We start from the raw sequence: 57,671 nt of genomic DNA, 5'->3' as shown, positions 1-57,671 counted from the left end.
GTCGGAGACGACGTATCCGGTGCGGACCTTACGGCTGCCGCGCTCTTCAGTGCTCACTGCTTTTTCCTCACTCATGCCGCGTCACCTGCGTCCGGACCGACGGCCAGCCCGAGCTCACGCTCACGCAGAACGGTGTAGATGCGCGCGATCTCGTGACGGACGGTACGCAGTCGACGGTTGTTGTCCATCTGACCCGTGGCCATCTGGAAACGAAGGTTGAACAGCTCTTCCTTCGACTCACGAAGCCGGGTGACCAGCTCTTCTTCGGTGAGCTCGCGGAGCTCTGCGGCTGGGGTTCCAGTAGCCATCAGAACTGCTCCTCCCTTGTCACGATCCGGCACTTGCACGGGAGCTTGTGCATCGCGCGACGCAGGGCCTCACGAGCGATCTCCTCATTGGGGTAGCTCATTTCGAACATCACGCGACCGGGCTTGACGTTCGCGATCCACCACTCGGGCGAACCCTTACCGGAACCCATGCGGGTTTCGGCCGGCTTCTTGGTGAGGGGGCGATCCGGGAAGATGTTGATCCAGATCTTGCCGCCACGCTTGATGTGCCGGGTCATGGCGATACGAGCGGACTCGATCTGCCGGTTGGTGATGTAGGCGGGCTCGAGAGCCTGGATGCCGTAGTCACCGAAGGTCACCTGGGTTCCACCCTTGGCGGCACCCGAACGGCTCGGATGGTGCTGCTTGCGGTGCTTGACCCGCCGTGGGATCAACATGCGTCAGCCCTCCTTCTGTTCAGTCGTAGCGGGTGCATCGGCGGTGGCGGTCGCTGCGCGGCCGGCCTCGGTGCTGGTCGCGGTGGTGCCGGTGGCGCCGGAGCGACGGGGACGGCTCGGACGCTCACGCCGCGGGCGGTCGCCTGCGGGAGCAGCCACGTTGGCGGCGAGCTCACGCTTGCCACCGACGATGTCGCCCTTGTAGATCCAGACCTTCACGCCGATGCGGCCGAAGGTGGTCTTGGCCTCGTAGAGGCCGTAGTCGATGTCCGCGCGAAGCGTGTGCAGCGGCACACGGCCTTCGCGGTAGAACTCCGACCGGGACATCTCGGCGCCGCCGAGACGACCGGAGCACTGAACGCGGATTCCCTTGACGTTGGGCTGACGCATGGCCGACTGGATGGCCTTGCGCATGGCGCGACGGAAGGCGACACGGTTCGAGAGCTGCTCGGCCACACCCTGTGCGACGAGCTGAGCCTCGGCCTCGGCGTTCTTGACCTCGAGGATGTTCAGCTGGACCTGCTTGCCGGTCAGCTTCTCGAGCTCGGAACGGATGCGATCGGCTTCGGCGCCGCGGCGGCCGATGACGATGCCCGGGCGGGCGGTGTGGATGTCGACACGAACACGGTCACGCGTGCGCTCGATCTCGACCTTCGCGATGCCCGCGCGCTCCATGCCGGTGGCGAGGAGCTTACGGATGGCGACGTCTTCCTTGACGTACTCCGCGTACTGCTTGTCTGCGTACCAGCGAGACTTCCAGTCGGTGGTGATGCCGAGGCGGAAGCCGTGCGGGTTGATTTTCTGGCCCACTACTGAGCACTTCCCTTCCGGCGATTACGGGTCGATGTTCCGGTCTTCGGCAGGCTCTCCACGATCACGGTGATGTGACTGGTGCGCTTGCGGATACGGAACGCACGTCCCTGTGCACGCGGCTGGAACCGCTTGAGGGTCGCGCCCTCGTCCACGAACGCCGTGGCGACGACAAGCGTGCTCGGGTCGAGGTCGAGGTTGTTCTCGGCGTTGGCTGCTGCGGAGGCGATCACCTTGGCGACCGGCTCGCTCGCTGCCTGCGGCGCGAACTTCAGGATGTTCAGGGCGTCTTCAACCGAACGCCCGCGGACCAGGTCCACAACGCGACGCGCCTTCATCGGCGTGACGCGCACGTGGCGCGCTACTGCCTTGGCGGTCGGGTTGGCGGTTTCGGTGTTGCTCATCGCCTCTTCGCCTTCCGATCATCCTTGATGTGACCCTTGAACGTGCGGGTCGGTGCAAACTCTCCGAGCTTGTGTCCGACCATCGAGTCGGAAACGAACACGGGGACGTGCTTGCGGCCGTCGTGAACCGCAAACGTGTGGCCGATGAAGTCCGGGATGATCGTGGAACGACGGGACCAGGTCTTGATGACCTGCTTGGTTCCCTTTTCGTTCTGCACGTCCACCTTCGCGAGGAGGTGGTCATCGACGAACGGGCCCTTCTTGAGGCTGCGTGGCATCCTTCACTCCCTCCTAGCGCTTGTTCTTGCCGGTACGGCGACGACGGACAATGAGCTTGTCGCTCGCCTTGTTCTTGCGGGTGCGGCCCTCGGGCTTGCCCCACGGGCTGACCGGGTGGCGACCACCGGAGGTCTTACCCTCACCACCACCGTGCGGGTGGTCGACCGGGTTCATCACGACACCACGGACGGTCGGGCGCTTGCCCTTCCAGCGCATACGGCCGGCCTTGCCCCAGTTGATGTTCGACTGTTCGGCGTTGCCGACCTCACCGATCGAGGCGCGGCAGCGAACGTCGACGCGACGGATTTCGCCGGACGGCATACGCAGCGTGGCGTAGGTGCCTTCCTTACCGAGCAACTGGATGCTGGATCCGGCCGAGCGGGCCATCTTCGCGCCGCCACCCGGGCGGAGTTCCACCGCGTGGATGGTCGTACCCGTCGGGATGTTGCGCAGGGGCAGGTTGTTGCCGGGCTTGATGTCGGCGCCTGCACCGGACTCGACCGGTGCACCCTGGAACAGGCCCTTGGGGGCGATGATGTAGCGCTTCTCGCCGTCCGCGTAGTGCAGCAGGGCGATACGCGCGGTGCGGTTGGGGTCGTACTCGATGTGAGCGACCTTGGCCGGCACGCCGTCCTTGTCGTTGCGACGGAAATCGATCAGCCGGTAGGCGCGCTTGTGTCCGCCACCCTTGTGACGGGTGGTGATACGACCGTGTGCGTTACGTCCACCGCGTCCGTGGAGCGGGCGAACCAGCGACTTCTCGGGGGTCGACCGAGTGATCTCGGCGAAGTCCGAGACGCTCGAGCCACGACGGCCCGGGGTAGTCGGCTTGTACTTACGGATTGCCATGAGTCTTCTCGTCCTCTATGTCTCGTCAAGTCCCGGCGCTTACGCGACCGGTCCTCCGAAGATCTCGATGGGCTTGCTGTCGGCCGAGAGGGTCACGAGCGCGCGCTTGGTGTCCTTACGCTTGCCGTAACCGAACCGGGTCCGCTTGCGCTTGCCCTGACGGTTGGCGGTGTTGACGCTGGTCACGGTGACGCCGAAGATCTTCTCGACGGCAATCTTGATCTGCGTCTTGTTCGAGTCCGGGTGCACCAGGAAGGTGTAGGTGCCTTCCTCGATCAGTCCGTAGGACTTCTCGGAGATGACCGGGGCGAGCAGGATGTCGCGGGGATCGGCGATGGTGCTCACTTGCCCTCCTCCTTGTTCTCTTCCTGGGCGGTCTCGGCGGGCCCGTGGATGAACGCGTTGAGCGCCTCGACGCTGAACACGACGTCATCGCTGTTGAGCACGTCGTAGGTGTTGAGCTGGTCGGGTGCAATGGGGTGCACGCCGTCCAGGTTCTGCACGCTCTTCCAGGCCGCGATGTCCGCGCGCCCGACGACGAGCAGGACCTTCTTGCGATCCGAGATCTCGCCGAGGAAGGTGCGGGCGGACTTCGTGGACGGAGTCTGACCGGCGACCAGTTCGGTGATCACGTGGATGCGCTCGTTGCGGGCCCGGTCGGAGAGGGCTCCGCGCAGTGCGGCGGCCTTCATCTTCTTGGGGGTCCGCTGGCTGTAGTCGCGCGGCTGCGGGCCGTGGACGGTGCCACCACCGGCGAACTGCGGTGCACGGGTCGAGCCCTGACGGGCGCGGCCGGTGCCCTTCTGGCGGTACGGCTTCTTGCCACCGCCGCGAACCTCGCCGCGGGTCTTGGTGGAGTGGGTGCCCTGACGTGCAGCGGCGAGCTGCGCGACGACAACCTGGTGGAGAAGCGCGATGTTGGCAGGCGCGTCGAAGATCTCCGCGGGGAGATCGACGGTGCCGTTGGTCTTGCCGCCGGCGACCTTGACGTCCAGCGTCAGCTTGGTCGTCGATGTCTCGGTGCTGGTCATGCTCGTGCACCACCCTTCACTGCACTCTTGACGATCACGAGGCCACCCTTGCGGCCGGGGATCGCACCCTTGATCAGCAGCAGGCCGTTCTCGGCGTCCACCTTGTGAACGGAGAGGTTCTGCGTCGTGATGCGGTCGCTACCCATGCGGCCGGACATGCGCATGCCCTTGAACACGCGGCCCGGAGTGGCGCAACCACCGATGGAACCGGGGCGACGGTGAACGGCCTGCGCACCGTGCGATGCGCCCTGACCGGAGAAGCCGTGGCGCTTCATGGTTCCGGCGAAGCCCTTACCCTTACTGGTTCCGGTGACGTCGACGTAAGCGCCGTCCTCGAAGACCTCGGCGGTAAGTTCCTGGCCGACCTCGTACTCCGAGGTGTCGGCAACGCGGAGCTCCACAACGTGGCGGCGCGGGGTGACGCCGGCCTTGGCGAACTGGCCGGAAGTCGGCTTGTTCACCTTGCGCGGGTCGATGGCGCCGAACGCGAGCTGCACGGCGCTGTAGCCGTCACGCTCTTCGGTACGAATCTGGGTCACGACGTTCGGTCCGGCCTTCACGACGGTGACCGGAACGACCCGGTTGTTCTCGTCGAAGACCTGGGTCATGCCGAGCTTGGTGCCCAGGATTCCCTTGATCTTGGTATCAGTCATTGTTTTTGTCTCCGCCGCGCTCACTGAATGTTGACGTCGACGCTGGCCGGAAGGTCGATGCGCATGAGCGCGTCAACCGTCTTGGGCGTCGGGTCGAGGATGTCGATAAGCCGCTTGTGAGTACGCATCTCGAAGTGCTCGCGCGAGTCCTTGTACTTGTGCGGCGAGCGGATGACGCAGTACACGTTCTTTTCGGTCGGCAACGGCACGGGTCCAACGACGCGGGCCCCGGTACGGGTCACCGTCTCGACGATCTTGCGCGCTGACGCGTCGATCGCCTCATGGTCGTAGGCCTTGAGCCTGATGCGGATCTTCTGTCCCGCCACGCTTAGTGTCCTTTTCTTGCCGCGTTTCGTAGTCCCACCCGAGTCGGGCCGAACTACCTCGTCTGCACAGTCCCTTACCTGGGCCGCAACTGTCCGAACGCTAGGCGACCGGGACACACCCGATCCGCTGCCGCTGTTCATCTGTCATGGTTCTCCGGTACACGCGGTCGGGCGTGTCGCCCTCCCACTCATTCTCCGACCCGCAACTTTTCAGCTCTTCGGGCCGGGAACGCGTACCGGATGCACTCGTTTCGAGTGCCAGTAGGTACTGCTTCCGTCTTGCATGTGGCCGCGAGCAGGTCATTTGATCTACACCGCGACGTTTCACCCCACCTGTTTCGGGCCGCAAACGATCGCGTCCCAGACAAGGCAACCCGACCAGTATGCCGTACCGGGCAGGAGAGATCAAACCGGGCTCGATCACTCTCGCCGGTCCCCGAACTTACTTTCAAGTAATATCGGGGCATGACACCCTCGAGCCCCACTTACGCCGCCTGGCAGAAGCTCCCCGACAACGCGCTCGGACACGCGTTGTTCTCCGTCGGCATGTGCATCCGCGTCCCCTACTTCGGATCGGTGCTTCCCCGCGTCGTCGAGATGCGGCCGGGCCGCTGCGAGGTGCGGGCGCCGAAGTGGTGGGGCGTCCGCAACCATCTGGGCACGTTCCATGCGATCGCTGCGTGCAACCTCGCCGAGGCGGCCATGGGCATGCTGTCCGAGGCGACCGTGCCGTCGACCCACCGGTGGATCCCGAAGTCGATGACCGTCGACTACCTCGCCAAGGCGAACGGTCCGCTGCGGGCAGTCGCGGAACTGACGGAACTGCCGGACTTCGGCGCGATGACCGCGGGCACCGACGTGGTCGTGCCGGTGCGCATCTTCGACCGCCGTGGGGCCGAGGTGGTCCACGCCGACATCACGACGTGGGTCACGCCGCGGTAGAGCGCGAAAGGCGCATGTCGAAGCTCACATTCGGTCCGGCGGCCGCGGCGTCGACTCGAATTGCCCTGTGGCACTTCCCCGGAGCCGGAACGTCGCGGCGCAGTTGGAGCTTCGGGCGGGGCGGGATCGGTTGCACCGTGGTCGCCGGGGTCGAAGTGGTACAGACGTCCGGCATTTATCGCGGACGTGTCTCCACCCGTTACACAAGATTTCCGTCCGTGTTCCGAGGGCGGGGAGGTCTTCGCCGGTCTGCTCTGATCGCCCTCTTCGCGTGACATACTCGAGGACATGCCAGCACCTGACACCGCCGTTCTTGTCGAGGGAATCGAGAAATCCTTCGGTGACGTAGCAGCGTTGCGGGGTGTCAGCTTCGAGGTGCCCCGCGGCACAGTGCTCGGCATCCTGGGCCCCAACGGCGCGGGGAAGACCACCACCGTCAACGTGCTGTCGACCCTGCTGCGCCCCGATGCGGGCCGCGCATTCGTCGCCGGACACGACGTGGTCGAGGAGGCTGCCGACGTTCGTCGCAGCATCATGATGACGGGTCAGTACGCCGCGCTGGACGAGTCGCTGACCGGGCGCGAGAATCTCGTGCTGTTCGGTCGGCTCATGGGCCTGCCCAAGGCGTCCGCGAAATCGCGCGCCGAGGATCTGCTGACGCAGTTCGATCTGCTCGACGCGGGTGACCGGAAGGTGTCCGGGTATTCGGGCGGTATGCGCCGGCGCGTCGACATCGCCTGTGGCCTCGTGATCCGTCCCGAGGTCGTGTTCCTCGACGAGCCGACGACCGGCCTCGACCCCCGCAGCCGCCAGGGCGTGTGGTCTCTCGTGTCCGCGCTCAAGGAGCAGGGCATCACGATCCTGCTGACGACGCAGTACCTCGAGGAGGCCGACCTCCTCAGCGACAACATCGTCGTGATCGACAAGGGCACGGTGATCGCCGAGGGCACGGCAGACGAGTTGAAGGCCCGGACCGGCGGAAGCTACTGCGAGGTCGTCCCGGTCAGCCTCGACGACCTGCCACGCGTCCGGGAGATCCTCACGAGCCTGTGCCCACCCGGCCGGGTCATCGAGGAAGGCACCGACCGGTTGTCGATTCCCGCCGAGCACGGCGCCCAGACCCTCGCCGAGGTTCTGCGCCGACTCGACCTCGCCGGCGTCACGCTCGCCGACATCGCCCTTCGGCGCCCGTCCCTCGACGACGTGTTCCTCTCACTCACCGGCCACGTCCGCGTCGACGAGAGCCTGCCGTCGTGACGGCGCCCGCCCAGCTCGGATTCGAGCGCACCCTCGAAGGCAAGCACCGGCGGCCGCATCCGTCGAGCGTCCAGCAGTGGATTGCGCTGTCCCAGCGGAATCTGCACACGATGTGGGTGTTCGGTCAGTTCTTCATCGCAGTGCTGGCGCCGTTGATCTTCACCATCGGGTTCTATCTGCCGCTGCGTCTGGTGATGAAGTTCCAGGGCATCGATTACGCGCAGTTCGTCATGCCGATCATCGTCCTGCAGGCCATGGCGTTCACCGCGATCTCGGCGGCACACCGCGCGGCCACCGAGGCGTCGAACGGCATGAATTCCCGGTTCCAGACGATGCCGGTCAAGGCGGCGGTCCCGCTGACGGCGCGCATGACCGCGTGCCTCGTGCACTCGACGATCTCACTCGTCGCCGCGATCGGCTACGGATACGCGATCGGCTTCCGGTTCTCCGGCGGACTCGGGCTGACCGCGGCGTTCTGCGGGCTGGCGATGCTGATCGGGTTCACGCTCACGACGGGCGCCGACGCCCTCGGCACTCTCACCCGCAGCCCCGAGGTCACCAGTCAGGCGCTGACGCTCCCCCAGCTGATTCTCGGCATGTTCTCCTCCGGTTTCGTTCCGGTGACACAGTTCCCCGAGTGGGCGCAGGGCTTCGTGCGCAATCAGCCCATCTCGCAGTTCTCCACGTCCATGCGTGCCATGACGGACGGCACGATCACGTTCCACCAACTGACACCCACTCTGCTGTGGTGCGGCGGGCTGGCGCTGGTCTTCATTCCGTTGTCGATCTGGTCGAATGTGAGGCGCGGATGACCACCGAGTACCGATCCGACACGCCGGCGACGGTGACGTTTCCCGAGGTGATCGAACCCCACGCGGAGAACTCCCTCGCCGCGCTGTTCTCGCACAGCCTGCTGCAGACCAAGCGCCTTCTGCTTCGCTGGGCCCGGGACCCGTACACGATGCTGCAGGCGATCGTGTACCCGTCGCTGATGTTGCTGATGTTCTGGGCGGTGCTCGGGATCTCGATCACCAAGGCCACCGGCGTCAACAGCGTTTTCGGGACCGTTCCGATGATCACGCTCGTCGGCGCGATGTTCGGTTCCATCGCGGGCGGCCTGTCGTTGAAGAAGGAATGGGCGGACGGGCTCCTGAGCCGGTTCTGGGTGCTGCCCGTGCACCGCGCGTCGGGCCTGCTCAGCCGTCTCATGGCCGAATCCGTGCGGATCGTGCTCACCACCGTGCTGATCATCGCGGTCGGTTTCGCCATCGGATTCCGTTTCAACCAGGGCATTCTCGCCGGCATCGCGCTGATGCTGCTCCCGCTGCTGTTCGGCGTGAGTTTCGCGACGATGGTGACGGCCCTTGCCGTCAACGCGGCGAAGGCGCCGCTCGTCGAAATCCTGTCGCTGCTGTGCACTCTGCTGCTGTTCTTCAACTCCGGATTCGTGCCCACCGGCGCCTACCCCACATGGCTCCAGCCGTTCGTGGAGAACCAGCCGATGTCCTGCGCGATCGACGCGATGAAGGGACTGTCGATGGGCGGTCCCGTCGCGGAACCTCTGTTGAAGACGATCGCGTGGTCGGTCGCCGGGTTGCTGATATTCACCTACCCCGCAGTGCGCGGCTATCGCCGGGCCGCGGGCACCCCGGCGTAGCACCCGCACTCGCATCGTGCGGGTTCAGAAGACTCTCCTCGGCTCGTGCACGGACCTAGCGTGGGGTGTGCCCCGTCAGCGGGGGTTCGATGACCAGCGGATCGTCCGCTGCGGGTGGTCCGTAGACACCGCCGTTCCTGGTCGCGTTCTCCTGTCCGAGGTCGTCGGGCCGTGGGACGTTCACGGCGCCGCGCTGCTCGAGGTACTGCTGCGACTGGCAGGTCCAGTCCAGGGCCGGCGTGCTCGGTTCCGCGTCGGTCACCAGACGGCGGGGGGCGTCGTACACGCACATCGGCCCCTGCGTTCCGACGAGGAGCAGGTCGGCGAGCCCACCCTTCTCGATCGACGCGATCTTCGGTAGCGCGCCGGGCATGATGGTCAGGCCGTACTCGAGGGAGGGGGTCCGGTCGCCGAGGATCTCGGTGGGGAGAACCAGATTCGCCATCAGGGCGCCCAGGGAGTCGCGGTTACCCGACAGCAGTGCGTCGAGGCTCGCCATCGTCTGCGGCGACCGTCCGAGCAGGTCTACGAGCGCGGAGTCGTCGGCGCGTAACTGTTCGAGCACGCTGCGCGCGGTGCTCGCCGATTCCGGCAGGGCGGCGGTGAGGCCGTCCACCGTGTCCAGGAGCGGCATACCCTTGTTCACGATGGCCGACAGTGCGTCGGTGCGGGTTTCGAGGGTCCGGGCGATCTCGGCGGAACCGTCGAGCATGTTCTGCAGGTCGGGTCTCGTGCCTCCGAAGGCGGTGCCGAACGTGTCCGCGAGCGAGGACAGGGCGGTGACGTCCATCGAGTTCACGAGGTCCGTGGTCTGTACGAGCGTCGCGTCGAGCGATCGCGGAATCCCCTCCTGCGGGACGTCGATGAGGTCCCCGTCGGCGAGGTACGGCGGGTCCGCGCTGTCGGGCATGATGTCGAGCGCCTGGATTCCGATCGCGTTCTCGGTGGTGATCTTCGCGGTCGACCCGGCGGACACCTGTGTGCCGGGATGCAGTTCGATGCCGAGGACGATGCCGGTCCCCTCCTCGTTCACGTCGACGGAGCTGATCTTTCCCACCCCGACTCCCCGGTAGTTGACGGATGCGCCCTGCGCGAGACCGGCGGCGTGGTCGAGGCGGGCGGTCAGATGAATGGGGTCTCCGAACGTGTCCGGGCCGGTGACGTACCGCAGCCCGAACAGGATCGCGGCGACCGAGATGACGAGGAACAGCACCAGCTGCGCCACGACGTGGCGTGTCATCATCGGACGCCTCCGCCGAGTACCTCGGGCAGCGTGCGGGCTTCGGGCACCGAGAGCGGGGCCGAGCCGGTGAGCAGTTTCGCGATGACGGCGGTGACGTCGAACGTGCCGTCGAAGGTCGTGTAGTCACCGGGTGTGGCCGCGGCGAATCCGCCGAGGAACGTCGCCACCGAGTTCAGGGTGGGGGCGAGTTCCGACTCGAAGCCGTCGAGAGCGGCGAGCACGGTCCCGGCGTCGCCGATCTCGGTCGACAGTGCGGGTCCGGCACTGCCGAGGAGGCGTTCCGCCTCGCGGCTGAGCCGGGACGCCTCCCCCATCAGTGCGGTGATCTGATCTCGTTGCGACACCAGGAGATCCACCACCGGCGCCAGGTCGGTCATCGCCCGGTCGAGGACCGGTTGGCCGGCGGCGAGTTCCGCCGCGAACGCGTTGGACGCCACCATCGCCCGGTCGAGTTCGTCCCGGTGGTCGTCGACGACGCCCAGCGTGTCGTTCAGCATGTCCACCAGTTCCCGGATCTTGTCGGAGCGTCCGGTGAAGGCGACGGTCAATTCGTTCATGATGGCGTGTATCTGATCGATGCCGCTGCCGTTGAGCACCGTGGCCAGCGCAGCCAGTCCGCTCTCGATGTCGGGGCCGCGCGACGTCTGCGACAGCGGGAGCACGTCGCCCTCGCTCATCGGTCCGCCCGCCGCGTCGGCGACGTCGAGTCGGATGAAGGGATTGCCGAGGGCCGTGGGCAATTCGATGCGTGCCGTCGCGTCCCGCGGAATCGGGACGTCGTCACGGATCCGCATCTCGACCTCTGCGGTGAAATCCCGGGTCGACACGTCCGAGACACGGCCCACCACATCCTGTCCCACCCGGACCTCGACGCCGGGCACGACACGGTCGACGCCGTCGAACTGCGCGGTGATCTCGTAGGACCGACCGTCCGGTGAGCGGCCCACCGACAGTTCCTGCAGGCTCAGCGAACACCCGGCGGCCGGCAGCGTCGCGCCGATGATCAGCGCCGCCGTCAGCGACGTCGTTCTCGTGCGGATCGTCATCGTCCTCCGACCATGAGTTCGCGCAGCCCGAACGGGTCGGACATGCTGGGCGGAAACTGAATCGGGTTGGTGATTCCCGCTCCACGGCAGAGGATCGGATCCACCACCGCGCAGAGCGGGGACGTCGGCTCGGCCTGCGCCAGGTTGGTGGAGATGTTCAACCGGATGCGGGCACGCTGGTCGGGAGTGACCGCGCGCTGGATGTTGTCGATCAGCAACGGCACCAGGTCCATGATCTCGGCGAGGTCGGTGTCGTGTTTCTGCAGCACTTCGCTCACCCCCGCCAGATCGTCGATGCCGGCGGCGATGTCGCCGCCCCGGGCGGACACGAGTTGGTCGATCTGATTCAGCAAGGCGGACAGCTGATTCACCGTGTCGCCGATCGCGAACTGCTGCCCGGCGAATTCGTCGCCGATGGCGGTGAGCGAACCGGCGAGGGAGTCGACCTGCGCCTGACGTGCCGAGATCGCGTTGACGAGAATCTCGAGGTTGTCGACGAGCGCTCCGACGTCCGCGCTGTTACCCGCGATCACCGAACTCGCCTGCGACAGTGTGCGGATGGCGTCGTTCATCGCGGGACCGAGCCCGTCCGTGGACGCCGCGGCTGCCGAGATCGCGGCGCCGGCGTCGCCGCCGTCGGGGCCGAGTGTCTTGACCACGGTGTCGACGCTGTCCATCAGCTGGTCCCAGGTGATGGGCGAATGACTGCGTTCGGGAGGAATGGTCTGCCCGCTCTCCAGCACCGGACCGCCGGTGTACGCGGGACCCAGTTCGACGAAGCGCTCCCCGATCGCGGAGGACACCAGCACGTACGCGTTCGCGTCGGCGGGCACCACGACGTCGGACGCGATCGACATCGTGACCATCACCGTCGCACCTCGCGGTTCGACGGACTCGACGGTGCCGACGGGCACGCCGAGCACGGTCACCTCGGTGCCGGGGAACACGCCGTTGACGTAGGCGAACTCGGAATGGACCACGGTGGAAGAGGTGCGGAAGATGAGCAGCCACCCGGCCACGACGATCGCCGTCACGAGGGCGAGTGCGCCGCCGATCCCGGCGATCCGGCGTGCGGTGCCCGCGTTCACGAGCACCCCGTGATCAGTCCGACGACGCAGAGCAGGTTGTCGGCGATCACGGCCGACGGCGCCGACACGTCGGCCCAGTCTCCGTTGCCGGTCGCGTTGACGAGCGCCCTCGCGGCCGGTGCGCCCGTGGTGAGCAGTGCGTCGAGGTTGGTGAGGTTCGCGTCGAGTCGTTCCGTCACCTGCCGCGCGTTCGCGAGCAGTGCGTCGAGTTCGGCGGTGTTCTCCCCCAGGAACTGGGACGCCTGCGCGATGAGAGCCCGGAGGTCGTCGACCATCCGGTGGATGGCTTCGCGCCGGGTGGCGAGTGTGGTCATCACGACGTCGGCGTTGCCGAGCAGGGTGGTGAGCTGATCCTGCTGACCGACCAGCACGTCGGTGAGGGTTCGTGAGCTGTCGAGCAGTTGCGTGACCTGATCCGCGTTCTTCGCCAGGATCGCGGACGCCGCACTCACCCCCGACAGCGCCTCCCGGTTGAGTGTCGCGTCCTGTGGCATCGTGTCCGTCACCACGGTGAGCATCTTCTGCAGTCCGCCGAGGTCGAGGTCGTCCGCCGCCTCGATCGCGGACGAGCCGATGTCGTCGAGCGAGTACGGAACGCTGGTGCGGCTCAGGGGAATCACCCCGTCGTCGCCCAGGTCGCCGGGCCCCGACGGTGACACGTCCAGGTACCGCTTGCCGAGGATGGTCGACAGCTTGACGCCTGCGGACGTCGTCGACCCGAGGTGACGCGCGCCGTCGAGCCGGAAATGCACGACCACGTGATCGCCTGCCAGGTCCACCGCGGTCACCCGGCCGGCGGGCACCCCGGCGACGTACACGTAGTCGGAATCGGTCAGGCCCGCGGCGTTCGCGAGTTCGGCGGTGTAGCCGTCGGTTCGCACACTGAAGCTCACCCGCGGGATCACGAGAACCAGGGCCAGCGCCAGCGTCGCGGCGAGGATTCCCACGATTCCGACGATCAACGGGTCGACGGGCCGCACCCGCTGGTTTCCGGCCAGCGCGTCCCAGACGTCGCGCGCCTTCGCGGTGACACTCATTGGCAGTACCTCGAATGCAGGTCGGGACCGAGGGCGCCTTCGCGACCGTCGACGTTGACGATGAAGGTGCACAGGTAGATGTTGAGCCAGGAACCGTAGGAGCCCGAGCGGTCGACGGACGAGAAGAACTGCGGCATGGCCACCATCAGGTGATCGAATTCCGGGTCGGCACCGACCATCGCCCCCGTCAGAGATTCGAGTCGGTTCACCGTGCGTCCGAGTTCCGGAACCCGCCCGTCCACGATCTGCAGCGCCGAGCGGCTCACCGCCGCACTCTGATCGAGAGTGTCCATGAGAACCTCGTTCTTCTCGGCGAGCATCCCCGTGAACTGGGTGAGGCTGTCGACGAGGTGCGACAGTTCCGGACCGCGGGCCGCCGCCGTTCCCACCACCACCTCGAGGTTCGCGATGAGATCCCCGATCAGCTGATCGTGATTCGCGAGGTTGCCGGTGACGTCCGCGACCCTGCGCAGCAGCGTTTCCATGCTCGTCTTCCGGCCGTCGAACACGGCGACGACCTCGGTGGCGAGTTCGTTGACCTGCTTCGGGTCGATCGCGTCGAACAGTGGCTTGAATCCGTTGAAGAGACTGGTGAGATCGAGTGCGGGCGACGTCCGGTCGAGCGGAATCGTGTCGCCCTCCGCGAGGGTGCCCTCGTCGCCCGGCGACCCGGCCGCGAGATCGAGATACCGGATCCCGAGCAGGTCGCCGTACCGGATCGCGACGGTCGTGTCGGCGGGAAGAGTCTGATCGCGCTGTACCTCGAAATTCACCAGGGCGGTTGCGCTTCCGGCATCACCGTCGACGATGTCGACCGAAGCCACCCGTCCCACCCGCACACCGGCGATGGTGACGTCGCTGCCGGGAGTCACCCCCTGGGCGTCGGTGAACAACGCCTTGTAGGCGACGGTCGGTCCCTCCACCGGCACCCGCAGTGTGTTCATTACGAGGACCGCGGAGAGAATTCCGAAGACGGCAAAGACCGCCAGTTTGATTGCCGAGTTCCGGACGCTCATCCTCCGCCACCGCCCCCGCAGTTCGGTCCGTTCAGGCCGGGGTACCGCGGGCAGTCGGACGAGGTGTAGGGCCGTGGGTTGGACAGGTCGGCGGCGACCCGCACCGCGAACTTGCCGGTGGAAAAGACCGCGGCGCCGGCCTCACCGAACGGACCCGCCTCGTCCATGGTCGCCCGCAGCAGGTCGGACTTGCCGGCCATGGTGCCCAGGGTCGGTGAGACGTTCAGTGCCACCGCGATCATGTTGTCCGCGTTCTGCTCCAGGACGTCGCCGGTATTCCTCGACACGACGAGGGAGGCGGCGAGGAAACCGGTGAAGCTGTCGGTGTTCTCGACGAGAGTGTTGGACAGCGACACCGCCGCGTTCATGGTCGCGAGGACGTCGGGTGCGGCCGTCGCCAGCTGTTCGCTGATCCGGGCGATCTGCGGCGCGCGCTCCGCGACGGAGTCGACGAGAGGCGCGGTCGACTGCGCCACCGTGTGGAGGCTGTCGATGGTCTGCCCCAATTGTTCACCGCGCCCGCGCAACGCGTCGGCGACCGCGCTCAGCGCGGCCTGCATCTGCTCGGGCTTCACCCGGGACACCAGGTCGTAGACCTTCGAATACAGGTCGTACATCTGGACGGTCTCGGCCGACGTGTCGGGTTGCAGCCGGGCACCGGCCTCGAGCCGCGCTCCGCCGGTTCCCGCGGTGGACACCAGCTCGACGGTCTGGTCGCCGAACAACGTGCGGGGCACCACCCGCACCTGGACGGACGCCGGGATGTGCTGCATCTGTTCGGGGCGGAGACTGATGTCCATGCCCGTCTCGTCCTGTCCGGGGTCGACGCTCGACACGGTGCCGACCGTCGCGCCCTTGTACGACACGGTGGTGTGCGCCTTCACCGCGCCGGCGTCCGCCGGAAGCGTCGCCGTCACCACGGGGTCGGTGACGATCGCGCCGGTGCCGAAATTGACCAGCAGCGCCGATCCGAGCGCCAGGACCGCCACTCCGATCACGCCCCGCACCGCGAGGGCGCCGTTGCCCGGACCTCCCGGGCGACCGCGCATCACGGCAGCCCCAGGGCGGGGGCGGACGGGACGAGGCCCCACAGCGTGAGGGTCAGCAGCAGATCGACGATGCCGATGGCGAGGATGCTGGTGCGCAACGCACGCCCGGCCGCCCGGCCGACGCCCTCGGGCCCGCCGTACGCGTGGTACCCGTACGAGCAGTGCACGAGCGCGATGATCGTCGCGAACACGATCGCCTTCACGAACGAGTACGCGACGTCGGTGGGGGTGAGCATGAGATGGAAGTAGTAGTCGTAGGTTCCGGCCGACTGCCCGCTGAAGGTGACGATCACCAGTCGCGAAGCCAGATAGGACGACAGCAGTCCCACGACGTACAGCGGCACCACACAGATCAGGCACGAGACCAGCCTGGTGCTCGCGAGGAACGGCAGCGACGGGATCGCCATCGCGTCCAGCGCGCTGATCTCCTCCGAGATGCGCATGGCGCCGAGCTGTGCGGTGAACCCCGTGCCGACCTTCGCGGCGAGCGCGATGCTGGCGATCACGGGCGCGAGTTCACGGGTGTTGAGGATCGCGGACAAGAGCCCGGACAGCGAACCCATGCCGAGCAGGTCCAGTCCGCGCAACCCCTCGATGCCCACCTGCGTCGCCGCGACCGCGGACATCGCGAAGACGACGCCGATCGCTCCGCCGCCGGCGAGCAGGGTCGCACCGCCGAAACTGATGTCGCCGATCTGCCGCATGATGTGCCGCCAGTACTTCACGACGGCGAGGGGAACTGCGGCGATCACGCTGCCGTAGAACGTGAATTCCCGGCCCAGTCCCGTCATCAGCCCGAGGGGCTGACGGACCCTGGCCCGCACCCAGTGCGCTGCGGGCCATCGGGTACTCACGACCATCAGTAACCACCTACGGGGACGACGAGAACGGAATAGAGCTGACTGAGCACGGTATTGACGATGAACACGAGGATGAAGGCCAGCACCACGGCCTCGTTGACGGCGTCGGCGACACCGCTGGGTCCGCCCTTCGCATGCAGGCCCTTGAAACTGGCGACGAGCGCCGACGTCACCGCGAACGCCATCGACTTGACGAGGGCGACCACGAAGTCCGACAGCCGCGTGTACTGGGACAGCGCCGCGAGAAAGCTTCCCGCCGAACTGTTCTGGACGACCACCTGGAACAGGAAGCACGCCGATACTCCGACGGCGGTGACCATGGCGCAGAGTGCGACGCCGACGAGCACCGCCGCGAGCACCCGCGGAACCACGATCCGTTCGATCACATCGAGTCCGAGGACCTCCATGGCCTCGACCTCTTCGCGGATCGTGCGGGAGCCGAGGTCCGCGCAGATCGCGGATCCGCCGACCCCGGCCAGCATCAGCGCACAGACCAGCGCGGACGCCTGCCCGACGATCACGAACCCGACGACCGCCCCCGTGTACCCCTCGGCGCCGAGCTGACCGGCGAGGCTGCCGATCGTGACGGCGATGAGGACTCCGATGGGGATCATCAGCAGCAGGGCCGGCGCCGACGTGACCGAGGCGATCCGCCACGCCTGGTCCAGCAGTTCCCGCCAGGCCAGTTTGCGCCGCACCAGAACTCGTACGGCGGCCACCGTCGTCGCGATCGAGAACCCGATGAGCGCACCGACTTCGTTGGCGAAATGGCTGACGGGCCCTTTTGCGGGTGGCAGCTGGAATGTCACGCGGTCCTCCCCCGGTGCCGGTCACCCGCGATCGGTGACCGGCGTCGAGCAGTATGGGAATCGGGGTCAGACGACCGCGACGTCGTTCGCGCCGTAGGCTTTTCGAAGCTCACCCTTGACGACCTTCCCGCTGGCGTTCCGCGGGAGGGCGTCGACGACGACGACGTCCTTCGGATGCTTGTACCGGGCCAGTTTGCCTTCGAGCCACGCGGCGAGTTCGTCGACCGTCAGATCGTCTCCGTCGTCGTCGAGCGCCACGATCGCGACGGGCACCTCGGTCCATTTGGGGTGGGGCCTGCCGACCACGGCGGCCTCCCGGATCCTCGGATGCCCGAACAGGACGTTCTCCACCTCGGCGCAGTAGATGTTCTCGCCGCCGGAGATGATCATGTCCTTCTTGCGATCCACCACGTAGACGAAGCCTTCCTCGTCCTGCCGCACCAGGTCGCCCGAGTGGAACCATCCGCCGGCGAACGCGTCCGCCGTCGCGGCCGGGTTCTGCCAGTAACCCTGCATCATGGTCGGGCCGCGGTACACGATCTCGCCGACGGTGCCGGGGGCGACGTCGTTCATCTCGTCGTCGACGATCCGCGTCTGGATGGTCGGGACAGGCTTGCCCACCGAGCCCAGCTTGCGGATCGCGTCGTCGCCGTCGAGCACGCACGTGATCGGGGACATCTCGGTCTGCCCGAACACCGCCACGACGAGAGCCTTCGGGAACGTCTGCGCCATGGCGCGCAGCACGGTGTCCGATGCGGGTGCGGCGCCCCAGCTGATGACGCGGAGGGCGAGGTCGCGGCCCGCGGCGGTGGGATCGGCGCACACGGCCTGCCACTGCACCGGAACGAGGAACACCGTCGTGATGCGCTCGCCCTCCCACACGTCGAGCATCTCGGTGGGGTCGAACGCCTTGAGGGGGTGGATCACGGTGGTGGCGCCGAGCATCAGCATCGGGGCCACCGAACCGAGAGCGGCGACGTGGAACACCGGGGACGCGAGGAACCCGACGTCGTCGCCCCTGTCGTAGCGCATCGCCCGGATGCAGGTGATGGACTGCCCGACCATGTTCGAGTGCGACAGCACCGCACCCTTCGGCGTTCCGGTGGTGCCGGAGGTGTAGAGGATGAGCGACGGGGTGTCCTCCGGCAGGTCGACGGGGGCGAAGGCCGGACCGCCTTCCGCGACGAGGTCCTCGTAACCGAGAGCGTCGCCCTCGGTGTCCGCGCCCATGACGATCGCGAGGCCGAGATCGGGAACATCCTGCCGCACAGCGGAAACGAGGGGTGCCAGCGCGGGCTCGGTGAAGACGGCTCGGGCACCCGAGTCCCGGGCGATGAAGGCCACCTCGGGCGGTGTCAGGCGGAAGTTGACCGGGACCGCGATCGCGCCGAGCGCGTTGATCGCGAGCACCGCCTCGAAGAATTCGGTGCGGTTGAGCGTGAGCAGCAGGACGCGGTCGCCGAAGTTCACCCCACGCCGGGAGAGCGCGCCCGCGAGGGCTTGCGAGCGCTCGTGCAGTTCGCGCCACGACGTGCCCTGCCCGAGATGGCGGAACGCGGGATGGTCGGGCTTCGTCTGCGCGTGGGTGGCAACCCAGTTGTTCCAGTGGTTGCGGCGGGATTGCAGTGGCTGCGTGAGCGGCTCGCTACGTGATGACATGTGGTGGTGGTCCCTTCGCTGTACTCGAGTTCGCCCCTCGGGCCCCACACGGAGGCTGTGACGAGTATTACAGATGTCGACGTCGATCGGAACAGTCTTGTTAACCGCAATTCGCATCAGCTTCGAAAGTTCGGAGCACGTTTCGTGAGCATCGCCGCGACCCCTTCGGCAAAGTCCGGCGACTGGAGCAATTCGGTCTGGCCGGCCTTCTCGCGGCTCAGCGCCCGGTCCAGTTCCGTCAGCGTGGTCGCGGTGAGAGCCTGCTTGGTCAGCGCGACAGCCCGCCTCGGACCACGTGCCAGCCTCGCCGCGACTGCGTCGACGTGGGCCGCGAGGTCGCCCGCCGCGAGCACACCGGCGATCAGGCCCTCGTCCGCCGCCCGGTCGGCGGGCAGCCGTTCGCCGAGCAGCGCCATCCGGGTGGCCCTGGCCCTGCCGATCGAGGCGGCGATCAACGCACTGGATCCGCCGTCGGGCATGAGCCCGACGTTGACGAACGCGAGGAGCAGGTACGCGCTTTCGGCGGCGTACGTCAGGTCCGCCGCCAGGGCGATGGACGCCCCGACCCCGACAGCCGCGCCGCCCACCTGGGCGATCACCGGGATCGGGAGGTCGACAATCGCGCGGATCACGCGATTGGCGGAATCCATCACCACCTCCGGCGACGCCGCCCGGCCACCCGCAGTGGCCGCCGCCGCGAGATCCGCGCCGGTGCAGAATGCCGCGCCCGCACCCGAGAGGACGACGACGCGGACGGCGGGATCCGCCGCCGCGCCTTCGAGCACGTCGCCGAGTGCGGTCATGTGAGCCAGATCGAGCGCATTCATCCGGCCGGGCCGATCGATCGTGATCCGGAGGATCCCGCCGTCCACGACCACCCGGAGACCGCCGGCTGCGACGGCGGGGATGGTCGACAGTTGCCGTGGTGCACTCATGAAGCCAGTACCTCCGAGGGAATCGACCTGCGAGGCCGGAAAGGCGGGGCTATGGAAGAAGCCATTGCCGCACGCGAATTGCTGTTAACTTATTGGTGTCGTTCGGTACGTGTCAATACCTCTCGGAACACATTCCGCACTGTCTTGCTGGTGATTCATCGAGACGCCGGGCGAACACCCCGGTGCGCGGGGACCATCCGAGGCTCATCGGTGCGGGAGTCTCGGTTAAGATGACCGGCAGAGGAACTGGCAGACGACTGCCCACTACTGGAGGTGACCGTGGCCCGGACCAGCACGGCGGCCGGTGCCGCCACCGACCGGCCGATCCGCCGCCGCCCCAAGAATCGCAAGGCCCAGATCGCGAACGTCGCAGCCGAAGCCTTCAGCGAGCGCGGCTACCATGCGGTCGGTGTCGACGAGATCGCCGCCACCATCGGCATTTCCGGCCCCGCTCTGTACCGGCACTATCCCAACAAGTACGCCCTGTTCGTCCACGCCGCGACGACGACGGCCGACGCGCTCCAGGCCACCGCGGACGGCGCACTCGACGGCGTCGCCGAACGCGAACCCGGCGACCGCCTCGAACACCTGATCGCCGCCCTCGTCGCCAACAGCATCGAGAACCGCAAGATCGCCGGACTCTACCGCTGGGAGGGCCGGTACCTCGAGGCCGAGGACCGTAAGCGGATTCGTGCCGTCTTCGTGCACGTCACGCAGTGCGTGGCCGCGCCGCTGCGCGAGATCCGCCCCGAACTCACGGCCGTCGACGCGACGACGCTGGGGGCGTCGACGCTGAGCGTGATCGGCAGCATCAGCGCACACCGGACCACCCTCGCCACCCGCAGACTCGACACGCTCCTGAAGTCGGCGTGCGGGTCGATCCTGAACGCGACACTCCCGCCCGCCGTCCCGAATGCGGGCAAGGCCGCCGTCAGCACGGTACGGGGACTGGCCGTGACATCCAAGCGCGAATTGCTGATAAACGAGGCCGTCAAGATCTTCGACCGGCACGGCTACCACGACTCGAGCATCGAGGAGATCGGCGCCGCCGCCGGCATCAACGCGTCGAGCGTGTACCGCCACTTCCCCAGCAAGGCAGACCTTCTGGCGTCGGTGTTCTACCGCGCGTCCGACCGGCTGGCCGTGGCCACGTCGGCGGCTCTGTCCACCGCCACCGACCCCGAGGACGCCCTCCGCAAGCTCGCCGAATCGTACCTGGAACTGTCGTTCGGGAACCCGGAAGTGCTGTCGGTCTACTTCGCGGAGATCGGGAACCTCCCGAAGAACGAGCGCGCCAACCTCCGTAACGTGCAGCGCCTGCACGTGGAGGAGTGGGTCCACCTGGTGACCGCCGCGCGGTCCGAACTCTCGGCGCCCGAGGCACGGTTCCTGGTGCACGCGGCGCTCGGACTGGTTCTCGACATCGGCCGACTGGTCCACTTCGACACCCGCGAGGAGTCGCGCGCCCGTCTCCACACCCTGATGACGGCCGTGCTGCTGGGACATTGAGCCCGGCCCGGGCGGTGACTTGAGCCCGTGTCCCTGAGCGAATCGCCCAGGGACACCGTTCTCATGCGGCCCGTCGGCGATATCCCTTTAGCGTGTCGTTGTCCGCGCCGAGATCGCGCGGGCTGTAGCCCACCGGGTATCCGGGGTAGGTCCGGTTGCGCGGATCGCGGGCGGCCTTCGATTCCCGCCGTGGCGGCAGGAGCCGCACGAACCGAGCCCGGATTCGCAGCGCACGTCGGGACGCGCCCTGCAACCAGTGCGGCGCTGCGGGAAACCCGAACGCCGCCAGCATCATCGGGTCGAGGAGGGCGTAGACCCCCTGCGCGACGAGCGGCCGCAGTGGCGCCGGAAACCAGGAACAGAACAGATTCAGCGTGTAGGTGCCGACCCGATGGTTGTCGGCGGTGTACCGGAAGTGCTTCCGCTCGTACTCGGCTTTGAACCGGTAGAAGTCCTCGAAGGTCTCGGGGATGTTCCTGATCCCCATGCGAACCCCCACCTGACGGTAGAACTGGAAGCACGCAAGACGCTCGTTCGGGGTGAGCCGCCGCCACCCGAAGCGGTCCATCCAGTCGATCGGCTCATAGATGAAGGTGGTCAGCACGTACAGCATGTCGTCGTTGTCGATGTCGTACTTACCGTGCATGCGGTTCACGACGCGCAGCGACTCGATGCCGCGTTCGGAGTCGTAGCCGTGCTCGACGAGTTCGGCCATCAGCAACGCGGTGTCGTCGTACCGCTTCTGCGGTCGCTTCTCGAACTCACCGGTGCGCTGCAGCAGTTCTGAAATCGTGGGGACGCAATACGTTCGGAACAGCGCGAACTCGAGGGACCGCTGGTAGTCCCACGGAAACTCGTAACCGGCCGTGATGCGATGGATCTCCTGGTGGTCCAGGACCGGGTCGAGTTCCTCGATCCGGCGCTGCCAGCCGTGCCTGCCCCGCGGAACCCCGCCCGGCGTGGTCTTCGTCAGCATGTGAATACCCTCCCGCGATCAGCGTCCGTGCCGGTTCTTCAACATCCAGGCGGAAATCTTCATGTCCCGCGACTTGCGCTGCATGGTCAGCAGATTCAGCGGCGCCGCGAACTTCTGCCTGGCGATGGACTTGACCCGGCTGAATTCCCGCAGCCCGTCCGCCCCGTGAATGCGGCCGAAACCCGAGTCTCCGACACCGCCGAACGGCAACGCCGCGACACCGGCGAATCCGAGCACCGACCCGATCGTCACGACGCCTGCCCTGAGCTTCTCGGCGGCCTGCATCGCCTTGGTCGCATCCTTGGTGAAGATGGACGCGCCGAGACCGAACGTCGTGCCGTTGGCCTTCGCGACCGCCTCGTCGAGGCTCGCGACCTTGTTGACGACCACCGTGGGACCGAACGTCTCCTCGCGGATCGCGGTGCTGTCCTCGGGAACGCCGGTCAGCACGATGGGCCCGACATACCCGTCCGCGATGGAGTCGAGTCCGCCGACCACGGCGGATCCGCCCTTGTCGAGTGCGTCCTGGACGTGGCTGCGGACCACGTCGGACTGGCTGGTCATCGTCATGGGGCCGTACGCCGCGTCCCGCGGCCCCGGGCGCAGAACCTTCGACTTCTCGGCGATCAGCCGGACGAATTCGTCGTAGACGGAGTCGACGACGTAGATGCGCTCGACGCCCGCGCACGTCTGCCCGGCGTTGCCCATCGCCCCGAACACGGCGAAACCGGCCGCCTCGTCCAGATTCGCGTCGGCGTCGACGAGCATGGCGTCCTTACCTCCCGCCTCGACGACCAGCGGGGTGAGCGTTTCGGCGCAGGCGGCCATGACCCGCTTGCCGGTGGCGGCAGACCCGGTGAAGGCGACCTTGTCGACGCCGGCTGAGACGAGGGCGGAACCGGTCGACCCGTCGCCGGTGACCACCTGCAGGACAGGCTGATTGGGGATGAGCGCCTTCCACTTGTCGGCGAGCCACACCGCGACCCCGGGGGTCAGCTCACTGGGTTTGAAGACGACGGTGTTGCCCGCTGCGAGCGCGTAGGAGATGGATCCCATCGGCGTGTAGACGGGGTAGTTCCACGGCCCGATCACACCGACCACACCCACCGGCTCGTACCCGACGCTGCTGGCCTGGTTCGCGCTGACCAGACCGGACGGCACCTTGCGCCGCTTCAGGACCTTGCCCGCGTTCTTCGCCGCCCAGTCGAGATGCTCGATGGCGAGCATCACCTCCAGGAGCGCGTCGTCGTAGGGCTTGCCGGTCTCGGCCGCAACGAGCGCGGCGAGTTGCTCGCCGTCCCGTGCCATCGACTTCTTCCAGTCCAGGAGCCACTGCTTGCGGCCGTCGAAGCCGAGGGCGTTCCACCACTGCGCGGCGGACCGGGCCGCGTCGACGGCGGCGCGCACCTCCCTCTCCCCCTGGATCGGGTACTCGGCGAGGACGGTGCCGTCGCGCGGGTCCAGGGACGCGAACGTCTTCGGCGCCGGCTCCGCCGGCCCCGTCGGAGCCGTGGGCTGAGCGCCTGCCGTCGTCTCGGTCGTCTCCGCCTGCTGTGGCATGGTCGATATCCTCCCTCGCGGTCACATCAAATATATGTGATGTGATGTAATGTAGTGGACATCACAGTATGCGGCTGACCCCATCGCGGCAAGCCCCACACAGTCACCCCCGGCCGGCCTGTTCGCCGGCCCCCGTCACCCACGAGGAGCTCCCCGGACATGAGCGTCGAATTCACCAGTGAACAGAAGGACTTCGCGGCGGCGATCGCCGATTTCTGCAAGCGCGAGAGCGGCACCCGCGAGCAGCGCGACAGGCTGACGAATCACGGCGAGCACAACCACAATCAGGACCTCTACGAGAAGATGGCGAAGCTGGGCTGGCTGGGAATCACCATCCCCGAGGAGTACGACGGCTCGGCCGCGAGCCACATCGACATGTGCATCCTGCTCGAGGAAGCCGCCAAGGGCATGGCGCCCATCGGCGGAATCGGGCCCACGCTGATCACCGGCGGCGCCTACGCGAAGTTCGGCACCGACGCACAGAAGGACGTCGTGCTGCGCGGCATCGTGGCAGGCCGTTCGCAGTCCATCTCGATGTCCGAGCCGGAGGCCGGTTCCGACGTCGGCAACCTCAGCACCCGTGCAGAGAAGACCGCCGACGGCTGGCTGATCAACGGCCAGAAGACGTGGTGCTCCAACGCGCACTTCGCCGACAACATCCTGCTCGTGGCCCGCACCGGGCGCGGCGACGGCAAACACGAAGGCCTCACGATGTTCCACGTCCCCGCGGATACCGCCGGACTGAAGATCAGCGGCATCGACACGATGGGCGGCAAGGAGGTCAACGACCTCTACTTCACCGACTGCGTCCTCCCCGAGGACGCAGTGGTGGGCGAGGTCGGCAACGGCTGGCGCCAGCTGATGACCGGACTGAACTTCGAACGCCTGATCCTCGCCGCCATGATGCTCGGCACCGCGCAGCGCGCGTTCGCCGACACCCTCGATTTCGTCACCCAGCGCAAGCAGTTCGGGCGTCCCGTCGGATCGTTCCAGGCGCTGCGCCACCGCATCGCCGATCTGGCGACGGAGATCGAGTGCTGCAAACTGCTCGTGTACAGCGTCGCCAAGGACGTCGACGCGAACCCCGGCAAGATGCTGGCCCGCGAAGCGTCGATGGCCAAGCTGAAGGTCACGGAGACGGCGAAGAAGGTCGCGCTCGAGGGCATGCAGATGATGGGTGGGTACGGCTACGCCACCGAGTTCGACATGGAGAAGCACGTCCGCTCCACCATCGTCTCGAGCATCTACGGCGGTACCAACGAGATTCAGCGCGACATCATCGGCAAGACCTACGGCTTGTAAACATCCACTGCGGTTTATGCTGGTTTGCCGCATCGAAGGAGTTCTCCATGGCATCGCCCTCCGTGTCACGATCCCCAGCGGGCCGCACCCTGCGCCGCCGACCCCAGTTGTCGGACGACGTCGCCGTGCACGTCCGCAACCTGATCATGTCCGGGGGCGTTCGCCCGGGTGACTTCATCCGCCTCGACGAGACCGCGGCGGACCTCGGGGTCAGCGTCACACCCGTCCGCGAGGCGCTGCTGACCCTGCGCGGCGAGGGACTCGTCGAACTGGTTCCCCACCGCGGCTACGTGGTCGCCCCGCTCAGCCGGGACGACATCCACGACCTCTTCTGGTTGCAGGGCCAGATCGCCGAGGAACTCGCGGTCCGCGCGACGCGGTCCGTCACCCCGGAGGTCGTCGAGGAGCTGACCGCGATCAACGAGAAGCTGCGGCGGGCCGTCGAGGACGGCGAGGCCGACCGCATCGAGGATCTCGAGTTCTCGTTCCACCGGGTCATCAACCACCTCGCCGACGCGAGCAAGCTGTCGTGGTTCCTGCTCAGCGCCACCCGGTACACGCCGGTGCAGTTCTATTCGTCCGATCCGGCCTGGGGCGAGTCGGCGGTCGCAAGCCACCGGCGCCTCATCGCCGCGCTCGCCGACGGGAAGGCCGACGTGGTCGGCGCCGAGAACAAGGCCCACTTCATCGACGGCGCCCAGCGACTGGTCGCACATCTCGACGAGGTCGGCATCTGGGACTGACCCGCGCCGCCGAGCACCCGCGCCGGGTCAGCACGGTGCGGGGTTGCGGTCTCCGTAGGCGGGGTCCAGCGCCCGCTGGATGATGTACACGGCCCGCGGATCGGTGGTCAGCTGGCCGTGGTCAGCGGTGTTCGTCTCGCAGCCGTCCTGAAGCCAGATGTTGTGCACGGTGGCCCACGGGCCTGCCGTCAGGAACGTGTTCTCCGGAGGGGTCGACACGGTGTCGCTACGACTGGCGACCACGGTGTAGTCGATACCCGGGTCGGTGTCGCCGGCCGCGTTGAGGAGCTGCAGGAAGGGCGAGCCCACCATCTGCTGGATGTAGGACGGCCCGACCGCGACACCGGCGAGCGTCGTGACCGGCACACCCAGTGCCTGCGCGATCGCACCGAGCGACTGGACGTCCCCGAAGCTGGTGCCGTGGTTGGTGGCGCCGAGCGTGACGAGCGAGTGCACCTTGTTCAGCGCGGGGTTCGCCCGGTCCGCGCCGCCTTCGAATCGCAGGTACTGGCGGGACACCGTGCCGCCGAGCGAATGCCCGATCATGTCGACCTGCGGAGCGCCGGTGGCCGTGCGGACCAGCTCGACGAACCCGGCGAGCTGCCGGGCGGACTCCTCGATGTCGGCGCCGCCGAACATGCGCATCATGTTGCCCTTGGTCAGACCGGCGGCCTGTCCGTAGTTGAGGGCGAACACGCAGTAGCCCTCCGCACTGAGCGCCGGAGCCAGGTCCTTCCACGTCCCCACCATGCCGGTCCAGGTGCCGTGCACCAGCACGACGGGACGGGGATGCGCCGCGGACGGCTTACAGTTCCAGTCGTTGGCCCCGGGAAGCACGGACGGATCGACCACGGGCGCGGGTTCCGCTTCCACGGGATCCGCTGCCGCCGGTGCCGCACTGCACAGCATCACGATGCCTGCCAGCACGAACAACAGAGCCCTAGTGGCCGACGATATACGCATATTCCTCGTATCCTGAGTGTGCGGAAATAGACTTCAGGTTACGTTAGCCAACCGTCCATCAAAGTCTCAACCTGAGATCGAGACTCCCGGGGGTGATAGCCCACCAGGTTCGTTTTCGGCCGATCGACCACGGCCCTCCCGGCCATCCGGAAGGCTCATGGAAACGAACCACCAACGACACACGATAGTCGGGATGAGAAAGCTACTGCCGATCGAGTGAGTGGGGCGATTATGTACTTCTCCGTAGAACAGCGGAACGGCGACGATTCCGGAGAGCATTCTGACGCCTCGGCGCAGCACGCACTCGAGAGTCTGCGCGTGGAACTCGACGCCGTCGACGCGACCCTGCTCGAGACGGTCCGGCAGCGTTTGGAAGTGTGCCTGCGGATCGGCGAACTGAAGCGCCGCGAGCACATCGCCATGATGCAGCCCGGACGGATCCACATCGTCCACGAACGGGCGCGTCAGTACGCCGACAGCCATTCCCTGTCCCCGGAGTTCTTCGACTCGCTCTACGACCTCCTCATCGCCGAGACGTGCCGGCTCGAGGACCTCGTGATCAATGCGGAGGCCGTCGACGAGGCCCCCCGCCGGGGCGGCAACCACAACGGTAGCCACAACCACCAGGTTCGCCACAGTTCCGTGCCGTCTGCGAATGTCGAGTCGTGATGAGTACCCGGACGCTGCTGGTCGACAATTACGACTCGTTCACCTACAACCTGTTCACCCTGCTGGCCGAGGTGAACGGCGAACCGCCCACCGTCGTGCACAACGACGTGGAGTGGAGTTCGATCCCCTGGTCCGACTTCGACAACATCGTCATCTCCCCCGGGCCCGGCCGGCCGGACCGCAAACGCGACTTCGGGATCAGCGCCCGCATCATCAGGGAGACCGAACTCCCGGTGCTCGGCGTCTGTCTCGGTCACCAGGGACTGTGCCAGCTGTTCGGCGGCAACGTGGTACTCGCGCCCGAACCGATGCACGGCCGCGTGTCGCTCGTCGACCACGACGGTTCCGAACTCTTCGCGGGCATACCGTCACCGTTCCCCACGGTCCGCTACCACTCGCTGATCGTCGAGGATCTCCCCGGCGATCTCGAGGCCACCGCCTGGACGGCCGACGGTCTCCTGATGGGCGTCCGGCACCGCACTCGTCCGCTGTGGGGCGTCCAGTTCCACCCCGAATCGATCAGCACCGCGTTCGGCCACGAACTGCTCGCGAACTTCCGCGACCTCACGCAGACGCATTCCGGGACACCCACGCACGGATCCCTGCTCAGAATCCCGATCCCCCACGCGCCGTACGTGGTCCAGCAGGTGCGCGTCGACCACGAAGTCGACCCCCGCACCACGTTCGAGGATCTGTTCGCGTCCGGACCCAACGCGTTCTGGCTCGACGGGACGTCGGCGTCGGAACCCACTTCGCGATTCACGATCATGGGCAACTGTTCCGGCCCGCGCGCCGAATACATCACGTACGACGTCAGCGAGGCGATCGTCCGGATCACGCGGGAGGGGTTGCCGGTCGAACAGGTGCACGCACCGTTCTTCGACTACCTCGAACGGCAACTGCAGGCACGGTCGGTGCCGGGCCTCCCGGGTGTGCCGTTCGGCCTCGGCTACGTGGGGTACCTCGGCTACGAACTGAAGGCCGAGACCGGTGGCACCGCAGCGCACAAGTCCCCCACCCCGGATGCCGCACTGGTATTCGCGGACCGCGCCGTGGTCATCGATCATTCGAACGAGCGCACGTACGCGCTGTGCCTGAGCGATCACCAGGACGATCCGGAGTTGCGCCGCTGGCTCGACGAGATGGAAGCGGCGCTGCACCGGCTGGCCGAGCCGGACCACCCGACGACCGCGGTGCCGCCGATCCGGAAACCGGAGGCCGCTGAACTCGCCCTGCGCCACGACCACGACAAGTACCTCGACCACATCGCGACGTCGCTCGGTGAGATCCGGACCGGCGAATCCTACGAGGTGTGTCTGACCAACATGGCGACGGTGGACCAGTCGATCAATCCACTGCACACGTTCGAACTGCTCCGCTCCATCAGTCCCACGCCGTACAGCGCCTACCTTCAGTTCGCCGGGCTGTCCGTTCTCAGTGCCTCCCCCGAACGGTTCCTGAGGATCGGCGCGGACCGGGTGGTCGAGTCCAAACCGATCAAGGGGACCCGTCCGCGCGGCGCCACCCCCGCCAAGGATGCGGCGCTGCGGCAGGACCTGCTCGACAGCGAGAAGGATCGCGCCGAGAACCTGATGATCGTCGATCTGACGCGCAACGACCTGGCCCGGGTGTGCGTTCCCGGCTCGGTGCACGTTCCGAAGCTGTTCGACGTCGAAACGTACGCGGCCGTGCATCAACTCGTCTCGACCGTGCGCGGAACCCTCAGTGCCGACGCCTCCGTCGTCGAGTGTGTCCGTGCGGCCTTCCCCGGCGGATCGATGACGGGCGCCCCGAAGATCCGGACCATGGAGATCATCGACCGGCTCGAGTCCGGGCCGCGCGGTGTGTATTCCGGTTCGATCGGCTACTTCTCCCTGACGGGGACGGCCGACCTGTCCATCGTCATCCGCACGATCGTCGCCACCGACACCGAGGTGACGTTCGGCATCGGCGGTGCGATCACGGCGCTGTCGGATCCGGAGGAGGAGTTCGACGAGGCAATGGTCAAGGCCGCCACCATGTTGCGGGCGCTGTCCGTGACAGCAGACCGGCCGAACGAGATCGGGCAGTGAACGTTCCGGCCGCATCCGCCAGGACCGTCGCGTTGATCGGCGGTTCGGGCGATGTCGGCCGGATGCTCGCCGATCGGCTCCGCGCCGCCGGAAACACCGTGCGCACCGTCGATATCCGGTTCACCGACCGGTCCGACGCGGATCAGGTCAAGGGCGACGTCACCGACCCGTCGCCGGAGCTACGGGCGGTGGTGCAGGCCGCCGATGCGGTGATCCTGGCGATACCCGAAAGCGTGGCGCTGGAGTCGATTCCGTTCCTCGTCGCGGAGTTGCCCGAGCACGCGCTGCTGGTCGACACGCTGTCCGTGAAGTCCCGATTCGATGCGGCACTGCGAGAGAGCGCACTGCGGGGCGGCGCGGTGGGCATCAACCCGATGTTCGCCCCGTCCCTCGGACCGGAGGGCCGCCCCGTCGCGGCCGTGACCTACCGGGCCGGCCCCGGGGTCGAGTGGTTCCTGTCGACCCTGTCCGGCTGGGGATCTTCGGTGGTCCGTCTGGACGCCGAACACCACGACCGGCTCACGGCAGCGACCCAGGCACTGACGCACGCCGGCGTCCTCGCCTTCGGCCTCGCTCTCGCGGACCTCGGTGTCGACGGCGGCGAACTCACTGCGGTGGCCACCCCACCGCATCTCGTCTCACTCGCGCTTCTCGCACGGGTCGGCGGCGGCGTCCCCGAGGTCTACCGGGACATCCAGGCCGGCAATCCCTTCGCCGGCGACGCCCGCCGCGCGCTCGCCGCCGCGCTCACCACCCTCACCGACACCGTCGAGCAGGGCACAGACGACGATTTCGCCGCGCTCATGTCCCGCGCGACGTCCCCGCTCGGCGACCGGAGCGAACCCCTCGCCCGGCTGTGCGCCGACCTCTTCACCGATCTCGTTCACCGACAGCCGCGGAACGGAGATACGTCATGACGACCCAGAACATTCCCTCGCTCCCGGAGTACGACCCGTCCGATCCGGTGGAGAGCGCCGTCGTGACGCGGCTCGCCCGCAACTGGGGGCAGCGGGCGACCGTGAAGAAGCCGGAACCGGACCTCGACGCGCTGTTCGACCTCGGCAAGCAGGACTACCCGAACGAGTTGCTGCCCTTCGCCGATCACGACCGGTTCCTCCGGATGGGTGAGGAGCAACGGAACCAACTGCGGGCGTGGGCCTGGATCGCGTTCAACAAGAACGTCATGGACATCGAGCAGTACGTGGTCAACCCGGGGTTCGACCTCGTCGCGCACGACGCCCTGGACACCGGTCTCGGAGACACGTTTGCCGTGGCCGTCCACCAGGCCATGGTGGACGAGCAGTACCACACCCTCATGCACCTGAACGCGAGCGCGGTCACCCGTCGGCAACGCGGTTGGGCGATGCCGAACAATGCCCTGCCCGACGTCCTGACGTTGCGCCGCCAGCGCGCGGCGACGGCCGAGGCCGCCGACCCGAGACAGCGGGCGATCACGACGTTCGCCTTCATGACGGTGGCGGAGATCTCGATCAGCTCCTACCTCGACCTGATCTCCGAGAACGACGTCATCCAGCCGGTCAACCGGGCGACGGTTCGGCTGCACAATCGCGACGAGTATTGTCACGCCTCCATCGCCGACGACATCGCGGGCGTCGTCTACGACACCCTGAACCCCGGCGACCGGCGGCTCTTCCTCGACGGGCTCGTCGACGCGATGACCGCCTTCAGCAGCAACGACTACTCGACGTGGCACACCATCGTCGACATCCTGGACCTCGACGGCGGTCAGGCGATGATCGACGACGCCGAACACGACACCCGCCGATCCGCGCTCGTTCAGGATTTCGGTGGCATCCACAAACTGTGCAAGCACCTCGGGGTCGCGGGCGAGATGTCCTACGAGTGGGCCTGACTCCGCGAGGAGGTCGACTCTCGCAGGGTTCGCCCGCGCCGACCCCTGCCGATCAGCTCGTCATGCTGGCGAACATCCCTGGCTCGTAGGTACCTGCCGGGTTGCGCACGATCACGTTGATCCGATTGGCGGCGTTGATCAGGGCGACCAGGCAGACCAGGGCCGCGATCTGGTCGTCGTCGTAGTGCTTGCGCACCTGGTCCCAGGTGTCGTCGGATACGCCGTGGTGAGCGTCGGCGAGCCGGGTTCCCTCCTCGGCGAGCGCGAGCGCGGCACGCTCCGCCTCGGTGAATACGGTGGCCTCGCGCCACGCGGCGACCAGGTTGAGCCGAACCGGGGTTTCGCCGGCGACCGCGGCATCCTTCGTGTGCATGTCGGTGCAGAAGCCGCAGCCGTTGATCTGGCTGGCCCGGATCTCGACCAGCGTCCGGGTGGCCTTCGGCAGCGGCGACTGGTCGATCGCCAGGGCGGCGCCCGCGAACCGCTTGCCGAACTTCAGGGCGATCTCGTTGGCGAAAAGATTGAATCGGGCGTCCATGACTTCGTCCTCACTCGTGGTGTCGTGTGCTGCACTGAACGAACATGAGATGCCGGCCGCCCGATTTCCGTGACAACCGCTCCCGCCCGGTTGTCACAGAACGGCGGGTCCCGGTGTCTGGTGTGTGACACCGTCGAGAACGAAGAGGAGCCACCCATGGCCGGCACGTCGCAGACCACACCCGACGATCGGGGCGGGAGCAGGGATGCCCGTTCGGATCCCGCCACCGAGGCGTTCGTCACCCACCGCAACCTGCTGTTCACCGTCGCCTACGAGATGCTCGGCTCGGCCGCCGACGCGGAGGACATCCTGCAGGAGACCTGGCTGCGGTGGGCGGGCGTCGATCTGGGCACGGTGCGGAATCAACGGGCGTACCTGGTGCGGATCACCACCCGCCAGGCGCTGGTCCGGCTGCGCACGCTCGGCAGGCGCAGGGAGTCCTACGTCGGACCCTGGCTACCGGAGCCGTTGCTGACCGCGCCCGACGTGGCGGAGGACGTCGAGTTGGCCGACAGCGTCTCGATGGCGATGATGCTGGTGCTGGAGACGCTCGCACCCACCGAGCGAGCGGTGTTCGTGCTGCGTGAGGTGTTCGATCTGGAGTACGGGGAAATCGCGGCCGCCGTCGACAAGAGCACGGACGCCGTCCGTCAGATCGCGCACCGGGCGCGGACCCACGTCGCGGCGCGCCGGCCGCGGGGCGTCGTCACTCCGGCCGAGTCCCGGGATGCACTCGACGCGTTCAAGCGGGCGCTCGAGACAGGCGACCTGCAGAGCCTGCTCGACCAGCTGGCACCGGACGTCGTCCTCCTCGGTGACGGCGGCGGAGTCAAGCAGGCCGTGCTGCGACCCATCGTCGGGGCCGACAAGGTGGGCCGCCTGCTGGCGGCCGGCCTGCCCCGGATCGGCGGCGAGGTGTCCGTCGAACCCGTGCAGATGAACGGCTCCCCCGCGCTGATCGTCCGGCTCGACGGGGAGATCGACGACGTCGTGGCCGTGCGGATGGACGACGGCCTGATCACCGGGCTCTACATCGTGCGCAACCCCGAGAAGCTGTCGCGGGTCGAGCGGGAAACCGCGGTGAGCCGCTGAGGCGGACCCCCTGAACCGACGATGCCCGCGGCGGGAAGGCGCGGAGCCTTCCCACCACGGGCGCTCGGAAATCAGTGCCCGGACCGCTCCTCGGCCTGAGCCACGAGCGCGGTGAGCGCCGCCACCCAGAACTGCCCGAACCGGTCCACTTCCGGCGCCGAGAGGATGCCGGGAGGGAACGACATGAACGCCGACAACTGCAGGCCCTCAGCAGTTTCCGAGATCACCGACTGGATGTCGAGAACGGCCTGGGCAGGCATCGCACTCTTCTCGAACCCACCCGTGACGGGCGATTCGAAGTCGGGCAGCCAGTCGAGTCCGCGGACCGCCTCGGGAACCTCGGCGGCGCTGACGCGTCCGATGTAGTTGAACACGATCTGCGGTTCCGACCAGTTCCTCATGACCGACGAGGTGTCGGGGTTGAGGTAACGCAGCAGGCCGTACCCGATTCCCCGGTCCGGGATCTCACTCAGCTGATCCCGCACCGCGCGCACCGCATCCGCGGCGCCCGCACCGCCCCGCAGGGCGTCCGCGATGTCGACCCCGGCGAGATCGAGCCGTGCCGGGTACATCGTGGTGAACCAGCCGACCGTCCGCGACAGATCCGCACCCGGCACCGCGGACTCTTCACGTCCGTGACCCTCGAGCGTGACCACCGTCGACGAGGCCTCGACTCCGCGGTCGCGCCGCCATGCAGCCACCGCCAACGCGAGGGCCGCCGCGAGGACGTCGCCGATCTCACCGTCGAGCGCACCCGGTGTGTCGCCCAGCAACGCCTCGGTGACCGGTGCGGGCACGTCCACCCGGGTCCGTTCCAGCGTACCGACCAGATCGGTGCGCAGGTCCAGCTCACGCGATCCGAGCAGCGGGTCCGGACCGGTCAGCATCCGTTCCCATACCGCGAGTTCGGCCACCCGCTCCGGAGTCGCCGCCGCCTCGAGCAGACCGTCGGTCCACCGCCGCAGCGACGTTCCGACCGGCTCGAGCGAGGGCGTCGTGCCTGCGGCGATCTGGGCGCCTGCGGTCGCGAAGTCCGGCACCAGGATCCGCCACGACACGGAGTCGATGACGAGGTGGTGCGGCACGACGAGGAGCCGTCCGCGCCGATCCGTCTCGGTGGGGTCGAACCAGACGAACTGGAGCATCGACCCGGTGCGCGGATCGAGACGATCCAGCGCCGTGTCGAAGGCCGCCCCCGCCACCGCGTCGAACTCCGGCGAACCGGGCTCGGCGCCTGCCTCGATCTCCACCCGCTGCACGGTGGCGTCGATGTCGATGCTGCCCGCGGGCGCGATCTCGAGCGCGTCCCCGGCACCGCCCGTGACCAGTGTCGACCGCAGCACGTCGTGCTGGTCGACCACAGCGGTGATCGTCGCGACGACCTGCTCGCGGTCGATCCCGGCCGGGAGTGTCAGCAACAACGGCATGACGAATCGGTCGAAGTCACCGCCGCGCTCGACCATCTTGCGGGCGACCGGGGTGAGCGGCACCGTTCCGACGCCGCCGCCCTCGTACTCCGCCAGTACCGCCGCCGCGGACTCACCCGAATCGGCCACTGCTGCCAGTTCGGCAACGGTGCGCCGCTCGAACACATCTCGCGCGGTGAAGTGGATACCGGCCGACCGGGCCCGCGCGACCAACTGGATGGACACGATGCTGTCGCCGCCGAGCTCGAAGAACGAGTCGTCGATGCCGACGTTCTCCCGGCCGAGCAACTCCGCGAACACGGTCGCGAGTGCCCGTTCGGTGGCGGTGCGCGGCGCGCGGAACTCGGCCGCCGACGCGAAGTCCGGCACCGGCAGCGCACGACGGTCGAGCTTGCCGCTGGTGCCCAGCGGAAGTTCGGCGAGAACCATCACGGAATCCGGGATCATGTACTCGGGCAACGATTCCGCGACGAACGCATTCAACGCCACCTGGTCGATGACCACGCCGGGCCTCGGCACGACGTAGGCGACGAGCCGCGCCCCCACCTCGCTGTTGTGCACGATGACGGCCGCCTGCGCCACGTCGCCGTGCCGGACGAACGCCTCCTCGACCTCGCCGAGCTCGATGCGCAGTCCGCGCACCTTCACCTGGAAGTCGGTGCGGCCCACGAACTCGAGGACACCGTCCTCGTTCCACCGGACGAGGTCACCGGTGCGGTACATCCGCACACCCGGATCGCCGAACGGGTCGGCGACGAACCGCTCCGCACTCAGCGCGGCGCTGTTGACGTAGCCGCGGGCGAGTTGCGCGCCGTCGAGATACAGCTCGCCGGGCACACCGACCGGGGCCGGATTCAGGTGGGCGTCGAGCACGTAGGCCCGCGTGTTCCAGGCCGGCGAACCGATCGGCGCGATCGTCGCCGTCCCCGACCGCTCCACCACGTGGGCCGTCGAGTTGATGGTCACCTCGGTCGGGCCGTACAGGTTCACGAGCTCCGCGGAGCCGAGTCCCGCGACCCGCTCGGCAGCGGACTGCGGCAGCGGCTCGCCGCCCGCGAACACGAGCCGCAGCGAACCGCACCCGTCGGCGGTCGCGGCGTCGAGGAACATCGTGAGCACGGACGGGACGAACTGGATCACCGTCACCGATTCCGTGTCGACCGTCGCGGCCATGTACTCGGGATCGCGATGACCGTCCGGTGAGGCCATCACCAGGGTTCCGCCGACCACCAACGGCAGGAACAGCTCCCACACGGAGGCGTCGAACGTGAACGGCGTCTTCTGCAGCACCACGTCCTGCGCGTCGATGCCGTAGACGTCGCGCATCCACGCCAGCTGGTTGGCCAGCGCCGAGTGCGGGATCGCCACACCCTTCGGGCGTCCCGTCGAACCCGACGTGTACAGCGCGTACGCCAGGTTGTCCGGGCGCAGGTCGCCGAGCCGTTCGGTGTCCTCGATGGTGCCGTCGCCGTACCCGGTGAGGTCGAAGTCCTCGACCAGGTACACCGGGACCTCCACGTCGAGGTTCGCGATGTCGTCGGCCGAACTCAGCACGCAGGCCGGAGTGGCGCTGGCCACCACGTACGACGTCCGGTCGGCCGGATGCTCGGGGTCGATCGGCACGTACGCGCCGCCCGCCGCGTGGACGGCGTAGAGGCTGGTCAGCATGTCGAGCGAGCGCCGCATCGCGATGCCCACCACCGTGTCCGGTCCCACGCCCATCGCCATCAGGTGCCGCGCCAGGCGGTTGACCCGCGCATCGAACTCGGCATAGGTGAGCCGCACGTGGTCCGCCACCACGGCGGTCCGATCGGGTGTGCGCGCCACCTGGGCACCGAACATCGACACCACGGATTCTTCCGCGACGTCGCGGCGGGAATCGTTCCATCCGGACAGGACGAGGTCGCGCTCGTCCTGCGTGAGCAAGTCCAGATCGCCCACCAGAGTGGAACTTCCGGCCGCGATGGTCTGCAGGATCCGGTTCAGCCGGGAACCGAGACGTTCGACGGTGTCGGCGCCGAACACGTCCGGAAGGTACTTCAGGACGAGTTGCAGTTCGCTGTCCGACTGCGCCAGCAGGCTCAGCGGGTAGTGCGAGGCGTCGCTGATCTGCACCCCGGCGACCCGGAGGCCGTCGATGTCGCTGTCCTCGGTGAGTCCCGCCCGGTCGACGGGGTACGACTCGAACACCGTCAACGTGTCGAACAGCCCGCCGATACCGGCGATCTGCTGGATCTCGGGGAGACCGATGTGGTGGTGGTCGAATAGAGCGGACTGTTCCGCCTGCAACCGTTCGAGCAACCCGAGGATCGACTCGCGGGGATCGACCCGCACCCGGATCGGGATGGTGTTGATGAACAGTCCCACCATCGACTCGATCCCCGCGACCTCCGGTGGGCGACCCGACACCGTGGCGCCGAAGACGACGTCGTCGGACGCGGTCATCCGGGCCAGCAGCAGACCCCACGCCGCCTGGACGATCGTGTTCATCGTGAGGCCGCGATCCCGCGCGATGCGGGCCAGGTTCTCGCTCACCACCTCGCCGAGATGCAGCGCGATCTCGGCGGGCTCGGGACGGTCCTCACCGGCCGGCGCCGGGGCGAGGACGGTCGGCCCGTCCAGCCCGGCCAGTGCGTGCGCCCAGGCGCTGCGCGAGGCGTTGGCGTCGCGTTCGGACAGCCAGCTGAGGAAGTCACGGTAGCCGCGGACCCGCGGCAGCACCGAGCCGTCTCCACGGGTCGCGTACAGCACCAGCAGATCCTTCATCAGCAACGGCATCGACCATCCGTCGAGCAGGATGTGGTGGTTGCTGATGGAGAACCGGTAGCTGCTCTCCCCCGTGCGGATCAGCAGGAACCGCATGAGAGGCGGACGGCCCATGTCGAACCGCGCCGAACGGTGTTCGCTCAGAACGGAACCGATCCGCTCCTCGCGGTCGGCCTCGGACAGCGCCGACAGGTCGAGCTCTTCCCACGGCAGTGCAACGTGGTCGACGACCACCTGGACGGCGGTCCCCGAATCGTCGGGGACGAACGCGGTGCGCAGGTTCGCGTGCCGCGCGATCAACGCTTCCGCCGCGCCGCGGAGGCGGCCGGTGTCGACGACGCCCCGGAAGTCGAGCACCACCTGAGCGGTGTAGACGTCCACCGCGTCCTCGGCGAGAACGGAATGGAAGAACATTCCGGACTGCAGCGGAGCCAGCGGCCACACGTCGGTGGCGGCGGGGTAGCGCCGTTCGAGCGCCTCGAGGTCGTCCTGCGTCACGGTCACGAGCGGGACGTCGGACGGCGTGAGACCGCCGCTCTTCGGCCCGGACGCATGCTCGGCGAGCGCGGTCGCCGCGGCGTGCCACAGCTCCGCGAACTCCCACACGTCCGCCTCGTCGAGAATCTCGGTGGCGAAGGCGATCTTGGCCTCGATCTGGGGGCCGGACGCCGTCTCCGACGTCACCGCGTTGATGCTGAGCACCGCAGGCGCCACCATCTCGTCGTCCATGGCGCCGCCGAACTCACCCGAGTCGCTGTCGGGAATCCAGCCGAGATCCCGGATCTCGGCGGGCAGATCCACCGAACCCGCCCGGCCGAGGTAGTTGAACCCGATCTGCGGCGTCGGCAGCGACGCCAGAGCCGGAGCCGTCTCGTCGTTGAGGTAGCGCAGCAGGCCGTAGCCGATGCCCTTGTCGGGCACGGCCAGCAACTGTTCCTTGACTGCCTTCAACGCAGACCCCGCCGAGGTGCCGCCGTCGAACGCGTCGGCGAGATCGGCCCGCGAGACGTCCAGCCGCACCGGGTACAGGCTGGTGAACCAGCCCACCGTGCGCGCGAGGTCGGCACCGGGAACGGTCGACTCTTCGCGGCCGTGTCCCTCCAGGTTGATCAGCACCGACCGATCCGTGGTGCCGCCGCGGAGTTCACGCCAGCGCGATACCGCGAGGGCGAGCGCCGCGAGCAGGCCGTCGTTGACGCCGCCGTTCACGGACTGCGGGATCGTGGTCAGCAGCGCCTGCGTCACCTGCGTCGAGAACGTCATGCTCAGACGGTCGGTCCGGGCGATCACGTCGCGTTCCGGATCGAACGCGCGCCGCCCGATCAGCGGATCGGTTCCCGCGAGCATGCCGCGCCAGAAGTCGAGTTCGGCCACGCGGTGCGGAGACTTCGCCTCCTCCGCGAGTCCGTGCGCCCACGCCCGGACGGAGGATCCGACCGGTTCGAGCTGCGCGGGCGCTCCCGCCATGATCTGCGAACCTGCGGTCGCGAAGTCCGGCAACAGCACTCGCCAGGACACCCCGTCGACGACGAGGTGGTGTGCGAGCACCAGCAGGCGTCCGCTCTGACCCGGCAACGACTCCGCGGGCGCGAACCACACGAACTGCGTCATCCGGCCAGACGCCGGATCGAGGCGATCTGCTGCACGACTGAGGGCCGCGCGGGCCAGCCGCTCGAACTCGTCCGTGCCCGGCTTGTCGGTGAACTCGATCTGCTCGATCAGCTCGTCCGCGTCGAACGCCCGCCGAACGGAGAGCGCCTCGAACGACCAGTCGTCCCCGACCCGCGTGAGCCGGGAGCGGAGGATGTCGTGGCGCGCCAGGATCGCGTCCACCGTGTCCGCCAGCTGATCTCGTGTGACGGCGGGCGGGGTGGTCAGCAGGACGGCCTGCGAGAACTTCTCGAACGTTCCTGCCGTCTCCACCAGCCAGTGCGCGATCGGGGTGAGCGGCATCGTTCCGACGCCGCCGCCCGGCAACTCCTCGAGCTTCACCGAGTCGACCTCGGTGGCCCAGGCGGCCACCTCGGCCAGCGCCGCCACGGTCTTGCGTTCGAAGACGTCTCGCGCGGTGAACAGCACCCCAGCGTTCTTCGCCCGGGTCGTCAGCTGGATGGACACGATGCTGTCGCCGCCGAGCGCGAAGAACGAGTCGTCGACGCTGACCCGGTCGACGCCGAGAACCTGCGCGAAGACGTCGGCGATGGCCTTCTCCATCGGCGTCGACGGTGCGGTGTACTCACTGGCGACCGAGACGAACTGCGGCTCGGGAAGTGCCTTGCGGTCGAGCTTGCCCGCGGGTGTCAGCGGCACCGAGTCGATGGCCATGATCGACGACGGCACCATGTAGCCGGGCAGGGTCTCGGACACGAATGCCGACAGTTCGGCGACGTCGATCGACGCGCCCGCTGCGGGCATCACGTACGACACCAGCACGGTCTGCCCCGTCTGCTCGCGGTGGTGGCCGAGCGTGACCGCGAAGTCGACACTCGGGTGCCTGCCGAGTTCGGCGTCGATCTCGCCGAGTTCGATGCGGAATCCGCGGACCTTCACCTGGAAGTCGGAACGGCCGACGTAGTCGAGGACGAGGTCGCCCGTCTCGTCGTCGTGCACCCAGCGGACGACGTCGCCGGTGCGGTAGAGCCGCTCACCGGGACCGCCGAACGGGTTGGCGACGAATCGCTCCGCCGTCAGGGCGAACCGGTTGTGGTAGCCGCGGGCCACACTCGGACCCGCGACGTACAGCTCACCCGCGACACCCACCGGGACGGGCGTGAGACGGGAGTCGAGAACGACCACGTCGACGCCCCGGGTGGGACCGCCGATGGTGACGGGCCGATCCGCCTTCATCGGGTTGCTCGACGTGCTCCAGATCGTCGCCTCGGACGGGCCGTACAGGTTGAACATGCGCCGGCCCGGTGCCCACTTCTGCATGAGCTCCGGCGGGCACGCCTCGCCGGCCACCGACAGCACCTCGATGCCTTCCAACCCGGCCGGGTCCACCGTGGTGAGCGCGGCGGGTGTGATGAAGGCGTGCGTGACCTTCTGCTTCTTCAGCAACCGCGCGAGTTCGTCTCCGCCGTACACGACGCCGGACGCGATGACCATCGTCGATGCGGCGGCCACTGCGTGCAGCAACTCGAAGACCGATGCGTCGAAGCTGGGCGAGGCGAAGTGCAGCACCCGCGACTGCGGGGTGACCCGGAGCCGCTCGACCTGCTCGGTCGTGACGTTCGCCAGGCCCGTGTGGGTGACGACGACGCCCTTGGGCAGGCCCGTCGATCCCGACGTGTAGATCACGTACGCGGCGTCGTCGACCCGGGTCGGCCGGACGCGGTCCGCGTCGGTGACGGCCTCGTTCGATACGGACGCGCACAGTTCGTCCATCTCGTCCGCACCGAGAACCAGCCAGCGCACGGTGTCCGGGAGCTCGGCGACGTGGGCGCCGGTGGTGAGACCGATCTCCACGCGGGAGTCCGTGACCATGTGCATGATCCGGTCGAACGGGTAGCTCGGATCGACCGGGACGAACGCCGCCCCGGTCTTCGCGACCGCCCAGATGGAGAGGATCGATTCGACGGACCGTGTCAGTGCCAGCGCCACGAAGTCGTCGGCGCCGATGCCCCTGCCGATGAGAACGCGGGCGAGACGGTTCGAGCGCTCGTCGAGTTCGCGGTAGGTGACCTGGTCGTCGCCGCACACGACGGCGACGGCGTCCGGGTTCACCGCCGCGGCGGCGCCGAGGATGCCCGACAGCAGCTCGGGTGCGGCGGTGTCCGCGCCGCGCACCGGGGCGAGCACGGCGTGCTCGTTCTCGCTGAGGACGTCGATGTCGCCGATCAGCACGGACGCGTCGGCGGTGATCGCCTCGAGGATGCGCTGGAAACGGAACGCGAACGACGCGATGGTGCGCTCGTCGAACAGATCCGTCGCGTAGGTGAACACGCCGCGCATCGGCGCGTCCCCGTCCGCGCCTGCCGCGTCGGCGAGCGTGAGCTGCAGATCGAACTTGGCGGCGTTGATCCCACCGTCGAGTCCCTCGACCGTCAGCCCGGGCAGTTCGAGGTGCGCCTGCTCGATGTTCTGGAACGCCAGAGCCACCTGGAACAGCGGCGAGAACGCGGTCGAGCGTTCCGGCTGCAGGATCTCGACCAGCCGCTCGAACGGCACGTCGGTGTGCGTGAACGCGCCGAGGTCGTGCTGACGCACCTGCGCGAGGAGGTCGGCGAACGTCGCGTCGACGTCGACCTGCGCGCGCAGCACCAGCGTGTTGACGAACATGCCGACCAGGTCGTCGAGTGCGGCCTCGCCGCGGCCCTCGATCGCGGTGCCCACCGCGATGTCGTCCGTGGCGCTGAGCCTCGCGAGCAGCACCGACAGCGCCGCGTGCGCGACCATGAACAGCGACGCGTTGTGTTCGCGCGCCAGTGCCCCGAGCCGGTCGCGCAGTGCCGCGTCGATCTCGAAGTCGAAGTTGGCGCCGCGCATCGACTGTGCGGGCGGTCGCGGCCGGTCCGTCGGCAACGGCAGCACGTCCGGCAGACCGCTCAGCGTGGTCCGCCAATAGTCGATCTGCTGGGTGGCCAGCGAATCCGGGGCGTTCTCGTCGCCGAGCAACTCGTGCTGCCAGAGCGAGAAGTCCGCGTACTGGACGTCGAGCGGAGCCCAGGCGGGTTCCGAGCCGGCGGCACGGGCGCTGTAGGCGATCACCACGTCGCGTGCCAGCGGTGCCGTCGAGGCGCCGTCGGACGAGATGTGGTGGACGACGATGACCAGCACGTGCTGTTCGGCGTCGATCCGCAGGAGGCGGGCCCGGACCGGGACCGCCGTCGCGACGTCGAATCCGGCAGTGACGAGGGAGATCACGCGTTCGCGCAGCACGATCTCGTCGGCGACGTCCTCGACGTCCAGGGCCGTGAAACTCCGGGCCCGCGACAGCACGATCTGGCCCGGTCCGTCACCGGTGTCGGGGTAGGTCGTGCGCAGCGTCTCGTGCCGCTCGACGACGTCGCCGAGTGCCTGCTCGAGCGCGGCGACGTCGAGGTGGCCGGTCAGCCTGATCGCCAGCGGAATGTTGTACGCCGCCGACGCGGTGTCGAACTGGTTGATGAACCACATGCGGGACTGCGCCGGGGACAGCGGAATCCGGGTGGGACGCGGCTGCGGCACCAGTGCCGGCCGGGTGGCGCCCGCCGAATCGGACTGCTCGGCGCGAGCCGACAGCGCGATCACGGTCGGCGCCTCGAACAGCTCCCGCACACCGATCGACGTGTCGAGGGCTGCGTTGAGCCGGGCGACCACCCGGGTCGCGACCAGCGAGTTGCCGCCGAGGTCGAAGAAGCTCGTGTCGGCGCTGACCCGCTCGTGGCCGAGGACGTCCGCGAAGACCCCCGCGACGATTTCCTCGACCGGGGTGCGAGGAGCCCGGTAATGGTCTGCGGCGCCGCCGAACTCGGGCTCGGGAAGAGCCTTGCGATCGAGCTTGCCGTTGATGTTCAGCGGCAGCTCGTCGAGCGCGATGAGCGCGGAGGGCACCATGTAGCCGGGTACCGACCTACCCGCGAACGCGAGGACGTCGGAGTCGTCGACGGAACCGCCCGGCTCCGGCACGACGTAACCGACGAGGCGGTCGCCGGTGTGCCGGTTGCTGTGCACCACCACGACGGCCTGCGCGACCGCCGGGTGCGCGACGAGGGCACGCTCGATCTCGCCGAGTTCGATGCGGAAACCGCGGACCTTCACCTGGAAGTCGCTGCGCCCGACGTAGTCGAGGTTGCCGTCGCGGTTCCACCGCACGAGGTCGCCGGTGCGGTACATCCGCGCTCCGGCCTCGCCGAACGGGCCGGCGACGAATCGTTCCGCGGTGAGGTCGTGGCGGCCGAAGTACCCGCGCGCCAACTGCTCGCCCGCGAGATAGAGCTCACCTGTGACGCCGGCGGGAACGGGGTGCAGACGCGAATCGAGAACGTAGGTCTGCGTGTTCCATTCGGGCCTGCCGATCGGGACCGAACCGTCGCGCTCGTCGCCGCACCGGTAGTGGGTGACGCTGACGGCGGCCTCGGTGGGGCCGTACAGGTTGAAGATGTCCGCGTCGCTGACGTCCCGGAACCGGAGCACCGTGTCGGCGGGCAGGGCCTCACCGATGCACAGCACCCGGCGCAGCGACGCCAGCTGCGCCGGTTCCGCCACCGCGACGAACGCCGACAGCAGCGAGGGCACGAAGTGCACCGTCGACACCTGCTGCTCGGCGACGAGTGCGGCCAGGTACGACGGGTCGCGGTGACCGTCCGGTGCGGCGACGACGAGCCGTGCGCCCGCGGTCAGCGCCCACCAGAACTCCCACACCGACAGGTCGAACGTGGCCGCCGTCTTGAGCAGCACCGAGTCCTCGGCGGTGAGCGGGTATTCCGACTGCTTCCACCGCAGCTGGTTCGCGATCGCGCGGTGCGCGATCGCAACGCCCTTGGGGCGGCCGGTCGAGCCGGACGTGTAGATCACGTACGCGGCGTTCTCCGGCCGCAGCGGTGTGGTCCGCTCCGCGTCGGTCAGTGGAGCCGGGTCGACATCGCCGAGATCCAGTTCGTCGAGCAGGAGGTGGTCGACACCGCCGGGCAGTCCCCCGACGACGTCGCGGGTCGCCAGGACACAGACGGGTTGCGCGCTCTCCAGCACGTACGCGGTGCGGTCGGCCGGATGGTCCGGGTCGATCGGCAGGTATGCGCCGCCTGCCGCGGCGATCGCGTACATGCCGACCAGCAGTTCCACCGAACGCGGAATGGCCAGGCCCACCACGGTTTCCGGGCCGACACCGCGGCCGGCGAGATGCCGGGCCAAGCGGTTCACCCGCGCCGAGAACTCGGCGTACGTGAACGATTCGCCGTCGAACACGAGAGCGGTGACGTCCGGGTTCTCCGCGGCGGCGACCGCGAACATGTCCGCCAGCGTCGTCGCCGGCAGGGCCTGCGCGGTGTCGTTCCATCCGGACACCACGAGTGCGCGCTCGTCGCTGCCTGCGAGCGGCAGGTCGCCGACCGCGGTCCGCGGCGAATCCACCGCGGCGGCCAGCACCCGGCGGAACATGTCCGCGAAGCGCTGGACGGTGGCGGCGTCGAACAGGTCGGTGGCGAACGTGAACACACCCGACATCTGCTCACCCTCGGGGCTGTCCCCCAGGATCAGATGCAGATCGAACTGCGCGGTGTCGCCCTCGACGTCGAGCGGCGCGACGGTGAGGTCGGGCAGTTCCAGTGCGGCCTTCGTCGTGTTCTGGAACGAGTAGCCCACCTGGAAGATCGGGTGGTGTGCCATCGAGCGTGCCGGGTTCAGGACCTCGACGAGGCGCTCGAACGGGACGTCGGCGTGCGAGAACGCCTCGAGGTCGGCCTCGCGGGCACGATCGAGGATCTCGTCGAATGTCTGCCGTCCGTCGACCTGCACCCGCAGTGCGAGGGTGTTGACGAACATGCCGACGACGTCGTCGAGTTCGCGCTCGCCGCGGCCGGCGATCGGGGTGCCCACCGCGATGTCCTCGGTGCCGGACAGTCGGCTGAGCAGCACCGCGAACGCGGCGTGCACGGCCATGAACACGCTGGCGTTGTGCCTGCGGGCCAGTGCGGCCAGACCGCGGTGCACCTCGGCGTCGACGGTGAAATCGATCCGCGACCCGCGCAGCGACTGCACGGGCGGGCGCGGCCGGTCCACCGGCAGCTCGAGGAGGTCGGGCACGCCCGCGAGGGTCTTCGTCCAGAAGCCCAGCTGGGCGGCGATCAGGCTGTCCGGGTCGTCCTCGCTGCCGAGGAGTTCCCGCTGCCAGATGGCGTAGTCCGCGTACTGCACCGGAAGCGGCGCGAAGCCGGGTTCCCGGCCTGCCGCCCGGGATGCGTACGCCACCATGACGTCACGCACGAACGGGGCGGTGGATTCGCCGTCGGTCGACACGTGGTGCACGACGAGTGCCAGCACGTAGTCCTTCGGGCCGACCTCGAACAGTCGCACCCGGATCGGCGGCACATCGGCGGTGACGTCGAATCCGGTGGACACCATCGCCGTCAACTGCTCGCGCAGTTCGGTCTCGGTGACCGGAACGGGTGCGACGTCGATCGGCGCCTGCGCGGCCGGGAGGATCACCTGGTGCGGGCCGTCGGCCGAATCCGGGTAGATCGTGCGGAGCGACTCGTGCCGCTCCAGCACGTCGAACACCGCGGACTGCAGTGCGTCGACGTCCAGTGCGCCGGTCAACCGGACCGCGAGCGGGATGTTGTAGGCGGGCGAGTCCGGGTCGAAGCGGTTGATGAACCACATCCGGGACTGCGCCAGCGACAGCGGGACGAAGGCAGACCTCTCCCGTGGTGCGAGGACGGGCCGTGGCCGGACGTTCTCGTCCGGGGTGGCGATGCGGGCGGCCAGGCCCGCGACCGTCGGAGCCTCGAACAGTTCCCGCACGCCGATGCGGAGGCCGAAGACCTGTCCGGCCCGCGACACGACCCGGGTGGCGCTCAGCGAATTTCCGCCGAGGTCGAAGAAGCTGTCGTCGACGCTGACCTGCTCGAGTCCGAGCACGTCGGCGAAGATGCCTGCGATCGTCTCTTCGGCGGGTGTCGTCGGGGCACGGAACTCCGCACCCGCGGACACGAACTCGGGTTCGGGCAGCCGCGCCCGGTCCAGCTTGCCGATGCCGGTCAGCGGGATCTCGTCGAGAACGATCACGACGGACGGCACCATGTACGGCGGAAGCGTTTCGCCGACAACCGAATTCAGCGATTCCGGATCGACCGCCGCGCCGTCGGCGGGCAGGACGTACGACACGAGGGTCGTCAGTCCGGCGGGGTTCTCGCGACCCACGGTCACCGCGAACTCGATGTCCGGCTGGGCGGTCAGGGCGGCGTCGATCTCACCGAGTTCGACGCGGAACCCGCGGACCTTGACCTGGAAGTCGGACCGGCCGACGTACTCCACCCGATGTCCGTCCGCCCAGCGCACGACGTCGCCGGTGCGGTACATGCGGGCGCTGGGCTCGCCGAACGGGTTGGCCACGAACCGTTCCGCCGTGACCGACGGACGGTTGTGGTAGCCGCGGGTCACCGACGGACCGCAGATGTACAGCTCCCCGGGCACGCCCTCCGGCACCGGACGCAACCGCGAATCGAGAATGAGGGATTCGACGCCACGCAGCGGCGAACCGATCGTGACGCGTTCACCGGCCACCATCGGCTCGGTGATGGTGACGATGACCGTCGTCTCGGTGGGACCGTACGCGTTGCGCATCTCCCGGCCGGGAGCCCACCGCGCCACGAGTTCCGGCGTGCAGGTGTCGCCGCCGACCACGACGGACGTGACGGAGTCGAGGCCGTCCGGGTCGACGGTCATCAGCGCGGTCGGCGTCATGACCACGTTGCTGACCTGTTCGCGGCGGATCAGGTCGGCGAGTTCGTCGCCGCCGTAGACGTCCGCCGGCGAGATCACCAGGGTGGCGCCCGCACTGAACGCGGCGAGCATCTCCCCGACCGACGTGTCGAAGCTCGGCGACGCCACGTGCAGGAACCGGGAATCCGGCGACACGACGTAGTGCTCACGCACCTCGCGGGTGAGGTTGGCCAGACCGCGGTGGGTGACCACCACGCCCTTCGGCTTGCCCGTCGAACCCGACGTGTAGATGAGGTACGCGGGGTGATCGACCGTCAGCGCGCGGCACAGATCGGCGTCCTCCACCGCGCCCGCACTGCGGACAGCGATCTCCTCGGCGGCTTCCGTCTCGTCGAGGACGATCCACGGCACCGTGCCTGGCAGGTCGGTGTGATGGCGGGCGACCGTCAGTCCGAGGACCGCTCCCGAATCGGACAGCATCTCGCCGATCCGCTCGAGCGGAAGCTTCGGATCGACGGGCAGGTAGGCGCCGCCGGCCTTGGCGATCGACCAGATCCCGAGGATGGATTCGACGGAGCGCGTGATCGCCAGCGCGACATAGTTCTCCGGCCCGACACCCCGATCGATCAGGACGCGCGCCAGCCGGTTCGACTGCTCGTCGAGTTCGCGGTACGTGAGCTGACGGCCCTCGAAGGACACCGCGACCGACTCCGGCGAGATCTCGACGCCCGAACGCAGAAGTTCCGGCAGCGTGCTCGGCTCGACCGACTTCGGCCCGCGGACCGGGGCGATCGCGGCCTTCTCCGCGGCGTCGAGGATCTCGATGTCGCCGAGGACCACGTCGCGGTCGGACGACACGGCACCGAGGATCCGGACGAACCGGTCCGCGAAGCTCAGGACGGTCTGCTCGTCGAAGATGTCGGTCGAGTAGTTGAACGTCGCGGCGATCCCCGCGGCGGCCCCGTCTGTGTAGCGCTCACCGACACTGAGCTGGAGGTCGAACTTGGCGACCTCCAGCGGGGCGTCGAGCGCGGAGATCTCGAGGCCCGGGAACTCCATCCGGACCGACTCGTTGTTGTCGAACGACAACGCCACCTGGAACAGCGGCTGGTGCGCCGTCGACCGCGGGACGTCGAGGACCTCGACGAGGCGTTCGAACGGAACGTCGCTGTGGCTGAACGCATTCAGATCGGTGGCGCGCACCTGTGCGAGCAGGTCGGCGAAGGTGTCGTCGGGACGCACCGACGCGCGGAGCACGAGGGTGTTGACGAACATGCCGACGAGCCTGTCGAGTTCCTGCTCACCGCGGCCGGCGACCGGCGTGCCGATCGCGACGTCCGTCTGCGAGGACAGCCGCTCGAGCAGGACCGCGAGCGCGGCGTGCACGACCATGAAGAGGGTCGAGTTCGTTTCCTGGGCGATCGCGAGCAGCCCGCGGTGCGTCTGCGCGTCGATCGTGAACCGCGCCGACGCGCCGCGCAGCGACTGCACGGGCGGCCGGGGCCGGTCGGTCGGCAGCTCGAGTACCTCGGGGAGCCCGCCGAGCGCCTGCTGCCAGTAGCCGAGCTGGCGGGCGACCAGCGATTCGGGGTCGGACTCGTCACCGAGCGACTCACGCTGCCACAGAGCGTAATCGGCGTACTGGACGGGCAGCGGTTCCCAGCCTGGCGCGCTGCCGGCGGCACGCGCCGCGTAGGCGGTCATGACGTCCGTGAACAGCGGCGCCAGCGACGCTCCGTCGGCCGAGATGTGATGCACGACCATCATCAGGATGTGGTCGGTGGGGTTGACCTCGAAGCAGGCGACGCGCACCGGGACCGTCTCGGTGACGTCGAATCCGGTGGCACCGAGTTCACGCAGGCGCGCGAACAGGTCCTGCTCGTCCGCGACCGGGGTCGGGGTCAGGTCGGACACCACGTCCGCTGCGGGCAGCACGACCTGGTGAGCGTCGTCGCCGCCGACCGGGAAGACGGTGCGCAGCGACTCGTGCCGCTCCACGACGTCCGCCCACGCCGCATTCAGCGCCGCCGCGTCGATCGCGCCGGTCAACCGCACCGCCAACGGCAGGTTGTACGCCGGGGAGGTCGGATCGAACTGGTTGACGAACCACATCCGCTGCTGGGCCAGCGACAGCGGGATGCGGTCGGGCCGCGGGCGGGCGACGAGCGCGGGACGCTGCTGCGCGGTCCCCGACGTCGCCTCGAGCAGTGCCGCGAGTTCCGCGACGGTCGGATTCTCGAAGCACTCCCGCACCGAGAGGTGCGCGCCGACTGCCGCCCTCAGGCGGGCGGTGAGCCTCGTCGCGCTGATGGAGTTTCCACCGAGGTCGAAGAACGAGTCGGCGGACCCGACACGTTCGGCACCGAGAACGTCGGCGAACACGCCCGCCACGACGGTCTCCATCGGCGTGCGCGGCGCCACGTATTCGACCGCGACGGTGGTGAACTCGGGCTCCGGCAACGCCTTCCGGTCCAGCTTCCCGCTGGCACCGAGTGGGAAACTGTCCAGGACGACGACGCGTGCGGGCACCATGTACGCGGGCAGGATCTGCGCCGCCGCGTCCTGCACCGACTTCGTGTCGACCCGGGCACCCGACCGCGGCACCACATAGGCCACGAGATTCTCGCCGGTCGACTCGCTTCGGTGGATCGTCACCGCTGCCTGCGCCAAGGATTCGTGCGTCAGCAGCGCGGCCTCGACCTCGCCGAGTTCGATCCGCAATCCACGCAGCTTGACCTGGAAGTCGCTGCGTCCGATGTATTCGAGGTTCCCGTCGGCGCGCCGCCGAACGACGTCGCCCGTGCGGTACATCCGCTGCCCGGACCCGCCGAACGGGTTGGCGACGAACCGATCGGAGGTCAGATCGCTGCGTCCGACATATCCGCGGGCCAACTGCGTCCCCGCGAGGTACAGCTCGCCGGGAACCCCGGCCGGCACCGGGCGGAGGCGCGAGTCCAGTACGTGGAGATCGGTGTTCCGCACCGCACTACCGATGGGCACGGTACCGCGGACGCCCCGGTCGACCTGCCCGGCGGTCGCGTGCACGGTGAACTCCGTCGGACCGTACAGGTTGTGCAATTCGGCGTCCGACAGTGCGCGGAACGCCTCGGCGGTCGCGGGCGGGAACGCCTCGCCCGCGACAAGCACCAGTCGAAGGCTGAGCAGGTCGTGTCGTTCGGCCTCGCCGACGAACACCGACAGCATCGACGGCACGAACGACGTCGCCGTGACGCCCTCGCGCGCGATCAACGCTGCGAGATACTCGGGGTCACCGTGACCGTCGGGTGTCGCGATCACCAGGCGGCCACCCGCGACGAGCGTGCCGAACAGTTCCCAGACCGACACGTCGAACGTCGCCGGGGTCTTCTGCAGCACGACATCGTGTGCGCCGAGGCCGTACTGGTCGACGATCCACGAGATCTGGTTCAGGACCGCCGCGTGGCTCACCGCGACGCCCTTCGGCCGTCCCGTCGAACCGGACGTGTAGATGACGTAGGCGGGGTTCGACGGCCGGAGGGTTCCCCGGCGCTCCTCGTCGCGCACCGGCTCGGCCGGCATGTCGACGGACAGCCGGTCGATCTCCACCACGGTGTGTCCGGTGGGAAGGTCGAGAGCATCTCGCGCGACGGTCAGGATGCAGAGCGGCGAGGCGCTGTCGAGGACGTAGGCCGTGCGGTCGGCCGGATGGTCGGGGTCGAGTGGGACGTACGCCCCACCCGCCTTCACGATCGCGTACATCGCGACCATCGAGTCGATCGACCGCCGGATTGCGAGTGCGACCCGGACCTCCGGCCCGACACCCATCTCGATCAGGGTGCGGGCGAGTGTGTTGACACGCTCGTCGAACTCGGCGTAGGTCAGCGATTCATCGCCGGACACCAGGGCCACGGCGTCCGGTGTCCGCGCCACCTGCTCGTCGAACAGGTCGACGACGGTCCGCGCCTCCGCGTCGGTCGCGGCGGTCGCCGACGTCGCGTCGGCGATCACGCCGGCGAGGACACCGGCGAACGTGTCGGCGAAGCCTTCGCCCGACGACCCGTCGAGCAGCCCGGGCAGCAGGGTGGACAGGGCCACGGTGACCGCGGCCTCCGGACCCACGCCCACACCGGCGAGCGTGCGCGCGAGTTCCGCGGACTTGTCCCGCAACTGCGCGTACGTGACATCGGTGCCGTTGTGCGACAGCGCGATTCCGTCCGGGTTGATCGACGCGGCGCCGTCGAGGAGTTCGGGCAGCGACTTGGTGGCCGCCAGCTCCTGCGAGATCGAGTGCGACAGCAGGGACTGTCCGCCCTCGTCCGGTACGGCGAGCCCGGCCTTCTCGTCCTCGGTCAGGATGTCGATGTCGCCGACGACGGCGTCCGCGTCGGCCGTGACGGCCTCCAGAACACGGACGAAACGATCGGCGAAACCGCGGACCGTGGCCTCGTCGAAGAGATCGGTGGCGTAGGAGAACCAGCCTCGCATGCCGTTCGCGACGGATCCCTCGCCGAACCGTTCCTCGACGGCGACACCGAGATCGGTCTTGCTCGTGGTGAGTCCGCTCTCGAGAACCTCGACCGTCAGCCCGGCGAGTTCGAGCTTCGGCCTTTCGAGGTTCTGGAAGCTCAGCATCACCTGCGCGAGCGGCGCGTACGCGGCGCTGCGCGTCGGCCGGAGCACCTCGACGATCTGCTCGAACGGCACATCGGCGTTGCCGAATGCGTTGAGATCGACCTCCCGGGCCTGCGTGAGCAGCGTGCTGAAGCGGGCGTTCTGGTCGACCTCGGTGCGCAGCACCAGAGTGTTGACGAACATCCCGACGAGGTCGTCGAGCGCGCGGTCACCGCGGCCGGCGACCGGGGTGCTGACCGAGATGTCGCTGGTGCTGCTCAGGCGTCCCAGCAGCACGGCGAGCGCGGTGTGCACCACCATGAACAATGACGCCTGGTGGGTCTGCGCGAGTTCGTTCAGGGACCGGTGCACGTCCTGCCCGATCGCGAACTCGATCAGCCCGCCCTGCGGGTTGCGGACCGCCGGGCGCGGCCGGTCGGCCGGGAGGTCGAGGACCTCCGGCGCATCGCCGAGGGCGTGCGTCCAGTACGCGATCTGCTTGCCCGCGAGCGACTCCGGGTCGTCCTCCGAACCGAGGAGAGTGCGCTGCCACAGCGCGAAGTCGGGGTACTGCACGGGCAGCGGCGAGAAGCCGGGCTCCTCCCCCTGCACGCGTGCGCCGTACGCGCCGAACAGGTCCCGCGCGAGCGGCGCCATCGACGAACCGTCGGCCGAGATGTGGTGGACGACGACGAGAAGGACGTGGTCGCGTTCCCCGAGTTCGAACAGGGCGGCGCGCACCGGGACGTCGGCGGTGACGTCGAAGCCAGCCGACGCCAGCGTGACGACCCGCTCCCGCAGTTCCTGCTCGCCGGCCACGCGGACCACGTCGAGTTCGGACTGCGTGTCGGACGCGGACAGGACGACCTGGTAGGGGCCGTCGACGGAATCCGGGTACACCGTGCGCAGCGATTCGTGGCGGGCCACGACGTCGGCGATCGCCGACCGCAATGCGTCGACGTCCAGTGCGCCGGTGAGCCGGAGCGCCAACGGGATGTTGTACTCGGCCGATTCGGGGTCGAATCGGTTGGCGTACCACATCCGCTGCTGCGCCAGCGACAGCGGCAGACGGTCCGGGCGCGGTCCGGCGGTGACGGGCGGGCGGGCGCCGCCGTCCACGCCGAGCGCTTCCAGCCTGCGGGCCAGCTGCTCCACCGTGGGGGCCTCGAAGATCTCGCGGACCGGAGCGTCGATTCCGACGGCCTCGTTGATCCGCGCCATCACGCGGGTGGCGGCGAGCGAGTTGCCGCCGAGCGTGAAGAAGGAGTCGTCGGCGCCGACCTGGTCGACACCGAGCACCTCCGCGAACACCGCGGCGACCCGCTGTTCGAGAGCGGTTCCCGCGGCACGGAACTCGCGATCCTCCGCCAGGAACTCGGGCTCGGGCAGCGCCCGGCGGTCGAGTTTGCCCACCGGGGTGAGCGGGATCGCGTCGAGCGTCACGACCGTCGACGGCACCATGTACGTGGGAACGAACTCGCCCACGAAGTCCAGCACCGCGGTCACGTCCACCTCGGCGCCCGGCGCCGGGAGGACGTACGACACGAGGACCGAATCCCCGGACGGCCCGGGCAGCACCGACGTCGTCGCGAAGTCGACGGCGGGATGCTTGGCCAGCACCGCGTCGATCTCACCGAGTTCGATACGGAACCCGCGGACCTTGACCTGCTGGTCCGAGCGGCCCACGTAGTCGACGGTCAGCGCGCCGTCCGCGTCCTTCTTCCAGCGCACGACGTCGCCGGTGCGGTACATCCGGTCACCCGGCTCGCCGTAGGGGTTTGCCACGAAGCGTCCCGCGGTGAGCGGCGTGCGCCGGTGGTAGCCGCGGGCCAGTCCGAGGCCCGACAGATAGAGGTCACCTGCGATACCGACCGGGACGGGCCGGAGCCGGTCGTCGAGGACCAGCGCGCTGGTGCCGCGGATCGGACCACCGATCGTGACCGGACCGTCGGCGGCCATCGGGTCGCTGATGTTGGTCATGATCGTGGTCTCGGTGGGACCGTAGCCGTTGAACAGCGAGCGTCCGGGCGCCCAGCGGGCCGCGAGTTCCGCCGGGACGGCCTCGCCGCCGGCGACGACGAACTGGAAGTCGTCGAGCCCGGACGGATCCACGGAGGCCAGCGCCGAAGGCGTGACGAAGCCGTGCGTGACGCGGTGCTCGCGTAGGAACTTCGCGAACTCGGGTCCGCCGTACACGTCGGTGGGAGCGATCACCATGGTGGCGCCGGCGCCGACCGCGAGGAGCAGTTCGAGGACGGACGCGTCGAAACTCGGCGACGCGAAGTGCAGCGTCCGCGAGTCGGTCGTCACCGAGTAGCGCTCACGCTGTTCGGCGGCGAAGTTGGCGAGACCCCGGTGGGTGACGACGACGCCCTTGGGCTGCCCGGTGGTGCCGGACGTGTAGATCACGTAGGCGCTGTTGGCCGGGGTGACCGCCGTGCGGCGCTCCGCCTCCGCGACGGGAGCCGTGGAGTAGCGCGCCGAGGCGTCCACGAACTCGTCGCTGTCGAGGACCAGCCAGTCGACGTCCCGAGGAAGCCGGCCGACCTCGGAGCTCACGGAAAGGCCCAGCGTCACACCGGAATCGGTGACCATGTGGGCTATCCGCTCGTCCGGGTAGCCGGGGTCGATCGGCACGTACGCACCGCCGCTCTTGGCGACGGCCCAGATGCCGACGATGGACGGGATCGAGCGGGTGATGCCGAGACCGACGAACGTTTCCGCGCCGACCCCGCGTTCGATCAGGATGCGCGCCACCCGGTTCGAGCGCTCGTCCAGTTCGCGGTAGGTGATGCTGTCGCCGCCCGAGACGATCGCGTTCCCGTCCGGGTGCGCGGCGACCGCGGCCTCGAGCAGTTCGACGAGCGTGGTGGGCGCGACGCCCTCGAGACCGCGGACCGGTGTCAGTTCCTCGGTCTCCGCGGCGTCGAGAATGGGGATGTCCCCCACCGCGAGGTCGGTTCCGCCGCCCGCGACGGCCGTGAGGATCCGCACGAAGCGGTCCGCGAAGCCCTGCACGGTCTCGGCGTCGAAGATCTCGGTTGCGTACCCGAGAACACCGGTGATCCCGGTGGGCGCACCCTCGTCGGACCACAGTTCGCGCAGGTCGACGGTGAGGTCGAACTTGCTGAACTCGACGTCCACGGCACCGGGTGTCGCCTCGAGTCCGGCGAACTCGAGCGACGGGATGCCGTTGACCTGATGGGTCAGCACGACCTGGAACAGCGGCGAGTACGCCGTGGACCGGGTCGGGTTCAGGGCGTCCACCAACTGCTCGAACGGAACGTCCTGGTTGCTGAACGCGGCGAGGTCCTGGGTGCGGACCTGCTCGAGCAGTTCGGCGAAGGAGGTTCCGGGCTCGACCTCGGTCCGGAGCACCAGCGTGTTGACGAACATGCCGACGAGGTTCTCGATCGCCTCGTCGCCGCGACCGGCCACCGCGGCGCCGATCGCGATGTCGGTGCTCGAACTGAGCCGCGCCAGCAGCACGGACAGCGAGGCGTGCAGCACCATGAACAGCGACACGTTGTGCGCCCGCGCGACCTCGCCGAGACGACGGTGCACGTCCTCGTCGACGGAGAAGCCGACGGAGGCGCCTGCCATCGACCGCACCGTCGGGCGGGGGCGGTCGGTGGGCAGAGCCAGGACGTCGGGCACACCCGCGAGGGTCTTCGACCAGAAGTCGATCTGCGCGGCGGCCAGGGAATCGGGGTCGTCCTCGGAACCGAGCACGTCCCGCTGCCACAGCGCGTAGTCGGCGTACTGGACGGGCAGCACCGGCCAGGCGGGCTCCGTGCCCTCCCGGTGGGCCGCGTACGCCGTCATGACGTCGCGGGCCAGCGGCAGCGTGGAGGCGCCGTCGGACGCGATGTGGTGCATGACGAGCACGAGGCCGTGGTCGGTCGCGCCGAGCCGGAACAGGCGGGTCCGGACCGGGATCGTGTCGGTGACGTCGAAGCCGGTGGACCCGAACTCGAACATCCGGTCCCGCAGGTCCTCCTCGCGGACGTCGACCGGTTCGAGAGCGAGGTCGATGTCGGCGGCGGGCAGGATCACCTGGTGCGCACCGGAATCGGAGTCCGGGAACACGGTCCGGAGAACCTCGTGCCGCGCGACGACGTCGGACAGGGCCGCGGCCAGGGCGTCGACGTCCAGTTCGCCGCGCAGTCGCACGGTGAGCGGAACGTTGTACGCGGGTGAGGACGGATCGAAACGGTTGAGGAACCACATCCGCTGCTGCGCGAGCGACAGCGGCAGCGCCTCGGGGCGCGGGCCGGCGACGAGCGCGGGGCGGCGGGAGCCGGTGTGGGCCCGGTCCTCGACGAGCTTCGCGAGGGTCGCGACGGTGGGCGCCTCGAACAGGTCACGGATGCCGACCTCGGTGCCGGTCGCGGACGTGACGCGGGCAGCCACCCGGGTGGCGCTGAGCGAGTTGCCGCCGAGGTCGAAGAACGACTCGTCGACGCTCACCCGCGGCGCGGAGATCACGTCGCCGAAGATGCCGGCGACGACCTCCTCGAGCGCCGTGCGTGGTGCGACGAATTCGGCGGTGCCGGTGGTGAAGACCGGCTCCGGAAGGGCCTTGCGGTCGACCTTGAGATTCGCGTTGAGCGGCATCTCGTCGAGGACCATCACCGTGTCCGGGATCATGTGCGAGGGCAGCACGTCACGCAGTGCGTCCACGGTCGCGTCGACGTCGAGTTCGGTGCCCGCGGTCGCGGTGACGTACGCGACGAGCCGGGGTCCCTGCTCGCTCTCGTGCACGACCACCACCGACTTCTGCACCGCGCTGTGCGCGGTGAGGGCGGACTCGATCTCGCCGAGTTCGATCCGGAGACCGCGGATCTTGACCTGGAAGTCGCTGCGGCCCACGAACACGAGCCCACCGTGGTCGAGTTCGCGGACGCGGTCGCCGGTCCGGTACATGCGGGCGCCGGGCCCCTCGAACGGGTTCGCCACGAAACGCGACGCGGTGGTGCCGAACATGTTGCCGTAACCGCGGGCCAGGACCTGGCCGCCGATGTACAGGTCACCGGTCACTCCAGGCGGCACGGGACGCATCCGGCCGTCGAGCACGTGGTACCGGACACCGCGGAACGCGGTGCCGAACGGGACCGGCCACTTCTCGGCGTCCGCGGTGGAGAGATCCAGTTCGTACGACGAACACGTGACCGAGGCCTCGGTCGGACCGTAATTGTTGAGCAGGCGCGAGTCCGTGCCGATCAGCGCCGTGCACGCCGCCGGCCGCAGCATCTCACCGCCGAGGAGAATCACCTTCAGGTTGGGCAGGACACCCTCGGTGTCCAGTTCGGTGAGGACCTCGAACGCACTCGGCGCCAGGTTGGTGATCTGGACGTCGCCGGTGCCGATCATGCGGAGAATCGGTCCCGGATCGAAGCCGTCGTCGGCGAGGTGGAGCACACCGCCGTACGCGAGCCCCACCCAGATGTTCTTCTGCGTCTGGTCGAACAGCGGTGAGTTCGCGATCAGCAGTCCGGTGCCGTCCTTCACCCGGAGGTCGCCCTGGTACGACTGATAGTTGTTGGACAGACCCAGCATCGGGACCATCGTCGGCTTGGGCCGTCCGGTCGACCCGGACGTCGAGATGACGTGCCCCAGGCGCTTGCCCGCGTGCTCGTCGGACCACGGGTCGTGCGGGAAATCGGTGTCGTCGAGTGAGGCGAGGTGACGCACCGTCTCGGGATCGTCGAGCACGATCGGATGGTCGAGCGCCGCGTTTCCGGTGGGTGCACCGGTGAGCCCGCTCCACGACCGGATGGCCACCACGGCCCGCGTTCCGCTGTCTTCGACGAGTCCCGTGATCCGGTCGATCCCCCACTTCTGGTCGAACGGCGAGTACGCCGCGCCGACCTTCCATGCGGCGATCATCCCGATCACCCATTCGAGCGAGCGCGGGACGATCAGCGCGACGACGTCGTCGGGGCGAACCCCTCGCGAGACCAGTTCGCGGGCGAGCTGGTTGGCGCGACGGTTCACGTCACCGCGGGTGGTCGAGACACCCCCGGCGAGGACGGCGGGAGCCTGCGGGTCGCGTTCGACCCACTCCTGCCAGCGGGTGACGAAGAGTTCGAGCGGCCAGCCCTCAGTCTCCGCCGTCTCCGCCTCGGGTGCGGCGACGATCTCCGGTGCGGGTGCCACGATCTCGATGTCACCGACCAGGGCGTGCGCGTCCGCGATGACCTGGTCGAGGATCGTGCCGAAGCCGTCCTTCCCGTCTTCCGACGGCGGAGCCATCATGATGGTGGGAACCAGACCGGACAGCACGACGGACACGATCGCGTCGGGGCCCATGCCCCGCTCGGACAGCGGAGCCGACATCAGGCGCAGGCGCTCGTCGAACTCGCGGTACGTCACCTGCATGCCGTCGTGGGCGACGGCCACGGCGTCGGGGGCGACGTCGACCGCAGCGGCCAGAAGCTGCGGCAGCTCGCGAACTGTCATCGTGCGGGCAGGTCGCGCTTGGCTCAACTTTGCTCTCTCGTATTCGGTGAGAATGTCGATGTCGCCTACAGCGACACCGGGATCGGTGACGACGG

At 68.4% G+C, this 57,671-nt stretch carries 38 protein-coding genes (2 of these 38 only partly in view); 12 read left to right on the top strand and 26 right to left on the bottom strand.

What is annotated here, in order from left to right; all coding sequences use genetic code 11:
- The 11 genes in view from rpsQ to rpsJ are tightly spaced (at most 39 nt apart) and all read right to left on the bottom strand, a layout consistent with a single transcriptional unit that may run on beyond the window.
- Positions 1-75, bottom strand: the 5' end (the start) of a protein-coding gene (gene rpsQ / locus I1A62_RS41000) for a 30S ribosomal protein S17 (protein ID WP_005239638.1). It extends 207 nt beyond the left edge of the window; the window shows 75 of its 282 coding nt (coding positions 1-75); its start codon is at positions 73-75; the stop codon falls past the left edge of the window.
- On the bottom strand, positions 72-308 hold the full coding sequence (gene rpmC / locus I1A62_RS40995) for a 50S ribosomal protein L29 (protein ID WP_005239637.1): 237 nt from the start codon (positions 306-308) through the stop codon (positions 72-74). The genes rpsQ and rpmC overlap by 4 nt, the downstream gene beginning before the upstream one ends.
- Positions 308-724 carry a 50S ribosomal protein L16 gene (gene rplP / locus I1A62_RS40990; RefSeq protein ID WP_005239636.1) on the bottom strand — a complete coding sequence of 139 codons (417 nt, stop codon included), beginning with the start codon at positions 722-724 and terminating at the stop codon, positions 308-310. The genes rpmC and rplP overlap by 1 nt, the downstream gene beginning before the upstream one ends.
- 3 nt (positions 725-727) lie before the next feature.
- Complete coding sequence (gene rpsC / locus I1A62_RS40985; RefSeq protein ID WP_005239635.1) at positions 728-1,534, bottom strand: 30S ribosomal protein S3; 807 nt, start codon at positions 1,532-1,534, stop codon at positions 728-730.
- A complete protein-coding gene (gene rplV / locus I1A62_RS40980; protein WP_005239634.1) occupies positions 1,534-1,938 on the bottom strand; it encodes a 50S ribosomal protein L22 in 405 nt (134 codons plus the stop codon). The genes rpsC and rplV overlap by 1 nt, the downstream gene beginning before the upstream one ends.
- A complete protein-coding gene (gene rpsS / locus I1A62_RS40975) occupies positions 1,935-2,216 on the bottom strand; it encodes a 30S ribosomal protein S19 (RefSeq protein WP_003940820.1) in 282 nt (93 codons plus the stop codon). Before rpsS ends, rplV begins: the two co-directional genes overlap by 4 nt.
- 13 nt (positions 2,217-2,229) lie before the next feature.
- Positions 2,230-3,066, bottom strand: coding sequence for a 50S ribosomal protein L2 (gene rplB / locus I1A62_RS40970; RefSeq protein ID WP_015889918.1), 837 nt, complete (start codon positions 3,064-3,066; stop codon positions 2,230-2,232).
- 39 nt (positions 3,067-3,105) lie between these two features.
- Positions 3,106-3,411 carry a 50S ribosomal protein L23 gene (gene rplW, locus I1A62_RS40965; RefSeq protein ID WP_005239632.1) on the bottom strand — a complete coding sequence of 102 codons (306 nt, stop codon included), beginning with the start codon at positions 3,409-3,411 and terminating at the stop codon, positions 3,106-3,108.
- The gene (gene rplD, locus I1A62_RS40960) at positions 3,408-4,097 is read right to left on the bottom strand and encodes a 50S ribosomal protein L4 (RefSeq protein ID WP_072945699.1); all 690 of its coding nucleotides are present in this window, start codon (positions 4,095-4,097) and stop codon (positions 3,408-3,410) included. Before rplD ends, rplW begins: the two co-directional genes overlap by 4 nt.
- Positions 4,094-4,750, bottom strand: coding sequence for a 50S ribosomal protein L3 (gene rplC / locus I1A62_RS40955; protein ID WP_087558463.1), 657 nt, complete (start codon positions 4,748-4,750; stop codon positions 4,094-4,096). The genes rplD and rplC overlap by 4 nt, the downstream gene beginning before the upstream one ends.
- Before the next feature lie 20 nt (positions 4,751-4,770).
- On the bottom strand, positions 4,771-5,076 hold the full coding sequence (gene rpsJ, locus I1A62_RS40950; RefSeq protein WP_003938093.1) for a 30S ribosomal protein S10: 306 nt from the start codon (positions 5,074-5,076) through the stop codon (positions 4,771-4,773).
- Positions 5,077-5,541: 465 nt separating this feature from the next.
- Between rpsJ and I1A62_RS40945 the strand changes: the two genes are divergently transcribed.
- The 4 genes from I1A62_RS40945 (at position 5,542) to I1A62_RS40930 (ending at position 8,932) form a co-directional block, all read left to right on the top strand.
- On the top strand, positions 5,542-6,018 hold the full coding sequence (locus tag I1A62_RS40945) for a hotdog fold domain-containing protein (RefSeq protein WP_219457922.1): 477 nt from the start codon (positions 5,542-5,544) through the stop codon (positions 6,016-6,018).
- Positions 6,019-6,306: 288 nt separating this feature from the next.
- The gene (locus I1A62_RS40940) at positions 6,307-7,275 is read left to right on the top strand and encodes an ATP-binding cassette domain-containing protein (RefSeq protein ID WP_087558465.1); all 969 of its coding nucleotides are present in this window, start codon (positions 6,307-6,309) and stop codon (positions 7,273-7,275) included.
- A complete protein-coding gene (locus I1A62_RS40935) occupies positions 7,272-8,087 on the top strand; it encodes an ABC transporter permease (RefSeq protein ID WP_087558466.1) in 816 nt (271 codons plus the stop codon). Before I1A62_RS40940 ends, I1A62_RS40935 begins: the two co-directional genes overlap by 4 nt.
- Entirely contained in the window at positions 8,084-8,932 is an 849-nt protein-coding gene (locus tag I1A62_RS40930) for an ABC transporter permease (protein WP_206005510.1), read from the top strand. The genes I1A62_RS40935 and I1A62_RS40930 overlap by 4 nt, the downstream gene beginning before the upstream one ends.
- 55 nt (positions 8,933-8,987) lie before the next feature.
- Here I1A62_RS40930 and I1A62_RS40925 read toward each other — a convergent pair whose 3' ends face one another.
- The 10 genes from I1A62_RS40925 to I1A62_RS40880 all read right to left on the bottom strand — a co-directional run bounded on the left by I1A62_RS40925 (position 8,988) and on the right by I1A62_RS40880 (position 19,674).
- Entirely contained in the window at positions 8,988-10,175 is a 1,188-nt protein-coding gene (locus I1A62_RS40925; protein ID WP_219457920.1) for an MlaD family protein, read from the bottom strand.
- Positions 10,172-11,221, bottom strand: coding sequence for an MCE family protein (locus I1A62_RS40920; protein ID WP_219457919.1), 1,050 nt, complete (start codon positions 11,219-11,221; stop codon positions 10,172-10,174). The genes I1A62_RS40925 and I1A62_RS40920 overlap by 4 nt, the downstream gene beginning before the upstream one ends.
- Positions 11,218-12,309 carry an MCE family protein gene (locus tag I1A62_RS40915; RefSeq protein ID WP_225858361.1) on the bottom strand — a complete coding sequence of 364 codons (1,092 nt, stop codon included), beginning with the start codon at positions 12,307-12,309 and terminating at the stop codon, positions 11,218-11,220. The genes I1A62_RS40920 and I1A62_RS40915 overlap by 4 nt, the downstream gene beginning before the upstream one ends.
- The gene (locus I1A62_RS40910; protein ID WP_219457917.1) at positions 12,306-13,346 is read right to left on the bottom strand and encodes an MCE family protein; all 1,041 of its coding nucleotides are present in this window, start codon (positions 13,344-13,346) and stop codon (positions 12,306-12,308) included. Before I1A62_RS40910 ends, I1A62_RS40915 begins: the two co-directional genes overlap by 4 nt.
- Positions 13,343-14,362, bottom strand: a complete 1,020-nt coding sequence (locus I1A62_RS40905; RefSeq protein WP_219457915.1) for an MCE family protein — start codon at positions 14,360-14,362, stop codon at positions 13,343-13,345. Before I1A62_RS40905 ends, I1A62_RS40910 begins: the two co-directional genes overlap by 4 nt.
- Entirely contained in the window at positions 14,359-15,411 is a 1,053-nt protein-coding gene (locus I1A62_RS40900; protein WP_219457913.1) for an MCE family protein, read from the bottom strand. The genes I1A62_RS40905 and I1A62_RS40900 overlap by 4 nt, the downstream gene beginning before the upstream one ends.
- Complete coding sequence (locus tag I1A62_RS40895; protein ID WP_219457911.1) at positions 15,411-16,271, bottom strand: ABC transporter permease; 861 nt, start codon at positions 16,269-16,271, stop codon at positions 15,411-15,413. The genes I1A62_RS40900 and I1A62_RS40895 overlap by 1 nt, the downstream gene beginning before the upstream one ends.
- Positions 16,271-17,080 (bottom strand): ABC transporter permease, encoded by an 810-nt coding sequence (locus I1A62_RS40890; protein ID WP_219457909.1) that lies wholly within the window; start codon positions 17,078-17,080, stop codon positions 16,271-16,273. Before I1A62_RS40890 ends, I1A62_RS40895 begins: the two co-directional genes overlap by 1 nt.
- A gap of 66 nt (positions 17,081-17,146) precedes the next feature.
- Positions 17,147-18,739, bottom strand: coding sequence for a fatty-acid--CoA ligase FadD5 (gene fadD5 / locus I1A62_RS40885; RefSeq protein ID WP_219457908.1), 1,593 nt, complete (start codon positions 18,737-18,739; stop codon positions 17,147-17,149).
- Positions 18,740-18,855: 116 nt separating this feature from the next.
- On the bottom strand, positions 18,856-19,674 hold the full coding sequence (locus I1A62_RS40880; protein ID WP_219457907.1) for an enoyl-CoA hydratase: 819 nt from the start codon (positions 19,672-19,674) through the stop codon (positions 18,856-18,858).
- 273 nt (positions 19,675-19,947) lie between these two features.
- On the opposite strand from I1A62_RS40880, the gene I1A62_RS40875 reads away from it, so the two are divergent.
- Positions 19,948-21,183, top strand: coding sequence for a TetR/AcrR family transcriptional regulator (locus I1A62_RS40875; RefSeq protein ID WP_219457906.1), 1,236 nt, complete (start codon positions 19,948-19,950; stop codon positions 21,181-21,183).
- A 61-nt stretch (positions 21,184-21,244) separates the two neighbouring features.
- Here I1A62_RS40875 and I1A62_RS40870 read toward each other — a convergent pair whose 3' ends face one another.
- Entirely contained in the window at positions 21,245-22,159 is a 915-nt protein-coding gene (locus I1A62_RS40870) for an oxygenase MpaB family protein (protein WP_219457904.1), read from the bottom strand.
- An 18-nt stretch (positions 22,160-22,177) separates the two neighbouring features.
- Positions 22,178-23,719 carry an aldehyde dehydrogenase family protein gene (locus I1A62_RS40865; protein ID WP_219457902.1) on the bottom strand — a complete coding sequence of 514 codons (1,542 nt, stop codon included), beginning with the start codon at positions 23,717-23,719 and terminating at the stop codon, positions 22,178-22,180.
- Positions 23,720-23,878: 159 nt separating this feature from the next.
- Between I1A62_RS40865 and I1A62_RS40860 the strand changes: the two genes are divergently transcribed.
- Both I1A62_RS40860 and I1A62_RS40855 read left to right on the top strand, forming a co-directional pair.
- The gene (locus tag I1A62_RS40860; protein WP_219457901.1) at positions 23,879-25,021 is read left to right on the top strand and encodes an acyl-CoA dehydrogenase family protein; all 1,143 of its coding nucleotides are present in this window, start codon (positions 23,879-23,881) and stop codon (positions 25,019-25,021) included.
- 47 nt (positions 25,022-25,068) lie between these two features.
- Complete coding sequence (locus I1A62_RS40855) at positions 25,069-25,764, top strand: GntR family transcriptional regulator (RefSeq protein ID WP_124394554.1); 696 nt, start codon at positions 25,069-25,071, stop codon at positions 25,762-25,764.
- A 27-nt stretch (positions 25,765-25,791) separates the two neighbouring features.
- On the opposite strand, the gene I1A62_RS40850 is transcribed toward I1A62_RS40855, so the two are convergent.
- On the bottom strand, positions 25,792-26,727 hold the full coding sequence (locus I1A62_RS40850; protein WP_219457899.1) for a triacylglycerol lipase: 936 nt from the start codon (positions 26,725-26,727) through the stop codon (positions 25,792-25,794).
- A gap of 231 nt (positions 26,728-26,958) precedes the next feature.
- Here I1A62_RS40850 and I1A62_RS40845 point away from each other — a divergent pair, with 231 nt between their 5' ends.
- From I1A62_RS40845 to I1A62_RS40830, 4 genes are read left to right on the top strand one after another with little or no spacing between them, the layout of a single operon-like run.
- A complete protein-coding gene (locus tag I1A62_RS40845) occupies positions 26,959-27,396 on the top strand; it encodes a chorismate mutase family protein (RefSeq protein WP_219461702.1) in 438 nt (145 codons plus the stop codon).
- Positions 27,396-29,468 carry an aminodeoxychorismate synthase component I gene (pabB, locus tag I1A62_RS40840; RefSeq protein WP_206005526.1) on the top strand — a complete coding sequence of 691 codons (2,073 nt, stop codon included), beginning with the start codon at positions 27,396-27,398 and terminating at the stop codon, positions 29,466-29,468. The genes I1A62_RS40845 and pabB overlap by 1 nt, the downstream gene beginning before the upstream one ends.
- A complete protein-coding gene (locus I1A62_RS40835) occupies positions 29,465-30,385 on the top strand; it encodes a prephenate dehydrogenase (RefSeq protein ID WP_219457897.1) in 921 nt (306 codons plus the stop codon). The genes pabB and I1A62_RS40835 overlap by 4 nt, the downstream gene beginning before the upstream one ends.
- Positions 30,382-31,341 (top strand): diiron oxygenase, encoded by a 960-nt coding sequence (locus I1A62_RS40830; RefSeq protein WP_219457894.1) that lies wholly within the window; start codon positions 30,382-30,384, stop codon positions 31,339-31,341. The genes I1A62_RS40835 and I1A62_RS40830 overlap by 4 nt, the downstream gene beginning before the upstream one ends.
- Positions 31,342-31,393: 52 nt before the next feature.
- Here the strand turns inward: I1A62_RS40830 and I1A62_RS40825 are convergent, their stop codons facing one another.
- Positions 31,394-31,879, bottom strand: a complete 486-nt coding sequence (locus I1A62_RS40825; RefSeq protein WP_206005529.1) for a carboxymuconolactone decarboxylase family protein — start codon at positions 31,877-31,879, stop codon at positions 31,394-31,396.
- Positions 31,880-32,035: 156 nt separating this feature from the next.
- Between I1A62_RS40825 and I1A62_RS40820 the strand changes: the two genes are divergently transcribed.
- On the top strand, positions 32,036-32,971 hold the full coding sequence (locus tag I1A62_RS40820; protein ID WP_124396595.1) for an RNA polymerase sigma-70 factor: 936 nt from the start codon (positions 32,036-32,038) through the stop codon (positions 32,969-32,971).
- Positions 32,972-33,042: 71 nt separating this feature from the next.
- On the opposite strand, the gene I1A62_RS40815 is transcribed toward I1A62_RS40820, so the two are convergent.
- Positions 33,043-57,671 carry the 3' portion of a non-ribosomal peptide synthase/polyketide synthase gene (locus I1A62_RS40815; RefSeq protein ID WP_374710853.1) on the bottom strand. 9,097 nt of this gene lie beyond the right edge of the window, so only the last 24,629 of its 33,726 coding nucleotides appear in the window; the start codon falls outside the window, past its right edge; it ends in the stop codon at positions 33,043-33,045.

The organism is Rhodococcus sp. USK10 (assembly GCF_019378875.1).
GTDB lineage: Bacteria > Actinomycetota > Actinomycetes > Mycobacteriales > Mycobacteriaceae > Rhodococcus_F > Rhodococcus_F pseudokoreensis.
The sequence above is the reverse complement of the archived record's forward strand: the minus strand, read 5'-3'. Positions and strand labels throughout refer to the sequence as shown.

Excerpts from the sequence above, each read along its gene's own strand:
- rpmC (WP_005239637.1), bottom strand. The coding sequence starts at position 308 with ATGGCTACTGGAACCCCAGCCGCAGAGCTCCGCGAGCTCACCGAAGAA.
- rplP (WP_005239636.1), bottom strand. The coding sequence starts at position 724 with ATGTTGATCCCACGGCGGGTCAAGCACCGCAAGCAGCACCATCCGAGC.
- rplV (WP_005239634.1), bottom strand. The coding sequence starts at position 1,938 with ATGAGCAACACCGAAACCGCCAACCCGACCGCCAAGGCAGTAGCGCGC.
- rpsS (WP_003940820.1), bottom strand. The coding sequence starts at position 2,216 with ATGCCACGCAGCCTCAAGAAGGGCCCGTTCGTCGATGACCACCTCCTC.
- rplB (WP_015889918.1), bottom strand. The coding sequence starts at position 3,066 with ATGGCAATCCGTAAGTACAAGCCGACTACCCCGGGCCGTCGTGGCTCG.
- rplD (WP_072945699.1), bottom strand. The coding sequence starts at position 4,097 with ATGACCAGCACCGAGACATCGACGACCAAGCTGACGCTGGACGTCAAG.
- rplC (WP_087558463.1), bottom strand. The coding sequence starts at position 4,750 with ATGACTGATACCAAGATCAAGGGAATCCTGGGCACCAAGCTCGGCATG.
- I1A62_RS40945 (WP_219457922.1), top strand. The coding sequence starts at position 5,542 with ATGACACCCTCGAGCCCCACTTACGCCGCCTGGCAGAAGCTCCCCGAC.
- I1A62_RS40940 (WP_087558465.1), top strand. The coding sequence starts at position 6,307 with ATGCCAGCACCTGACACCGCCGTTCTTGTCGAGGGAATCGAGAAATCC.
- I1A62_RS40930 (WP_206005510.1), top strand. The coding sequence starts at position 8,084 with ATGACCACCGAGTACCGATCCGACACGCCGGCGACGGTGACGTTTCCC.
- I1A62_RS40925 (WP_219457920.1), bottom strand. The coding sequence starts at position 10,175 with ATGATGACACGCCACGTCGTGGCGCAGCTGGTGCTGTTCCTCGTCATC.
- I1A62_RS40920 (WP_219457919.1), bottom strand. The coding sequence starts at position 11,221 with ATGACGATCCGCACGAGAACGACGTCGCTGACGGCGGCGCTGATCATC.
- I1A62_RS40910 (WP_219457917.1), bottom strand. The coding sequence starts at position 13,346 with ATGAGTGTCACCGCGAAGGCGCGCGACGTCTGGGACGCGCTGGCCGGA.
- I1A62_RS40905 (WP_219457915.1), bottom strand. The coding sequence starts at position 14,362 with ATGAGCGTCCGGAACTCGGCAATCAAACTGGCGGTCTTTGCCGTCTTC.
- I1A62_RS40900 (WP_219457913.1), bottom strand. The coding sequence starts at position 15,411 with ATGCGCGGTCGCCCGGGAGGTCCGGGCAACGGCGCCCTCGCGGTGCGG.
- I1A62_RS40895 (WP_219457911.1), bottom strand. The coding sequence starts at position 16,271 with ATGGTCGTGAGTACCCGATGGCCCGCAGCGCACTGGGTGCGGGCCAGG.
- fadD5 (WP_219457908.1), bottom strand. The coding sequence starts at position 18,739 with ATGTCATCACGTAGCGAGCCGCTCACGCAGCCACTGCAATCCCGCCGC.
- I1A62_RS40880 (WP_219457907.1), bottom strand. The coding sequence starts at position 19,674 with ATGAGTGCACCACGGCAACTGTCGACCATCCCCGCCGTCGCAGCCGGC.
- I1A62_RS40870 (WP_219457904.1), bottom strand. The coding sequence starts at position 22,159 with ATGCTGACGAAGACCACGCCGGGCGGGGTTCCGCGGGGCAGGCACGGC.
- I1A62_RS40865 (WP_219457902.1), bottom strand. The coding sequence starts at position 23,719 with ATGCCACAGCAGGCGGAGACGACCGAGACGACGGCAGGCGCTCAGCCC.
- I1A62_RS40860 (WP_219457901.1), top strand. The coding sequence starts at position 23,879 with ATGAGCGTCGAATTCACCAGTGAACAGAAGGACTTCGCGGCGGCGATC.
- I1A62_RS40855 (WP_124394554.1), top strand. The coding sequence starts at position 25,069 with ATGGCATCGCCCTCCGTGTCACGATCCCCAGCGGGCCGCACCCTGCGC.
- I1A62_RS40850 (WP_219457899.1), bottom strand. The coding sequence starts at position 26,727 with ATGCGTATATCGTCGGCCACTAGGGCTCTGTTGTTCGTGCTGGCAGGC.
- I1A62_RS40845 (WP_219461702.1), top strand. The coding sequence starts at position 26,959 with ATGTACTTCTCCGTAGAACAGCGGAACGGCGACGATTCCGGAGAGCAT.
- pabB (WP_206005526.1), top strand. The coding sequence starts at position 27,396 with ATGAGTACCCGGACGCTGCTGGTCGACAATTACGACTCGTTCACCTAC.
- I1A62_RS40830 (WP_219457894.1), top strand. The coding sequence starts at position 30,382 with ATGACGACCCAGAACATTCCCTCGCTCCCGGAGTACGACCCGTCCGAT.
- I1A62_RS40825 (WP_206005529.1), bottom strand. The coding sequence starts at position 31,879 with ATGGACGCCCGATTCAATCTTTTCGCCAACGAGATCGCCCTGAAGTTC.
- I1A62_RS40820 (WP_124396595.1), top strand. The coding sequence starts at position 32,036 with ATGGCCGGCACGTCGCAGACCACACCCGACGATCGGGGCGGGAGCAGG.